The organism is Ramlibacter sp. P4_H7 (genome assembly GCF_056400765.1).
This window is the reverse complement of record NZ_JBFUKP010000006.1, coordinates 57,447-114,228: the sequence shown is the minus strand read 5'-3', so window position 1 is coordinate 114,228 and position 56,782 is coordinate 57,447. Positions and strand designations below refer to the sequence as shown.

At 62.5% G+C, this 56,782-nt stretch carries 53 protein-coding genes, 1 tRNA gene, 1 pseudogene and 1 riboswitch (2 of these 56 only partly in view); of the genes and pseudogenes, 23 read left to right on the top strand and 32 right to left on the bottom strand.

Annotated elements, in window-relative coordinates:
- The 3 genes from dnaQ to AC1DSA_RS10825 all read left to right on the top strand — a co-directional run.
- Positions 1-478 carry the 3' portion of a DNA polymerase III subunit epsilon gene (dnaQ, locus tag AC1DSA_RS10835; protein ID WP_477888910.1) on the top strand. The gene continues 239 nt to the left of window position 1, outside the view, so 478 of the gene's 717 nt are visible here — the last part of the coding sequence; its start codon lies off the left edge, out of view; its stop codon occupies positions 476-478.
- A 24-nt stretch (positions 479-502) separates the two neighbouring features.
- Positions 503-577, top strand: a tRNA-Val gene (locus AC1DSA_RS10830).
- A 402-nt stretch (positions 578-979) separates the two neighbouring features.
- The gene (locus AC1DSA_RS10825) at positions 980-1,801 is read left to right on the top strand and encodes a DUF5677 domain-containing protein (protein WP_477888908.1); all 822 of its coding nucleotides are present in this window, start codon (positions 980-982) and stop codon (positions 1,799-1,801) included.
- A 44-nt stretch (positions 1,802-1,845) separates the two neighbouring features.
- Here the strand turns inward: AC1DSA_RS10825 and AC1DSA_RS10820 are convergent, their stop codons facing one another.
- The 5 genes from AC1DSA_RS10820 to AC1DSA_RS10800 form a co-directional block, all read right to left on the bottom strand.
- Positions 1,846-2,520, bottom strand: a complete 675-nt coding sequence (locus AC1DSA_RS10820) for a hypothetical protein (RefSeq protein WP_477888906.1) — start codon at positions 2,518-2,520, stop codon at positions 1,846-1,848.
- Between the two features lie 131 nt (positions 2,521-2,651).
- Positions 2,652-2,840: a hypothetical protein gene (locus AC1DSA_RS10815; protein ID WP_477888904.1), complete on the bottom strand. Its 189-nt coding sequence runs from the start codon at positions 2,838-2,840 to the stop codon at positions 2,652-2,654.
- Between the two features lie 49 nt (positions 2,841-2,889).
- Entirely contained in the window at positions 2,890-4,404 is a 1,515-nt protein-coding gene (locus tag AC1DSA_RS10810; RefSeq protein ID WP_477888902.1) for a hypothetical protein, read from the bottom strand.
- Between the two features lie 24 nt (positions 4,405-4,428).
- Positions 4,429-4,791 (bottom strand): Rap1a/Tai family immunity protein, encoded by a 363-nt coding sequence (locus AC1DSA_RS10805; RefSeq protein ID WP_477888901.1) that lies wholly within the window; start codon positions 4,789-4,791, stop codon positions 4,429-4,431.
- Between the two features lie 23 nt (positions 4,792-4,814).
- Positions 4,815-5,408 (bottom strand): hypothetical protein, encoded by a 594-nt coding sequence (locus AC1DSA_RS10800; protein WP_477888899.1) that lies wholly within the window; start codon positions 5,406-5,408, stop codon positions 4,815-4,817.
- Between the two features lie 282 nt (positions 5,409-5,690).
- Between AC1DSA_RS10800 and AC1DSA_RS10795 the strand changes: the two genes are divergently transcribed.
- The gene (locus AC1DSA_RS10795) at positions 5,691-5,906 is read left to right on the top strand and encodes a hypothetical protein (RefSeq protein WP_477888897.1); all 216 of its coding nucleotides are present in this window, start codon (positions 5,691-5,693) and stop codon (positions 5,904-5,906) included.
- Between the two features lie 461 nt (positions 5,907-6,367).
- Here AC1DSA_RS10795 and AC1DSA_RS10790 read toward each other — a convergent pair whose 3' ends face one another.
- The 7 genes from AC1DSA_RS10790 to AC1DSA_RS10760 all read right to left on the bottom strand — a co-directional run bounded on the left by AC1DSA_RS10790 (position 6,368) and on the right by AC1DSA_RS10760 (position 13,304).
- Entirely contained in the window at positions 6,368-6,772 is a 405-nt protein-coding gene (locus AC1DSA_RS10790) for a GFA family protein (RefSeq protein WP_477888895.1), read from the bottom strand.
- A 190-nt stretch (positions 6,773-6,962) separates the two neighbouring features.
- A complete protein-coding gene (locus tag AC1DSA_RS10785) occupies positions 6,963-8,444 on the bottom strand; it encodes an NAD-dependent succinate-semialdehyde dehydrogenase (RefSeq protein WP_477888893.1) in 1,482 nt (493 codons plus the stop codon).
- Position 8,445: 1 nt separating this feature from the next.
- Positions 8,446-9,225: a short-chain dehydrogenase/reductase gene (locus AC1DSA_RS10780; RefSeq protein WP_477888891.1), complete on the bottom strand. Its 780-nt coding sequence runs from the start codon at positions 9,223-9,225 to the stop codon at positions 8,446-8,448.
- A 14-nt stretch (positions 9,226-9,239) separates the two neighbouring features.
- Positions 9,240-9,665, bottom strand: a complete 426-nt coding sequence (locus tag AC1DSA_RS10775) for a Zn-ribbon domain-containing OB-fold protein (protein WP_477888889.1) — start codon at positions 9,663-9,665, stop codon at positions 9,240-9,242.
- Between the two features lie 5 nt (positions 9,666-9,670).
- Positions 9,671-10,816, bottom strand: coding sequence for a thiolase family protein (locus AC1DSA_RS10770; RefSeq protein WP_477888887.1), 1,146 nt, complete (start codon positions 10,814-10,816; stop codon positions 9,671-9,673).
- 23 nt (positions 10,817-10,839) lie between these two features.
- Entirely contained in the window at positions 10,840-12,069 is a 1,230-nt protein-coding gene (locus tag AC1DSA_RS10765; protein ID WP_477888885.1) for a CaiB/BaiF CoA transferase family protein, read from the bottom strand.
- Positions 12,066-13,304, bottom strand: a complete 1,239-nt coding sequence (locus tag AC1DSA_RS10760; protein ID WP_477888883.1) for a CaiB/BaiF CoA transferase family protein — start codon at positions 13,302-13,304, stop codon at positions 12,066-12,068. Before AC1DSA_RS10760 ends, AC1DSA_RS10765 begins: the two co-directional genes overlap by 4 nt.
- 159 nt (positions 13,305-13,463) lie before the next feature.
- Between AC1DSA_RS10760 and AC1DSA_RS10755 the strand changes: the two genes are divergently transcribed.
- From AC1DSA_RS10755 to AC1DSA_RS10735, 5 genes are all read left to right on the top strand, one after another.
- Positions 13,464-14,255 carry an enoyl-CoA hydratase-related protein gene (locus AC1DSA_RS10755; RefSeq protein WP_477888881.1) on the top strand — a complete coding sequence of 264 codons (792 nt, stop codon included), beginning with the start codon at positions 13,464-13,466 and terminating at the stop codon, positions 14,253-14,255.
- Positions 14,256-14,279: 24 nt separating this feature from the next.
- Positions 14,280-15,503 (top strand): CaiB/BaiF CoA transferase family protein, encoded by a 1,224-nt coding sequence (locus AC1DSA_RS10750; RefSeq protein WP_477888879.1) that lies wholly within the window; start codon positions 14,280-14,282, stop codon positions 15,501-15,503.
- Between the two features lie 5 nt (positions 15,504-15,508).
- Positions 15,509-16,873, top strand: a complete 1,365-nt coding sequence (locus AC1DSA_RS10745) for an MmgE/PrpD family protein (RefSeq protein ID WP_477888877.1) — start codon at positions 15,509-15,511, stop codon at positions 16,871-16,873.
- Positions 16,874-16,895: 22 nt separating this feature from the next.
- On the top strand, positions 16,896-17,912 hold the full coding sequence (locus AC1DSA_RS10740) for a Bug family tripartite tricarboxylate transporter substrate binding protein (RefSeq protein WP_477888875.1): 1,017 nt from the start codon (positions 16,896-16,898) through the stop codon (positions 17,910-17,912).
- A gap of 102 nt (positions 17,913-18,014) precedes the next feature.
- Positions 18,015-18,779 (top strand): IclR family transcriptional regulator, encoded by a 765-nt coding sequence (locus AC1DSA_RS10735; RefSeq protein ID WP_477889154.1) that lies wholly within the window; start codon positions 18,015-18,017, stop codon positions 18,777-18,779.
- A 77-nt stretch (positions 18,780-18,856) separates the two neighbouring features.
- Here the strand turns inward: AC1DSA_RS10735 and AC1DSA_RS10730 are convergent, their stop codons facing one another.
- Genes AC1DSA_RS10730 through AC1DSA_RS10720 form a run of 3 tightly spaced genes read right to left on the bottom strand, consistent with a single transcriptional unit; the run spans position 18,857 to position 23,400 of the window.
- Complete coding sequence (locus AC1DSA_RS10730) at positions 18,857-20,566, bottom strand: GMC family oxidoreductase (RefSeq protein WP_477888873.1); 1,710 nt, start codon at positions 20,564-20,566, stop codon at positions 18,857-18,859.
- A 60-nt stretch (positions 20,567-20,626) separates the two neighbouring features.
- Positions 20,627-22,936, bottom strand: a complete 2,310-nt coding sequence (locus AC1DSA_RS10725) for a xanthine dehydrogenase family protein molybdopterin-binding subunit (protein WP_477888871.1) — start codon at positions 22,934-22,936, stop codon at positions 20,627-20,629.
- Entirely contained in the window at positions 22,933-23,400 is a 468-nt protein-coding gene (locus AC1DSA_RS10720; protein ID WP_477888869.1) for a (2Fe-2S)-binding protein, read from the bottom strand. Before AC1DSA_RS10720 ends, AC1DSA_RS10725 begins: the two co-directional genes overlap by 4 nt.
- A gap of 305 nt (positions 23,401-23,705) precedes the next feature.
- Between AC1DSA_RS10720 and AC1DSA_RS10715 the strand changes: the two genes are divergently transcribed.
- Positions 23,706-24,530: an IclR family transcriptional regulator gene (locus tag AC1DSA_RS10715; RefSeq protein ID WP_477888867.1), complete on the top strand. Its 825-nt coding sequence runs from the start codon at positions 23,706-23,708 to the stop codon at positions 24,528-24,530.
- 77 nt (positions 24,531-24,607) lie between these two features.
- Here AC1DSA_RS10715 and AC1DSA_RS10710 read toward each other — a convergent pair whose 3' ends face one another.
- A complete protein-coding gene (locus tag AC1DSA_RS10710) occupies positions 24,608-25,381 on the bottom strand; it encodes a carboxymuconolactone decarboxylase family protein (protein ID WP_477889152.1) in 774 nt (257 codons plus the stop codon).
- A 108-nt stretch (positions 25,382-25,489) separates the two neighbouring features.
- Positions 25,490-25,776, bottom strand: a pseudogene (locus AC1DSA_RS10705) (SDR family oxidoreductase); the annotation flags it as partial.
- Between the two features lie 242 nt (positions 25,777-26,018).
- On the opposite strand from AC1DSA_RS10705, the gene AC1DSA_RS10700 reads away from it, so the two are divergent.
- The 7 genes from AC1DSA_RS10700 (at position 26,019) to AC1DSA_RS10670 (ending at position 33,068) form a co-directional block, all read left to right on the top strand.
- The gene (locus tag AC1DSA_RS10700) at positions 26,019-26,687 is read left to right on the top strand and encodes a cupin domain-containing protein (protein ID WP_477888865.1); all 669 of its coding nucleotides are present in this window, start codon (positions 26,019-26,021) and stop codon (positions 26,685-26,687) included.
- An 8-nt stretch (positions 26,688-26,695) separates the two neighbouring features.
- The gene (locus tag AC1DSA_RS10695) at positions 26,696-27,643 is read left to right on the top strand and encodes a LysR family transcriptional regulator (RefSeq protein ID WP_477888863.1); all 948 of its coding nucleotides are present in this window, start codon (positions 26,696-26,698) and stop codon (positions 27,641-27,643) included.
- Between the two features lie 119 nt (positions 27,644-27,762).
- Positions 27,763-28,899 carry an ABC transporter ATP-binding protein gene (locus AC1DSA_RS10690; protein ID WP_477888861.1) on the top strand — a complete coding sequence of 379 codons (1,137 nt, stop codon included), beginning with the start codon at positions 27,763-27,765 and terminating at the stop codon, positions 28,897-28,899.
- Positions 28,874-29,800 carry an ABC transporter permease gene (locus tag AC1DSA_RS10685; protein WP_477888859.1) on the top strand — a complete coding sequence of 309 codons (927 nt, stop codon included), beginning with the start codon at positions 28,874-28,876 and terminating at the stop codon, positions 29,798-29,800. Before AC1DSA_RS10690 ends, AC1DSA_RS10685 begins: the two co-directional genes overlap by 26 nt.
- Before the next feature lie 3 nt (positions 29,801-29,803).
- Positions 29,804-30,631: an ABC transporter permease gene (locus tag AC1DSA_RS10680; protein WP_477888858.1), complete on the top strand. Its 828-nt coding sequence runs from the start codon at positions 29,804-29,806 to the stop codon at positions 30,629-30,631.
- A 105-nt stretch (positions 30,632-30,736) separates the two neighbouring features.
- Positions 30,737-30,841, top strand: a riboswitch (glycine riboswitch).
- A gap of 48 nt (positions 30,842-30,889) precedes the next feature.
- Positions 30,890-32,182 (top strand): D-amino acid dehydrogenase, encoded by a 1,293-nt coding sequence (locus AC1DSA_RS10675; RefSeq protein WP_477888857.1) that lies wholly within the window; start codon positions 30,890-30,892, stop codon positions 32,180-32,182.
- 163 nt (positions 32,183-32,345) lie between these two features.
- Entirely contained in the window at positions 32,346-33,068 is a 723-nt protein-coding gene (locus tag AC1DSA_RS10670; protein ID WP_477888856.1) for an aspartate/glutamate racemase family protein, read from the top strand.
- Positions 33,069-33,234: 166 nt separating this feature from the next.
- Here AC1DSA_RS10670 and AC1DSA_RS10665 read toward each other — a convergent pair whose 3' ends face one another.
- The 14 genes from AC1DSA_RS10665 to AC1DSA_RS10600 all read right to left on the bottom strand — a co-directional run bounded on the left by AC1DSA_RS10665 (position 33,235) and on the right by AC1DSA_RS10600 (position 48,340).
- Complete coding sequence (locus tag AC1DSA_RS10665; protein WP_477888854.1) at positions 33,235-34,269, bottom strand: extracellular solute-binding protein; 1,035 nt, start codon at positions 34,267-34,269, stop codon at positions 33,235-33,237.
- Positions 34,270-34,572: 303 nt separating this feature from the next.
- Positions 34,573-35,754, bottom strand: coding sequence for a CaiB/BaiF CoA transferase family protein (locus AC1DSA_RS10660; RefSeq protein WP_477888853.1), 1,182 nt, complete (start codon positions 35,752-35,754; stop codon positions 34,573-34,575).
- A gap of 1 nt (position 35,755) precedes the next feature.
- Entirely contained in the window at positions 35,756-37,309 is a 1,554-nt protein-coding gene (locus AC1DSA_RS10655) for a class I adenylate-forming enzyme family protein (protein ID WP_477888851.1), read from the bottom strand.
- A 5-nt stretch (positions 37,310-37,314) separates the two neighbouring features.
- Complete coding sequence (locus tag AC1DSA_RS10650) at positions 37,315-38,112, bottom strand: enoyl-CoA hydratase/isomerase family protein (protein ID WP_477888849.1); 798 nt, start codon at positions 38,110-38,112, stop codon at positions 37,315-37,317.
- A gap of 149 nt (positions 38,113-38,261) precedes the next feature.
- Complete coding sequence (locus AC1DSA_RS10645; protein ID WP_477888847.1) at positions 38,262-39,227, bottom strand: LysR family transcriptional regulator; 966 nt, start codon at positions 39,225-39,227, stop codon at positions 38,262-38,264.
- A gap of 91 nt (positions 39,228-39,318) precedes the next feature.
- Positions 39,319-40,077 (bottom strand): crotonase/enoyl-CoA hydratase family protein, encoded by a 759-nt coding sequence (locus AC1DSA_RS10640; RefSeq protein ID WP_477888845.1) that lies wholly within the window; start codon positions 40,075-40,077, stop codon positions 39,319-39,321.
- An 11-nt stretch (positions 40,078-40,088) separates the two neighbouring features.
- Positions 40,089-40,856 carry an SDR family NAD(P)-dependent oxidoreductase gene (locus AC1DSA_RS10635; RefSeq protein WP_477889150.1) on the bottom strand — a complete coding sequence of 256 codons (768 nt, stop codon included), beginning with the start codon at positions 40,854-40,856 and terminating at the stop codon, positions 40,089-40,091.
- 19 nt (positions 40,857-40,875) lie between these two features.
- Positions 40,876-42,054 (bottom strand): thiolase family protein, encoded by a 1,179-nt coding sequence (locus AC1DSA_RS10630; RefSeq protein WP_477889148.1) that lies wholly within the window; start codon positions 42,052-42,054, stop codon positions 40,876-40,878.
- A 33-nt stretch (positions 42,055-42,087) separates the two neighbouring features.
- Entirely contained in the window at positions 42,088-42,879 is a 792-nt protein-coding gene (locus AC1DSA_RS10625) for a crotonase/enoyl-CoA hydratase family protein (RefSeq protein ID WP_477888844.1), read from the bottom strand.
- Positions 42,876-43,697 (bottom strand): acyl-CoA dehydrogenase family protein, encoded by an 822-nt coding sequence (locus tag AC1DSA_RS10620; RefSeq protein ID WP_477888843.1) that lies wholly within the window; start codon positions 43,695-43,697, stop codon positions 42,876-42,878. Before AC1DSA_RS10620 ends, AC1DSA_RS10625 begins: the two co-directional genes overlap by 4 nt.
- 9 nt (positions 43,698-43,706) lie before the next feature.
- Complete coding sequence (locus AC1DSA_RS10615) at positions 43,707-44,864, bottom strand: acyl-CoA dehydrogenase family protein (protein ID WP_477888841.1); 1,158 nt, start codon at positions 44,862-44,864, stop codon at positions 43,707-43,709.
- Positions 44,861-46,060: an NADH:flavin oxidoreductase/NADH oxidase gene (locus tag AC1DSA_RS10610; protein WP_477888839.1), complete on the bottom strand. Its 1,200-nt coding sequence runs from the start codon at positions 46,058-46,060 to the stop codon at positions 44,861-44,863. Before AC1DSA_RS10610 ends, AC1DSA_RS10615 begins: the two co-directional genes overlap by 4 nt.
- Positions 46,061-46,105: 45 nt before the next feature.
- The gene (locus AC1DSA_RS10605) at positions 46,106-47,062 is read right to left on the bottom strand and encodes an arginase family protein (RefSeq protein WP_477888837.1); all 957 of its coding nucleotides are present in this window, start codon (positions 47,060-47,062) and stop codon (positions 46,106-46,108) included.
- 6 nt (positions 47,063-47,068) lie between these two features.
- Positions 47,069-48,340: an aspartate aminotransferase family protein gene (locus AC1DSA_RS10600; RefSeq protein WP_477888835.1), complete on the bottom strand. Its 1,272-nt coding sequence runs from the start codon at positions 48,338-48,340 to the stop codon at positions 47,069-47,071.
- 161 nt (positions 48,341-48,501) lie between these two features.
- On the opposite strand from AC1DSA_RS10600, the gene AC1DSA_RS10595 reads away from it, so the two are divergent.
- From AC1DSA_RS10595 to AC1DSA_RS10575, 5 genes are all read left to right on the top strand, one after another.
- A complete protein-coding gene (locus AC1DSA_RS10595; protein WP_477888833.1) occupies positions 48,502-50,052 on the top strand; it encodes a class I adenylate-forming enzyme family protein in 1,551 nt (516 codons plus the stop codon).
- Positions 50,053-50,054: 2 nt separating this feature from the next.
- The gene (locus tag AC1DSA_RS10590; RefSeq protein WP_477888831.1) at positions 50,055-51,329 is read left to right on the top strand and encodes a Zn-dependent hydrolase; all 1,275 of its coding nucleotides are present in this window, start codon (positions 50,055-50,057) and stop codon (positions 51,327-51,329) included.
- Positions 51,330-51,333: 4 nt separating this feature from the next.
- Positions 51,334-52,239, top strand: a complete 906-nt coding sequence (locus AC1DSA_RS10585; protein ID WP_477888829.1) for a DMT family transporter — start codon at positions 51,334-51,336, stop codon at positions 52,237-52,239.
- Between the two features lie 133 nt (positions 52,240-52,372).
- On the top strand, positions 52,373-53,410 hold the full coding sequence (locus AC1DSA_RS10580; protein ID WP_477888827.1) for an extracellular solute-binding protein: 1,038 nt from the start codon (positions 52,373-52,375) through the stop codon (positions 53,408-53,410).
- Complete coding sequence (locus tag AC1DSA_RS10575; RefSeq protein ID WP_477888825.1) at positions 53,395-54,684, top strand: aspartate aminotransferase family protein; 1,290 nt, start codon at positions 53,395-53,397, stop codon at positions 54,682-54,684. The genes AC1DSA_RS10580 and AC1DSA_RS10575 overlap by 16 nt, the downstream gene beginning before the upstream one ends.
- A gap of 40 nt (positions 54,685-54,724) precedes the next feature.
- Here the strand turns inward: AC1DSA_RS10575 and AC1DSA_RS10570 are convergent, their stop codons facing one another.
- Complete coding sequence (locus tag AC1DSA_RS10570; protein ID WP_477888823.1) at positions 54,725-55,915, bottom strand: aromatic ring-hydroxylating oxygenase subunit alpha; 1,191 nt, start codon at positions 55,913-55,915, stop codon at positions 54,725-54,727.
- A gap of 217 nt (positions 55,916-56,132) precedes the next feature.
- Here AC1DSA_RS10570 and AC1DSA_RS10565 point away from each other — a divergent pair, with 217 nt between their 5' ends.
- Positions 56,133-56,782: the 5' portion of an extracellular solute-binding protein gene (locus tag AC1DSA_RS10565; RefSeq protein WP_477888821.1), read on the top strand. 388 nt of this gene lie beyond the right edge of the window; only the first 650 of its 1,038 coding nucleotides appear in the window; it begins with the start codon at positions 56,133-56,135; its stop codon lies beyond the right edge, outside the window.

The window sequence follows — 56,782 nt, the reverse complement described above, 5'->3', positions numbered from 1 at the left end:
CGTGGCCGGCGCCGAGATCATCATCCACAACGCTGCTTTCGACGTCGGCTTCCTGAACAAGGAGCTCGACCTGCTGGGCCGGCATGCGTTCACCGGCCACGTGGCCAAGGTGACCGACACGCTGGGGATGGCCAAGGAGATGTACCCCGGCAAGCGCAACAGCCTGGACGCGCTGTGCGACCGGCTGGGCGTGGACAACTCCGGCCGGACGCTGCACGGCGCCCTGCTGGATGCGGAACTGCTGGCCGACGTGTACATCAACCTCACGCGTGGCCAGGATGCCCTGCTGATCGACGAGGCCGATGCGGGCGCCGTGGGCGCCATCGTGACGCGGGTGGACCTGCGGCAGTTCACCTTGCCCGTGCTACTGGCCAACGACCAGGAGGCGGCGGCGCACGAGGAGGTGCTGAAGCAGCTGGACAAGGCCTCCGGCGGCAAGACAGTCTGGCGTCAGCTGGTCATTTCGCCTGTGGCATAATTGCGGGCTTCCCGCGAGGGAAATGGGTGATTAGCTCAGCGGTAGAGCACTGCCTTCACACGGCAGGGGTCACATGTTCGATCCATGTATCACCCACCAGAATTCCGAGAAAAATCAGGCACTTAGCGTCATGGCGAGTGCCTTTTTTCTTTCCGGTGTCCAATAGGTGTCCAAGAAGGTCCGAATGGCTCGCGTGAAGATCGAAGATGTCCTTGACCATTTGGGCACGAGCTCACGCCGGCTCTCGCGCGTGCGGTGCAGCTTTTGCTTCCCGACGCTGAGTTCGATGCGCGCGTGCTGTACCGCACGTTCCTTCGGGAGGCTGACCGGACATGTTCTACGTGGGAAGGTGTCCCTGACCACTACGTAGAGAAATAGGGCCAGGGAGTTTGAGCTGCGCCTCTCGCCGCCGATTCGGGCACTTGGCGAATCCGGCGCGACGCGGCAGTGTCTGAGTTCGTGGGCTGCCGCGATGCGCGATGGCACTATGGAAGGCTGGCGGTGAATGTTGACGAATTTTTCAAAGCAGAAGGGTTCCTGACCGAGTGCCCGGCGAATATCCTCGCCGAGATCCGGTCCTTTGAGCCCGAGCTGTTCGACACGTGCGAAGCGGTGAACCGCTGGGGCATGGAAGTCGCCTGGAACCTTCAGCCTAGGAAGTCAAAGGCCGGGCAGGTGGCTGGGGCGTTGCTCTTCGTGAAGGCGCTGAATTCGTTTCAGGCGGCCGTGCTACTTGCGCGGCGCGGCATGTGCGTGGAGAGCGAAGCGATGAGCAGAACCGGTCTGGAATGCGTATTCCAGCTCGGGGCGTTGGCCAAGGAACCCGAGAGGCATGCGAAGGCACTAGAGAGCGACCACCACCGCCACCTTGCAACGCATGCAAAGAAGTTGCTGGTGCACGTGCAGAAGGGCGCAGTACTCGCCCCCGAGGTCGTGAAAGACCTGGAGGCGAACACGCTGCTGAAGGGCGACTCGATCAGCATGGAGAAGGCCGCGGAGAGCGCAGGCCTGAGCCATTACTACGACTCCTTGTATCGCGGCAGTTCGGGCTTCTCGGCTCACCCAACGCTGGGGGCGCTGCTGCGCATGGTGGTGTCCGAAGGGGACACCATCAAACTGCAGATGGGGCCGGACTTCTACCAGTTGGGTCAAGCCCTTATCGTTGCTGCGCCGATCCTGATCGAATGCGGAAGGCCGTTGGCCAGCCTCTTCGCTCGACCGGAGCTCGAGAGCCAGGCCGAAGCGCTTCGCTCACGATTCGATGAGCTGTGCAAGGCGCGCCCGATACCCGGTGCGAAGAATGCTGGCTCCGGCGGCAAGTAGCTGAAGGGGCGCGGGTATGGCGCGGGCGGACCGTGGTCGTATCGCTAGGGTCTCGCCGCAGAAAGCACGGCGTTGAGTTCGTTCCCCAGCTTCACGATGAGCAGATTGCACCGGGCGAACTGTGCCGACATGAAGTCACTCACCGTGACCTCGGGAAATGACTTGCCTTTGTACTGGACGGCCTCAAGCAAGACGATATTGCGCTCGGCGCGTTGGCCTGTGTAGTCCTGGTTGATAGACGTCCGTACGATGTTCCGGTGCTTACTGATGTTGACCAGCGCGTCGAGGTGATCTGCCTCGACGCTGTGATCCAGATCGGCAAGTACATCACGCACGCCCGCGTACGCGGGTTCCTTGGCAATCAGCTCCAGGACACTCTCCCCGCGAACTGCACTCTCGGACAGCGGCTTCGGTGCCTTGTTGAGGGCCAAGCTGTAATACACCGCGTGGGCGGCAGTGTCCTCGATGGCATGAAGGCTCTGAAGTGCAGCAGTGACATATGCGGAGATGCGCGGGTGTAGCTCTCCTCCGTCCTCATCGAGAAAAAGCACCTCCATGAGGTCGCGGTCCGTGAGCTTGGAAGACAGGAGAGCCTTGGCGTCGCCGTAGTGAATCTGGGCAAACTCCAGTCGCCCGTGCAAGGAGTTGATGCTGGGGCTGGCGAGTTTCAGCTGGTTGTCGCCGTGGACTTGCCGCACCAAATCGCGTGTGGCTCCCATGTTCCATCTCAATCCCATTTGCATGCCCCAAAGTTCCAGGTGCGAACAACGATATTTCAGATGCGCACCGGCGGTCCAACGGTTGTTTTTGAGCTAAGTGGCTGGATTCATAGCGCGGGATGCCAGATCCTCTATGCGACGGCGGCGTTCGGCAAGTCCGGGTACCACTCGAAGTCGTCGGCGATCGGCTGGCCACACTCCACGGCGGCGCGAAGCGTTGCGCCAAGGAACTCGTCGCCGAACCCGTACGGGTAAGGGCCCTCATTGCCGAAAGCGTCGAAGTACGCGTGGCGCGCGCGCATCACGTCGTCGTCGTCCAAAGGTACCCCCGACAGCTGCTGCCTGGCGCGCCAGAGAAGCGGGTGTCGTCTAAGCTTGCACTGCCGCCTGTGATTGCCAGGGGGCAACTCCCTGCACTTTGCGTCGAAGGCAATGTTCGACGGTGAAACGCAGTTCTAGTAGGAAAGAATCTTGACCGGTCGCGGTCGCGCGCTCATGCGCCTTTTCCGCCCACTCCCGAACGTCGTCACGCGACAGTGATCCGTATTTATGGACAGCCCCGTGATGGGCGACTGCTGTCCGAAGCGCGAACCAAGTATTTGTCTGCTGCCAAGCGGTTTGGTGGTCTGCGATTTCACATTCGCGAAGGAGCGTGAACACCCGATTCACAGAGGCTTGCCCCAAGGTTGATTGCCCTCTGGCGTCGAGCATTGGGTCTCCAGAGTAAGTGAGCAACGGATCGGACGATCTGTAACCCCTCAGCTCGGTCATGATTTCAAGAAGCTGCCAGAAACGCAGGTATTGAAAATCGGGAACAGGCTCCGCTAAGGCCTGCCTGAAGTTGTTGACGAGAAACTGATTGATTGGGTCTTCGCGAAGACCGGCCATGAGCTGTTCGAATTCGCGTGGGCTATCTCCGCCGAGCGGTCCTCGAAGAATGTTCCCCGCGTAGTGCCGAGGAATGACGTAATGCGATTGGCGACCGCGATCAGCATCCAAGACGGTAACGTGAAACACTGTGCCGCTGGCGCTACGTGTCAGAGCGAGCCCGAGAAGCGCGATCTGGGTCTGTTTATGTGCATAGTCGCGAGCCTGTTCAGGGGCAGCGGCAATCAGGCAGGGGAATTCGAAAACAGAAACCGGATTATCTAATCGGGCTTGCTTCTCAAGTTCCGGAGGATAGGGGAGCGGTACTGGAATGCCAATTTGATCTCGCAGGAAGCCGTTCACAATCTTCCACGCGTCCCGTGTTTCGACTCCGACACTCAAAGGACCGAAACTGAAATTGCCTGAGTGGTACGCATTGCCGATCAAAACGCCTTGAACGAAAACATATGCGGTGAACTTGCGATCGTCCGGATGTTCCGGCGCGGCGCGCACAGGCCGAAGGTATTGTTCCTGTGCCACTCGTTCTGCTGAAGCGACCTCGGCCGCAACTTCCGACGCGGATACCTCGCGCGGGCTTTCTGATACCTCAAGGAAAATGCGGTCGTGCCGTCCTTGCGGACGCCATTCGCGCTTAGTTGCGTCAGCTGCACTTGACGAACTTAGCCTAACGGCCCGAATTTCGTACACGGCAGGCTTTAGGCGGACCCCTGCGAATGTCTTCAGCTGCAGCTCTGTCGAGTACTCGCCATCGGCACAACTGACGTCGCCCCATGCGGCCGTGACCTGTTCAGAGTTGAAGCCGGTGGTGAACACCACGGCGTCCAGTGCTGTGTACGCGCCCTGCGGCTCACACCGCGCGTAGACCTTGACCGCTTGCCCGGGGTGAATGCTCGACCGTTCCAGGCGAACCGTGATTGATGGTGCGGCCGCGGGACGTGACGTGGCCTTGTGGTTCTCGGGAATTCTGCGCGCCATTCGCTGCTTTGTTCTTTTCATCGGCTTCGCTTCGACCTGTCCGTCCTACCTACAGCCCCAAACCATACTTAACGCCAAGGCAGAAAGGGAGCCCGCATCTAAGTGACGCTGGGCAGGATTCTCAGCCAAGTACGCTTTGATAATGTCGTAGGCCTGACGGACTTGAGATCCGGGCGGAAGACAAATGAAAGGTGACCGCAAGGCGATTTTGTTCTCTCCAGCCGCGTATTGAGAAAAGCCAATACCATCCGTCAGCCCTGCCACGTACGCCGCCGCCGCAAGCGACTTGGGTTCCTCCTCGATGAGCTCGTACAGCTGATTGCCAGTGAGTGCGTGCGCAGATGAACAAGCCAATGCGATGGCGATCGCGAGTAATCTCACTTCAAGTTTCGCTAGGGTGACTGGCATGGGAGGCTGGGGTGTGCGGCGAGTCACACGCGTCCCAGGGCAGCGCCGACTACGATGTGCAAGAGCAAGAAGGCGGGAATTACAGCCACGGCGAACCATCGCAACATGCTGCGGCGCTCAGCGATTGGCTTATCGCCGTTGGCGCAGATTTCTCGCGTGCAGTATCTGCCGAAGCGGTAATCGCCGAAGGCAAATGCGGCCATTAGCCCTCCTGCAAAAACTGCACTCGCGAAGGCAGGTCCCGGATCGCTACCAAAGCTCGGTAGCTGTTTTGCCAATCGTCCTCCCACTCCGCCCAAAGCAAGAAGCCACAGCATCTGGCCTGCTCTCGATATGCCGCTGCCCCACAGATCCTTCGCGAGTTGGACCTGCTTCTCGATTGGCAGGTCGGCTGCTTCGAGACCCGTAACTGCAACGCCCTCGTGATCTTGAGGAGGCACTTGGGAGACAGAAAGTCCTCTTGTGCTGAGAACGGCGTGAAGCGCCGCTGCCGCTTCGTCGGCAAGAGTGTCACGTCTCCCCGCTAGTTCGGCGAGCTCCTCGTCATCCAAACTCGCGTAGCGCGCTTGAAAATACTCAACGAGGCGCGCATCGAGCGCGTCTTCGGCAGCTTCCATACAGCCTCCTGATTGGCCATGCAGGTTAACGGGCACAGCACGGAATGCCAACAGCGCAAAAGGGCTCACCCGCGCCATGCGGAAGCCGCGGCTCGGCGCATTCTTTTTGGTTAATGCCTAAGACGGAATTGAGCCCGAGATCGCGGCAGCCGCCGCGGCCGGCCTTCAGTGGATCGAAACCGTGCCGCTGGCAAGTGCCATGGCTCGGTCGTCCTGAGCGGCACCCCTACCAACCAGATCTGTGAGACCATTTCAGCCTAGGCTACCCGAAGGGGAACCCGCATGACGTCCACTCTGTTCCGCATGTATGCCCACGTGGCGATCTTGTTAATAGGCTTCCTCACGCTCGGTGTCTGCGTCGTCATACGGGAGCCATTTAACGGCGCAGTCACGATCCTAGCGGCTTGGTGGATCGGCGGGTTTGTACGGCCATCGCCGGACGCCGAGATTCTCGAACGGCGGCGCTTGGCAGAGATAAACGAAACGGAAGGCGCCTAGCCGTCCGGCTGCGGCGCCTGACGCAGTTCGGGCGAGCCGCAATCCTTCTCGTTGGATCGTGGCCGGGTGCGCGTAGAAGCTGCCTGCGTGGAAATGCACCTGTGGGTCAGGCATTAATACTCGCCCCTCTCCTTCGCCCTGCCACTCGGTAAAGACCGGCATCGAGAAGCACGGCGCATCTTGGCGGCGGACGTATTCGGCGGCACGGGACTCATTTGCAGCGGGTCGGTTTGTGCGTTGGAAGTCGGCATACGTTGGTCCAAGCGCGAGCAGGCGGATTTTCCGAATAAAGTCCCAAGCGCAGGCTCTGGTCGCAACCACGCGCTCAGAGCATCTGCTATGGGGTAGATGAGGGGGGTAGCAGGTGCGTTGCGGCAAGGAAAAGCGCGGCCGGGCACGCGGTTGGCGTAGCGATTCAGCTGCCTCCTACTCCGACCTATCAGCCCCTGGGGCAGTTGAGGTCAGCCCGTCTCGCGCCAAGGGAGGGAAGCGACCTCGTTCAACCAGGGCATACTGGATCGGCACCAAGTCTGCGACCGTGGCGGAAGTAAAGGACGCTCCTCAAGACACCCGATTCGAAGCGTCCATGCGGGCGGATCGTCAAGATCCGCTGTGGCTGCGACTGGGGTACCACAGTCTGCGCAGAAGTAGTGTCGCCGCCGGGTTCCGCTCTCTGCAGTTTTGACATAAAGCCGTGGCGTCCCCGACAAGAGCTTGAACTGGTCGTGATCTACAGGCACTGAAACACGAAAGGCGCTTCCGGTAATCACCTGGCAATCGGTGCAGTTGCAAAGATTGACGCGGGTCTCATCCACCTCCGCTTCATACCTGATCTTCCCGCAATGGCAGTGTCCGTGAACTCTCATGCTCCTGACCGGAGAGGCTAAGCGGCTCGGCTGGGGGCATCGCAGTGCTCGCGCAGCATCCGCTGCCGCTCCTCCATGTGTATGCCGGTCAGTCAGTCGCCCCACGCAATGGCCACCCTGAACTTGATTTCCGGACCCTGGATTGCCATCAACTGGCGCCAGCAAAGAGCGTCTGCGCACAGTGACTTCCTCACGATAAGACCATAGCGGGGTCTGCTATACCTGCGAAGTTCACGTACTTGAACGTAAGGTACTCGTCGATCCCGTGGCGGGACCCCTCCCGCCCCACGCCAGACTGCTTGATGCCTCCAAAGGGAGCCACCTCATTGGAAATCAACCCGGTGTTCACGCCAACCATTCCGTGTTCCAGACCCTCGGCGACTCGCCAAGCTCGCGCGAGGTCGCGCGTGTAGAAGTACGAGGCCAGGCCGAATTCGGTGTTGTTGGCGTGTGCGAGGACTTCCTGTTCCGTGTCGAACTGGAACAGCGGCGCGACGGGACCGAAAGTCTCTTCGCTCGCCACGGCCATTTCGTCCGTTGCGCCCCCAAGCACTGTCGGCTCGAAGAATGTGCCACCAAGGGAATGGCGCCGCCCGCCGGTGAGAACAGTCGCGCCATGTCGCAGGGCATCTTCAATGTGCTCCTCGACCTTGCGCACAGCGCTCTCGTCGATTAGGGGCCCGACTTTCACGCCCTCCTCCGAGCCGTCCCCGACTCTCAGTCCCTGCACAGCGATCGTGAGGCGCCTTGAGAACTCAGCGTAGACACTTCCGTGCACGTAGATCCTGTTCGTGCATACGCAGGTCTGACCTGCGTTGCGGAACTTGGACGCGATCGCGCCTTCCACCGCGCTATCGAGGTCGGCATCTTCGAACACGATGAAGGGCGCGTTGCCCCCCAGTTCCATCGATACCTTCTTGACGGTCGCGGCCGTCTGGGCCATGAGCTGCCGGCCGATTTCCGTGGAGCCCGTGAAGCTGAGCTTGCGAACGAGCGGGTTGGCACACAGCTCGGCGCCGATCTGCGACGCAGCGCCCGTAACGATCGAGAAGACACCGGGGGGTATCCCCGCGCGCTCCGCGAGCGCCGCCAGCGCCAGGGCCGACAATGGCGTCTGCGACGCGGGCTTCAGCACCATGGTGCAGCCCGCGGCCAACGCGGGGCCGGCCTTGCGGGTGATCATCGCCGCCGGGAAGTTCCAGGGTGTGATGGCTGCGCAGACGCCGACGGCCTCCTTGAGCACCACGATCCGCTGCCCGTCTGCCGGAGATGGAATGGTCTCACCGTACACCCGCTTGCCTTCCTCCGCGAACCACTCCAGGAAAGAAGCCGCGTAGGCGATCTCACCGCGCGCTTCGGCGAGCGGTTTGCCCTGTTCGGCCGTCATGATGCGCGCCAGATCTTCGCGATGAGCGAGCATCAGGTCGGCCCAGCGCCGCAGGATCTCGGCGCGTGCCTTGGCGGTCAGGCGCCGCCACGCCGGCAGTGCGCGGTTCGCTTTCTCGATGGCCACCCGGGTGGCGTCGCTGCCCAGCCTGGGCACGCGCGCGACGAGTCGATGCGTGGCGGGGTTGCGAACTTCGATGGTTTCGGTGCCCGGAATCCATTCCCCTCCGATCAGGCACTGCTCGCGCAGGAGGGAAATGTCATCAAGCTCGAGTGTGGAAGCCACCTCAGACACGGTAAGCCTTCCCGCCGTCGACCGAAACGACCGTGCCACTGACGTAGCTGGCGCGTGGCGAGGCGAGGAATACCACGACATCCGCGATTTCCCGTGCCGTCGCGGCACGGCCGGCGGGAAGCTTGCTGGTGTCCTGGACCTCTCGCCAACGCTCGCCATTCCCGAACTTCTCGATCGCCTGCTGGCGCAGAAGCGACTCCATCCGCTCGGTGTTCACGGGGCCTGGATTGACGCCGACGACCCGGATCCCGTCGTCCATCGAGGCGCCTCCCACCCCGCGTGTAAAGGCCATGAGGGCCGCGTTACCCGTCGACCCGACGATGTATTCGGCGGAGTTACGTTCGCCGGCCATGCCGATCACGTTCACGATCACGCCGCTTCGGCTGGCTTTCATGCGCGAAAGGACTGCGCGGCTCAGGTCGATGGTGCCGAAGACCTTCAAATCCCAGGCCTGGCGCCAACGGTCTTCTGCGATGATTTCGACTGTTCCCCGAGGAATCGCTCCCGCGTTGTTCACGAGGATGTCGAGGTCGCCGCATTCTTCGGCGAGTGCCGCCGGGCTGCCCCGCATGGCGAGGTCACAAGGATGGATGATGGGACGGGGCGCACCGGTCTTCGCGATCTCTTCGGAGAGCGCCTCCAGTTCCGCACGGCCGCGCGCGGCGAGGTGAACTTGGCAGCCTTCCTTGGCGAGCTCCAGCGCAATGGCGCGCCCGATGCCCTTGGAGGCGCCGGTGATCAGGGCTCTCTTGCCCCTCAGTTCGAGATCCATGTCGATACCTTTTCTCAGATTCGTTGCGGAGCGACACGCAAACGGAAGCGCGGGAGCGAGACTTCGGGTGTCACCGCTTCGAAGACCACCTGGACTTCGTCGCCGATCTTCGGCACGTCGTTGGGAACTTCGACGATGTTGCTGAACATGCGCGGGCCTTCCTCAAGCTGGATCATGGCCACGTTGTAGGGCACGTCCTGCTTGAATGCCTGGTTGTAGACCTGGTGGTAGATGACATAGGAGAAGATGGTTCCGCGCCCGCTCAGTGTCCGCCATTGGTGCTCATACGCCAGGCACCTGGGGCAGACGTGGCTGACGGGAAAGCGAATGTGGTCGCACGCGCTGCACTGCTGCATCGCGAGACGGCCTTCCCTGGCCGCATCCCAGAACGGCCGGTTGCTGTCGTTGAGTGTCGGCAGGGGCTTTAGGTATTCGTCCATGGCGATCAGCCCTTCCTCAGGATGTTGGCGTTAGCGGTGTTCAGTTCCCGCCCGCGTCCAGTGACGAGGCAGACCTCGGCGCCGGCCACTTGTCGTGGCCCGCATTCCCCTCGCATCTGGCGCACGCCCTCGACGATGTGGAGCCACCCCTCCATGTACGATTCCGACAGGTTGCCGCCCGCCGTGTTGATCGGAAGCTCGCCGCCGAGGCGGATGCGGCCGTTTTCCACGAAGGCGCCTGACTCCCCCACCTTGCAGAAGCCGCCGTGCTCGAACCACAGGAGCACGCTGCTCGTGAAGTTGTCGTAGAGCTGCGCGACGTCGATGTCGCGCGGTCCGACGCCTGCCATGGCATAAGCGTCGTTGATCGCCAGCTTCTGGTGCGGCACGTACCACCAGTCCGGGTTGTCGAGGTTGCGCGTGGTGTAGGCCTGCCCGATGCCGGAGATCAGGACCAGGGATTGCTTGAGGTCGCGGGCCCGCTCTCGCGTGGTGACGATTACGCAGACGCCACCGTCGGAGATCAGGCAGCAATCCAGCAGGTGCAATGGCTCGACGATCCAGCGCGATGCCTGGTGATCGTCGACCGTGATCGGGGTGCGCATCACCGCATTGGGATTGAGCGACGCGTGATAACGGCAGGCGACGGCGATCTCGCCGAGTTGCCGGCTCGTGGTGCCATACAGGGCCATGTGGCGGCTAGCCGTGATGGCGCTGTTGCCCGCGGCAGCCTGGAAGCCCCAGATTCCCCAGGAGTCTCCCCAGCCGGAGGCGCGGTCGAATCGGTAGCCGCCCGTGGCGGCGGTGTCGCCGAAGACGCAGGCCACGTAGTTGGCCATCCCCGCATTGACCGCCAGCACCGCTTGCTGGAGGAGGGCGCCGGCGGTGCCGCCGCCCATGTTGAAGGTCCCCGTGAATCGGGGATCGATGCCCAGGGTCTCGCCCACGCGCAGGTAGTTGAGCGGGCCTTCCGGCGATGTCGTTCCCGCCATCGTCATGAGGCCGTCGATCTGCTCCTTGCGGAGGCCCGAGTCGTCCAGGGCACGTTTGAAGGCTTCGACGGCCAGGGTGAGGGGGGTGGAGCCCGGCAGCCTGCCTTGCGGCGAGGCGCCAACGCCGACGATGGCAGTCTTGTCGCGAAGTGGGTGCATAGGTGTTCCTTAAGTTTCTCGCGCTAGCGAAGGACCTGCTCAGCGACCAGTTCGTCGTACAGTTCTTCGCTGAAGTCGAGCAGTTCGCGCAAGACTTCGCGTGTGTGTTGGCCGAGCAGAGGCGCCGCGCTGCGCACCTGCACCGGGGTGCCGGCAAAGCGGAAGGGCGGCATGTTGTACAGCGCCGGACCCATCTCGGGATGCTCCAGGGAGACCCAGTGTCCGCGGTGTGCCAACTGCGGATCGCGCTCGACGACGTCAGAGGCGTCCTGTACCACTCCAGCCGACACACCTGAAGCCTGCAACTTCTCCATGAGAGACGTCGCATCGTGCGGTCGCGTGGCTTGCGCGAGCCAGTCATCGAGTTCGTCCGCATGCGCGATGCGCGCTTGCGCCCGGTCCCAGCGAGAGTCCAGGGCCCACGGTGGGCGGCCCAGTGCTTCGCGAAGTCGGAACCACCCCTCGTCGTCCCGCACGGCAATCGCGATCCAACGGTCTTCCCCGGCACAAGGGTAGACACCGTGCGGCGCCATCGCTGCATGGCGGTTGCCTTGGCGCTGCTGCACGCGGCCATTTGCGGTGAGGTCCAGGAGCGTGGGGCCCAAAAGGGCCACGGTAGGCTCGACCTGGGCCAGGTCGATGAATTGGCCTTCCCCGGTGCGCCGGCGGTGACGCAGAGCGGCCAGCAGCGCGAAGGCAGCGTGACAGGGATTCGGGATGTGGTCGGGATAGTTGGTTCCCGTGCCCGCCGGTTCGCGTTCGGGCAGGCCGCTCAGTTCGTGCAGCCCGGTGAGGGACACCATGCTCGCACCGTAGCCGAGGTAGGAGCGCTCGGGCCCTTCGGAGCCAGCCATCGACATGGCGAGATAGATGATGTCCGGCTTCACCTTGCGAACGTCGTCGTATCCGAGCCCGAACTTCTGCATGACGCCGGGGGTGAAGTTGTTCGAGATGACGTCGCTGTCCTCGAGCAGCTGCTTCACGATCGCCAGTGCGCGCGGGTGCTTCATGTCGATCGTGATGCTCCGCTTGCTCGTGTTGCGGTCGGCGAAGTAGCCGCTGCGGTTCACGCCAGAGGCGCCGTCCTTGTAGGGCGGAGCGAGCCGTAAGGAGTCCAGGCGGGCGGCGCTCTCGACCTTGATAACATCCGCGCCCATGTCGGCCAACAACTTTGTGCAGTAGGAGCCTGCGCCCAGCCAGCAGAAGTCGAGAACGCGGATGCCGGACAGCGGGAGTTCGGAATCGGTCTTCACAGGCTCGCCTCCGCGGCGATGGCAACGGTGGCACCGCGCCCCGCTTCACGCCAGACTTCTTCGTTGTGCTGGCCCAGGCGCGGCGCCGGGCGTTGCACGCGCCAAGGCGTGCCGGACAACTTGTAAGGCGCCCCGGGCATCCGAAGTGTGCGACCCGCCACGGCGCCGACAACATCGACAAAGTGACCTCGGCTGCGCAGCTGCGGGTTCTCCAGGATGTCCGCGGGCGTGTTTACCGGGGCGATCGGGATCTGGCGCGCCTGACCCGCGTGATACAGGTTCGCCTTCGAGCGCGGCGCGGCCCAGGGAATGAAGAGTTCGTTGAAGCGCCGCTTCGCTTCATCGGACTGCAGGTATTCCACCTGCTGCCACTTCGGCAGCGAGAGCTCCTCGACGCCCGCCATCCCTTCGTCGGCGAACCACTTGATCGTACGCTCCCAGAACCGGTTGGCGCCGATGCCGCCGGCCATCAGGAACACATAGCCGTCGCTGCAGGCATAGACGCCCGTTCCCGCGAAACGTTGCTCGCCGGCCCAGCGCTTGCGGACCGTACCTTCCAGGTCATAGAACTGGATGGCGTTCTCCATGGCCAGGACAACCGCTTCCTGCATCGACACATCGATGTGCTCGCCACGCCCCGTGAGTTCGGCCTGCGTCAGGGCAATCATCGCGGCGACCGCGCCGTACATGTTGGCGCACAGGATGGCCTGGTCGCCATGGACGCGCATCGGCGCGCTGTCCGGGTATCCGCCCAGCGAGAGAAAGCCGCCGAGCGCGAGCGCCACGATGTCTTCTGCCTGGTACTGCGCATAGGGACCGGTCTGCCCGAAGGGCGTGATGCTGAGCATCACCAGCCCGGGGCGCAGCTTGGCCAGCGTGTCGTAGTCGAGGCCGCGGGAGGCCATCGTGCCTGGTGCGGCCGTCTCGATAACCAGGTCGGCAGTGGCCACGAGCGAACGCAGGCTGTCTTGGTCGATCGGCAGCTTGAGGTCGAGCGTGATGCCGCGCTTGCTGGTGTTGTGGTACGCGAAGGCCAAGCTGGCCTCTATACCGGGCGTGTCGTCGAGATAAGGGGGCTGGTGACGCAGCGCGGAGCCCTGCGGCGGCTCGACCAGCACCACGTCGGCGCCCAATTCAGCGAAGAGCTTGCCGGCGTAGTTGCCCAGCGGGCCCGAAAGGTCAAGCACCCGCAGCCCGGTCAGAGCGGCTGTCGGCTGGTTTTGATGTGAGTCCATAGTGTGGAGTTCCGATGGCGAGGAGCGATTGAGGCGGAGTCTAGCGGTGTTACCCTTGCAATGCAAGGTCGCTCTTGCTATTCTCCGTTCCGTTGACGGAGAACCTCCGACAATAAAGCCCACATCGTGGACTAACGTCGAAACCACCAGGAACCAGCCATGGCCCGCGAATACAAGGACATCCTCGTCGAGCACCGTGATCACATCGCTCGCATCACCATCAACCGCCCCAAGTCGTACAACGCCTTCACCGGTGACACGCTCAATGAGCTCACGCTGGCGTTCGAGGACGCCGGCGCCGATCCGACGATCGGTGTGATCGTCCTAACGGGTGCGGGGAACAAAGCCTTCTGCGCGGGTGGGGACGTCGGCTGGGAAGCCAAGGGCGGCAAGGAGCGGACGCTGCTGGAGCCGTACATGCTCCACGTGACGATCTCGCGCTGCCCCAAGCCCGTGATCGCGCGCGTGAACGGGTATGCCATCGGCGGCGGCAACCACCTGGCCTACTACTGCGACTTCACGATTGCGTCCGAGAACTCCACGTTCGGCCAGAACGGTCCTCGCGTCGGCAGCGTGCCGGCGAGTCCGCTACCCAGCTATCTGTCGAAGATCATCGGCCACAAGCGCGCGAGAGAGATGTGGATGCTGTGCCGCCGCTACACCGCCAATCAGGCGATGGACATGGGCCTGGTCAACGCAGTCGTGCCCGCCGATCAGCTGGACGCGGAAGTCGATCGCTGGTGCGAGGAGCTCCTGAGCGCGTCCCCCACGGTGCTGCGCGTCATCAAGGCCGCCTTCGTCGCCGAGTTCGAATACCTCTTCGGCCACAACGACTCGCATCGCCGCCAGATGGTCGCCCCCGACTTCTGGTCCACCGAGCAGAAGGAGGGCACGAGCGCATTCGCCGAGAAGCGCAAGCCGAACTTCCGCCGCTTCCTGAAGCCGCGCTGACCTTTCCCGAACCTGGAGACATCGATGAAAGCACCTCTCTCGCACATCCGTGTGCTCGACCTGAGCCGCCAGTTGGCCGGGCCGTGGTCGGCGCAGATGCTGGCCGATTTCGGCGCGGACGTGATCAAGGTCGAGCGGCCCAAAGTTGGTGACGACATGCGCCACTACGGCCCGCCCTTCTTGAAGGGGCCGGACGGGAAGGAAACGCAGGAATGCCCGTTCTTTCTTGCCGCGAACCGCAACAAGCGGTCGGTGACGATCGACATCGGCAGCAAGGAGGGCCAGGACCTCATTCGCCGGATGGTGGCCCATTGCGACGTCGTGATCGAGAACTACAAGGTCGGCACGCTGCAGCGTTATGGCCTGGGCTACGAGGATCTGAAGAAGATCAAGCCCGACCTCGTGTACTGCTCGGTGACCGGCTATGGCCAAGACGGGCCGTACCGGGATCGCGCGGGCTACGACTCCGTGCTGCAGGCCATGAGCGGCATCATGAGCATCACCGGGGAGCCGGACGATGTTCCCGGGGGTGGGCCGCAGAAGACGGGCATGCCGGTGAGCGACTTCTCGGCGGGACTGTACGCCACCGTCTCCATGCTGGCCGCGCTCATGCATCGTGAGCGCACCGGTGAGGGCCAGTACATCGACATCGCGCTGCTGGACACGAGCATGTCGCTACTGCCCGTGGAGATCCTGCGTCATCTGCAGCTGGGCGAGACCCCGAAGCGCCTGGGACTGAAGAGCCGCAACATGGTGCCTGCGCAAGCCTTCCACTGTGCGGACGGGCAGCTCGTGCTCGCAGTCGGCACCGACGATCAGTTCCGCAAGCTCATGCAGGGCCTTGGTCGCGCCGAGATCGGCACGGACCCGCGCTTTGAAACCAACCGCCTGCGCAAGCAGAACCGCGACGCGCTCATCCCCCTCCTCGAGGAGCTGTTCAAGCAGCAGAGCGTCGCGCATTGGGTGGACACGCTGAGCGCGCGCGCCGTCCCCTGCGGGTCGGTGAACGACATCAGCCAGGTGTTCAAGGATCCGCATGTCCGCCATCGCGGGATGCGGATGGAGATGGACCACCCCACCATCGGAAAGGTGCCCCTGCTGGGCAACCCAGCCAAGCTCTCGGTGACCCCTCCGACCTACCGTCGCGCTCCGCCCTTGCTCGGTCAGCACACTCGCGAGGTCCTGCGCGAGTTCGCCGGCGCCGACGACGCCATGCTCGTCCAGCTCGCGGACAAGGAAGTGATCTGAGCGCCATGGGTGGTACCAGGCTCCCTTCGGACACGACGCGCACGCTCGCGCGATGGGTGTCGGCGCTGCGCTTCGAGGACCTGCCCGGCGAGATCGCCGAGGCGGCGAAGCTGCAGATTGTCGACACGCTCGGGGTGGCGTGGGCCGGCTCGAAGGCGGAGTCCGTGGACCAGGTGCGCAGGGTCATCGCCGACACCGGTGGCGCGCCGCAGTCGCGCGTCTGGTGCTTTGGCGACCGGCTGCCGGCAACGCAAGCGGCCTTCGTGAACGGCATGCTGGCGGCGGCGCTCGACTTCGACACGCTCCATGAGCGAGCCAACGTTCACAGCGACGGCGTCGTACTGCCGGCGGTGATGGCGCTCGCGGAAGTCCGCGGCGCATCAGGCGCCGAGCTGATAGCCGCGCTGGTGGCGGGTGGCGAATTGATGGTTCGCCTGGGCCTCGCCGCGCGAAGCGCACCGGGGTGGTTCTACTCGTCGGTGTTCGGAGCATTCGGCGCCGCCGCGGCAGCGGCGAATCTCCTTCGCTTGACAGAGGCGCAGGCCCTGCATGCGATGGGAATCGCCCTCAGCCAAGCCTCCGGAACGCAGCAGCCGTTGCTGGAGCGCAGCCTCACGAAGCGCCTGCAGACCGCGTATGCGGCGCGACAGGGTGTCGAGGCGGCCCTTCTCGCCGAAGCAGGCGTGACGGGTCCGACGCAGCCCCTGGAAGGCCTTGCGGGGATCGACACGCTCTATACGCAGCTGGATGCCGATTTCCTTGGGGAACTCGGCGACCGCTATGACTCGCTCGGAATGACCTTCAAGAAGTACGCGAGCTGCATGTGCAACCACACGCCGATCGAAGCAGCGCTCCGGCTGTGCTCCGAAACCGGCGCGCAATCGGCTGACATCGAAAGCGTGCTGGTCACGATCTCGCCTTTCATGCACCGGCTCACTGGAGCGCCCTTCGTTCCGGGCGACAACCCCCAGGTGAGCGCTCAGTTCAACGTGCGCTATTCGGTTGCGAGCGCGCTGGTGCGCGGCCGCTTCGAGCCCCGCGACATCGAGCCGGCGGCCGTGCTCGACGCCGGCGTGCTGGATCTCGCGGCCCGCGTCGAAGTTCGCTTGGACGAAAGCGCGGAGCGTTTCGGCCCGGCGCGACTGGATGTGCGCTGGCGTGGCAAGGGCGGGCATTCCATCACCGTTCAGGTACCGCCGGGTACGCCGGGCGACCCGCTGCCTGAAGCCGAGATTCTCGCAAAGGCGCGAAGCGCCTTCACCCACGCCGCCGTTCCGATGGGCGCGGACTCGGCCGACACATTGATCAGTAATCTGCGGTCGCTCGAGCGCTGCCCCCGCGTCGGCGATGTGCTGGACCTCCGCTCTTAACCATCAACCCCAGGAGACTTTCATGAAATCCAATTCCACCGCGGCCTCGTTACCTGGCCGTCAAACATTCAAGTTGGTGCGTGTCCTCGCCGCAGCGCTCGCCTCTGCAGTCATGGCGACGCAGGCCGCTGCGCAAGCGGCCTACCCAAACCGGCCCATCCGCATGGTTGTCGCTTTTGCCGCGGGCGGCTCGACCGACGTCGTCGCCCGCTCCATCAGCCAGAAGCTCGGCGAAGCGCTGGGCGTGCCCGTCGTCATCGACAACAGAGCGGGAGCCAACGGCACCGTGGGAAGCGACATCGTCGCGAAGTCGGCCCCCGATGGTTACACGATCATGATGGGCGAGGTAGGCAGCCTCGCGATGGCGCCGGGGCTCTATCCGAAGCTGCCATACGACCCTGACCGCGACTTCGTGCCCGTGACGCTCGTCGCACGCACGCCGCTGCTGGCGGCGGTCAAGTCTGACAGTCCCATCAAGTCGCTCGCCGAACTCATCGCCCGCGCGAAGAGCAACCCCGGCAAGTTGAACTATCCCTCGTCCGGTGCCGGCGGCCCGAACCACCTCGCGGGCGAGTTGTTCAATATGCAAGCCAACGTTAAGACCCAGCACATCGCATACAAAGGCGGCGGCCCCGCTGTCCTTTCGCTCGTCACCGGCGAAACTGACTTCGGCCTGTTGAGCCGGGTCACGATCGACTCGCAGTTGCAGTCGGGCCGGCTGAAGCCGCTGGCGGTCGCTAGCGATCAGCGCCTTGCCAACATGCCCGACCTGCCGACCTTTGCCGAAGCAGGGCTCCCGGGCTTTACAGCGGAAACCTGGTTCATGGTCGTGGCGCCGGCCGGCATCCCGCCAGCCATCGTCAACAGGCTCAATGCCGAGATCGCGAAGATCCTTCCCACCCCCGAGATGAAGGAGCGCTTTGCAAAGATGGGCGCGTTCGGCGTGGGGAACACGCCCGACGCGGCGGCCGCGTTCCTGAAGGCCGAACTCGCGAAGTGGACGCGTGTGAGCAAGACCGCCAACATTACTCTGGACTGATCTTCGAGGGAGGCAAGGGTGCCCATCCGCGACGATGTTCCGGGGGGCCGTCATCGCCTCCCAGGGCCGGATCGCCATAGCGGTGCCGGCCCGTCCCCTGCGATGCCAGGGGGTACGCAGAGCATCCAACGGGCCGTGATGATCCTGCGCGAGCTCGGCTCGCGCAACCGGGAAGGTGCACGCCTATCCGAGCTGGTCCACTCCCTCAAGCTGGAACAACCCACCGTGCACCGGATGCTGCGCTCACTCCTGGCGGAGCAAATGGCGACCCAGGATCCCGAGACAAAAAGATACTATCTCGGACAGGCCATCTTCGAGCTCGGTCTTGCGGCAGGCCATCGGTTCGGCTTGAAGTCGCTGTGCGAACCGATTCTGAGCAGCCTGTCGTCGCGCACCAGGGACACCACATTCCTGGCGGTGAGGAGCGGCGACGAATCGGTGTGCCTGGACCGACGTGAAGGTGAATCCCCCGTCAAGATCTTTACGCTCGCTGTGGGCGACCGGCGGCCGCTCGGCGTGGGGGCTAGTGGCATGGCCTTGCTGTCTGCCTATCCCGCGGAGGAAGTTCGACGCGCGATCGAGTCGAACCGGGAGCGCCTGGCCAACTACGGCGAAAGAAATCCTGCCGGCTTGATGGAGCGCGTGCTCGAGGCGAAGGCCCGCGGCTATTCGGTGAGGGACTTGCCAGGCTATGAGGGCATTCGCGCAATCGGGATGCCCGTGGTGGATCCGCAAGGAAGACCGATCTGTGCGCTGAGCATTTCCACGCTCGTCGCGCGCCTGACTGGTGAGAACTTCGAGCAGAGACGCCAGCTTCTGCACCAACACTGCGAAGCCATTGCCCGCCTCGTATCGCGTGGGACGTGATCGCTTCGGCTTTCCCCTCCTTGGGGAAGCCGAAGCGTCCTGCCTCTGTCCGGTCGCTCCGGAAGTTGGGACGCCCCTCAGGCCTGACGGCGGCTGCCCAGCATCAAGTCCGCCGCGATGTTCGCGATGGCGAGCACCGGTGCGTGCGTGTTGCTGCAAGGAAGCGTCGGCATGACGGACGCGTCCACGACCCGCAACCCATCCACGCCACGTACCCGGAGCGCCTCGTCCACCGGCGCGGACGCGTTCTTGCCCATCGCGCACGTGCCGGCGTAGTGGAAGTAGGTCACGAAGGTCTTGCGCACGAAGTCGGCGATCTCGGCCTTCCCAGCACCACGCAGGCTGAACTGGTCCAGGCGCATGTCGGAGAACGCCCTGGAATTGCCGATGGCGATGCCCATCTCCATGCCACGCACGTACGTGTCGATGTCTGCCTGCTCGGCAAGGTAATTGGGGTCGACCAGCAACGGAGAGGCCGGGTCGGCGCCAGTCAGGCGCACACTACCGCGGCTCTTGGGCTTCATCAGCCCCGGCATGACCGCGAAGCCTTCGTCAAACTTGATGTCCGGCGAACCGAAGACGTTCTGCCGCCCGAGAATCTGGATGTCGGGCCCGGCCAGCGATGCGCTCGACTTGAGATATGTCGTCCCCGAGACACCGGTGCCCTCGAAAGCGGGCATCTTTGCCTTGGACCGGAAGTAGATGCGGGTCAGGACGTGATCCTGCAGGTTCGCACCGATCTCCCGCCGGTCCGCAACGACGGCGATGCCGAGCTTGCGAAGATGGTCGGCGGGCCCCACGCCAGACAGCATCAGGATTTTCGGGGAGTGGATGGCGCCCGCGCAGAGCACGACCTCCTTCGCCGCGGCGAAGCGGCGTTCCTGGCCGGCAACCGTCGTCACCACGCCCCGGCACTTGCCGTTGACGATGTCGAGTTTCCAGACCGGAGTTCCCGAGAGCAGGGTGAGATTGCTGCGCGCCAGCGCGGGCAGCAGGAAAGCGTGAGCAGCGGAAAAGCGCCGCCCGTTGGCGATGTTGTGGTCCGTTTGGCTCGCACCGAGCATGCTTGCGCTGCCGTTGATGTTCTGCTTTTCGGGGATGCCCTGTTCTTTCGAAGCTTCGATCATGGCCCGGGTCACCGGGTGCGACAGCGCGGTGGTTTGGGTCGGGATCGGGCCCGAGCCGCCCCGGAATTCACTTTCGCCGCCCGCATACCGCTCGAGCCTCTTGAACCGGCCGGCAATGGAAGTAAAACCCCAATCCGGACCGGCCAAGGCTTCCCACTCGTCAAAGTCAGCCTTGTCGCCCCGGAGCCACATCATCGCGTTGATGCTGGATCCCCCTCCGATGATCTTCCCGATCGGCACGGGAATCACGCGGTTGCCGAGGTGAGCCTGGGGCACGGTGTTGTTGCGCCAGTCCGTGTCTGCGCCGATGTTGGTGGGCCACTGCAGCGGCCCGGAAATGCGCTCCTGCTCGATGTCGGTGCCGCCGCCTTCGATGACGAGCACGCTGGCGTTGCCGCCCTGCGACAGGCGATGCGCCATCACGCAGCCTGCGGCGCCGGCCCCGACCACGATGTAGTCGTATTCGGCCTTCAGGTTGGCATTTTGCGCGGCCTGGTTGGTTTGGGCGAGCGCGGCGTGCTCGGACATTTCGTACGCCGAGGCGGTCGCGATGCCGAGCGATGCGAGCCCCTGCAGAAAGGTCCTGCGGCTGATGCGGCCACGGTAGGCGGCGTCGACCAGTGCGTTGATCTCTTCGCCACGTTGCAATTTGCGGTCCATTGCTTGTCTCCTTCTTTCCGGGTCAGTGGGTTAGTGCGGCCTCGCCGCGCATGGGGAATCTCAGATCGCCAGCTGGTCGCCGATGGGCAGCCGGCGGATGCGGGTCCCGGAGGCGGCGAAGATCGCGTTGCAAAGCGCCGGTGCCACGGGTGGCAGTCCGGGCTCCCCGACGCCTCCCGGCGCGACGGAATGGTCAGATGGAGTCAGGTGACAACGGATCTCGCGCGGCGCTTCCGCGTGCCTGGGCAGGGCGTAGTCGTGGAAGTTGCTCTGCTGGACGCTGCCGTCCTTGAAGGTGACCTGCCCGTGCATCGCAAGGCCGAGGCCCATGATCACGGAGCCTTCCAGCTGCGACCGGATGCGGTCCGGGTTGACGTGCGGCCCGCAGTCGATCGCGATGTCCACGCCAAGGATGCGAAGGCCTCCTTTGGCATCGACTTCGACTTCGATCACCGCCGCGGTGTAGCTCACGAAGGTGTTCGCGACCGCGATGCCCAGGCCGCGCCCCCTGGGCAGGCGCCGGCCCCAGCGGGCGCCCGCTGCCGCCAGCTCGATCACGCGTCGCATCCGCCCGGTGTCGATCGGGTAGCGCTCAGGCGACTCGCCGTAGTTGACCTGATCGGCGAAGATCCGCGGATCGATGCGCCGGTCGGGCCCGAGAAGCTCGACCAGATAGTCCTTCGGGTCGCGCCGCGCCGCGACCGCGAGCTCGTTGATGAAGCATTGGACGGCGAAAGCGTGCGGAATGTTGTAGACCGACCGGAACCATCCAATGCGGGTGTGTGCCGCCACTTCCGGGGATTCGACCCTCACATTCGGAATGGCGTACGGCACGTTGATGGCGGTCATCCCCATCTCCAGGGGCCGCAGCATCTTGTTTTCGAGCGAGAAGGTCGCGCCGATGGAAGGCGCGGCAGAACGGTGCAGCCAGGCCACCGGTTTGCCTTGATCGTCCAGCGCCGCCTCCAGCCGCTCCACGGCCACCGCGTGGTAATACCCGTGCCGCAGGTCGTCGTCGCGCGTCCACTGCAACTTGACAGGCTTGCCGCCCATCTCCCTGGAGACTAAGGCGGCCTCCGACACGAAGTCCGACTTCGACTTGCGGCCGAAGCCGCCACCCAGCAACGTGACATTGACCGTCACCTGCTCAGGCTTGACGCCCAGGTGCGCCGCGACGTTGTCCCGCGCTCCTTGCGGCGCCTGCACGGGCGCCCAGATCTCGCACTGGCCGTCGACGATGCGCGCCGTGGCAACGAGAGGCTCCATCGTCGCGTGTGCAAGATGCGGCAAGTAGTATTCGGCCTCGACACGACGCGGGGCGCGGGCGAGCGCCGCCATCGTGTCGCCGTCGTCGCGCGCCGCTTTCGACGTCGTGCGGGCCGCCTTTTCAAGCGTGAGCTTGTAGGTTTCCGAGTCGTACGCGGCGTTGGGCCCGTGCTCCCACTCGAGCACCAGGGCTTCGCGCCCCTTGATGGCCGCCCAGGTGTTGTTGGCCACCACGGCGACACCGCCTAAGGGGTGGTGCGCCGCCGGCAGAGGCGTGCTTTTCAGTTCGATCACGCGGATGACGCCCGGCACCTGGAGCGTCTTTTGGGCGTTGAAGGACTTCAGCCGGCCACCCACGACGGGCGGGCGGGCCATGACGGCATACACCATGCCGTCAAGCCGAGTGTCGATGCCATACGCCGCGCTCCCCCGCACGATGTCCGGGCCGTCGATCAAGGGAATGTCGGACTTCCCGATGTAGCGGAAATGGGCCGGAGCCTTGAGCCTCAGCGTGTCCCGGGCGGGGACCGGTAGGGCGGACGCCGCAGCGGCCACTTCGCCGAACCCGAGCTTGCGTCCCGAGGGCCGGTGCACGAGTTCATGGTTCACCGCCTGCACTTCCGAGGCCGGCACTGCCCAGCGCGCGGCGGCCGCTGCTTCCAGCATGGTCCTCGCTGCTGCCCCGACGCGCCGCAACGGTTCGGTCCAATGCCGCATGCTGCGCGAACCATCCGTGTTTTGGTTGCCGTACTTCTTCTCGTCGCCCGGGGCTTGCGTCACGCGAACCCGCGCAAGGTCGGCTTCCAGCTCCTCGGCGACGACCATCGGGATGCTGGTGCGAACCCCCTGGCCCATTTCCTGGCGGTGGCAAACGACCGTGACGATGCCGTCCGTCGCGATGCTCACGAAAACTAGGGGGTTGTCGACCACGCCGCCAGGCATGCGATCGCCACCGTACTTCGGCGGTGGTGTCGGCGCCGCGGCTTGCGCGTACACCTCGCCACTGGGGGCAACGGCCAGCGCGAGGCCGGCCGCCACGCCCTTGAGTAGGCTGCGCCTGGTGGGATGGGACGACGAAGCGGGAGTTGGCGTTGCGGTGCTCATGCCCTGCTCCTGCGTTGGGCCGCAACCTGCTTGATGGCTGACCGGATCCGGGTGTAGGTTCCGCAGCGGCAGAGATTGCCGTTCATTGCTTCATCGATCTGGCGATCATTCGGGTCCGGCACGCGCTTGAGCAGCGCGACGGCGGCCAGGATCTGCCCGCCCTGGCAATAGCCGCACTGCGGCACACGAAGTGCAAGCCAGGCTGCCTGGACGGCTGCTCCCAGACCGTCAGTCTCGACATGCTCAATCGTCGAAACACGCTTGCCCGCAGCGGCGGAGATGGGAGTGATGCAGGAGCGTGTGGGCTCCCCCTCCACGTGCACGGTGCAGGAGCCGCACAGCCCCGCCCCGCAGCCGAACTTCGTGCCGACCATCCCGAGTTCGTCACGCAACACCCACAGGAGTGGCGTGTCCGCTGGGGAACTGACCTGCAATGCACGGCCGTTGATATTCAGATTCGTCAAAGAGATGTCTCCTTTCTGGACGCATGCGTGCAGCGCGCGCGTGCTCCTACCAGTCATCGAAAACCAGCGAGCTCATCCAAAAAAAGCCCATGATGTGGACTTTAGATATTCTTGGCTGATCGGAGGCGAGTATGGGAATTCCGTATGCGTACGACAAGAGAGAAGTGCCCTGTTCGGGTACTTTATTTTGCCTTTTATCCACATTGTGGGTTTTCATAAGTCCACTATATGGGCTCAGGAGACGAGCGCGAGACTGGACGCGCCGCGGGGGTCGCGTCCGGAGCCCGGGGGAGTGACCGGCTACGATGGCGGCCGATGGAAGGCTTCAACGCATGTCAGGTCAAGATCCCAAGGGCACGGGTAGAAAGGCTGCGGTTCCGGCGGGAACCCAGAGCATTCAGCGGGTTGTGATGATCCTGCGCGAGCTGGCGGCGCGAAACCGCGAGGGCGCGCGCTTGTCGGACCTGGTCCAGTCCCTGAAACTGGAGCAACCTACGGTGCACCGGATGCTGCGCTCGCTCGTGGCAGAGTCGATGGCGACCCAGGACCCCGATTCAAAGAGGTACTTTCTTGGGCAGACCGTTTATGAATTCGGACTCGCGGCCGGCCATCGATTTGGCCTGAAGGAGTTATGCGAGCCCGTTCTCAGCAGCCTCTCATCCCTGACGCGCGACACCACGTTCCTGGTCGTGAGGAGCGGCGACGAATCGGTTTGCCTCGACCGGCGCGAGGGTGATTCGCCCGTCAAGATCTTCACTCTGGCGATCGGCGACCGTCGTCCGCTCGGGGTGGGGGCGAGCGGCATGGCGTTGCTGTCGGCGTATCCCGAAGACGAAATACGTCGGGTCATCCGGGCAAACGCCGAGCGCTTCGCCAACTATGGTGAAAGCGATCCGAGGGCTCTCGTCGCGCGGGTCCTCAAGGCGAAGGAGCTGGGCTATTCGCTGCGGGATCTGCCCGGCTACGAAGGGATCCGGGCGATAGGCATGCCGATCGTGGACGCCCACGGAAAGCCGATCGCTGCCTTGAGTGTTTCGACCCTGGTAGGCCGGCTGACTGGCAAGAACCTGGATGAACGCTGTCGTCTACTTCGCGAGCACTGCGACGCAGTCAGACGTTTGGTTGCCTAGTGACCCGGGCGATGGGGAAAAGAGGCTGGCCAAACCGTCGATGAATTCGCCGGCCTCCTGTTCGTTCATGGCAGCCGTCACTTCCTTGTCGCTTCGACCTGCGCGACCGCAACCCGCGCGCGTCCAGCCGCTTCGGCATGGCCGCGTTGCGCCAGACCGTCTGCCAGCTGGCGCAGTTGTGCCGCGGTCAGGCCGACGTTCATGCTGAACGCGATATGCGATTGCAGCTGCGACTCGACGCCAGGCAGCGCCGAGAGCGCGCCAACCGTGGCGAGTTCCCGGCTTTGCCAGTCGAGGTTGTCGCGTGCGAACATGGCGCCGAACAGGTGCGACTTCAGGTACTCGTCGATGAGGGGGGCAAACTCGAACAGCGGTCCACGCACGGGCGCGCCAACCAGCTTCGTCTGGTTGGCAGTACCGAGTTCGAGCAGTTCCTGTCCCTTGGGGACCGGGCCGGGCTCACGCCCTGGCGCATCCCGCACGCCGCGCTGCTTGCGCGCGTCCACCACCTTCATCAGTTCGCCAAGCGCATTGAGGCTGCGCGGGAAGCCGGTGTAGGCGTACATCTGCACTAGGATTTCCTTGGTCTCGCTCAGGGTGAGGCCGGCGTCCAGGCCCTGGTTCAGAGCCTGGTTGAGCCGGGGGATGTCGCCCACGGCCGTAGCGGCGGCGATCGGAGCGGCGGCCTGCTGCTTCAAGGAGAGCGACTGCTGGGCGATCGCTGCGGGCTGCTGGCTGCCTGTGCCCTGCTGGGCCGCTGCCGGATGCAGCGCAGAGGCCGCGAGCATCGTGGCCGCGGCCACGATGCATGCGAGGTGCTTCGTCGGATCAACGCGCGTTGTATTGTTCATCGCTGACTTTCTCCATCCCGTTGAAAACCACTGCGGCCATCCAGCGCAGGAACTTCGGAATCTCGTCTTCATCTGTTCATGGTGATCACCAGTTCGAGCCGGGGCCGCTCACAGCTCCTGTTGCGTGGGCCGGAACACGATCTCGTTGACATCCACGTCTTCGGGCTGGCTGATGGCGAATGCCACCATGCGTGCATAGCTTTCGGGGGGATGCCGACCTTGCCGACATACGACTGGTTCGCCGACCGGACGTCTTCCTCGCTGATGTGGTCGAGGAGCTCGGTGGTCACCGCACCAGGCGATATGAGTGTGGTGCGGATGTTGTACGGCTTGGTTTCCTGGCGGAGCCCTTCGGTCAGGGCCCGGACAGCGAACTTCGTGGCGCAGTAGACGGCGGCGTTCAGCGCCGGCCCGCCCCCTTTGTACGGAACATGGACCATGTCAACGGTGGGGGAGGACGGTGCCACCGCAGCCCTTGTCCGAAATCCCCTTGCACTTTATTGGAATGAATCGCGAGCTGGTGCGACAGCAGCATCCCGACGGCCGAGGGCGTAGGGGTTGCCTGTCCATCTAAGCAAGCTACTTGACTGACGGGAACAAGACTTGCAACAATGCTGCGAATTCCGCAGCATCTCAAGTGAAAAAAGCAGGTCGCCCTGATCGCACAGTCGACGCCGAGGTACTGAAGGCAAGTTCTGCCGTGCCCTTCCAGCTCCGCTCACCCCAGCCGGCGCATGTATCGAGTGGCCAATTTGGCAGCCGCCTGCGGCATGCGCGCCGCACGAAAGGAATGAGCCTGAAGCAGGTAGCAGCCTTGGCGGGCTGCACCGAAAGCTTCTTGTCCAAGGTGGAAAACGAGAAGGTCAACCCCTCTTTGAGGATGCTCCACCGGATCGTTGCGATCCTTGAGATCAACATGGCCGCGCTTTTCTCGCAGCGGGACGCGAATGCGGGTCCCATCACGATCATGCGTGCCGGCGATCGGCCATTGATAGAAGTGGACCATCTTCGCCGCGGACCCGGGATCAAGCTGGAGCGCCTGGTGGCCAATCCAGAGGCAGCGTTGCTCCAAGCGAACATCCACCGCGTTGCGCCCAAAGGCTCAACAGACGGCTGGATTCAGCACGAAGGGGAAGAGTTGGGATACGTCATCAGTGGTGAATTGGAGCTCACCGTCGACGGCGATACACAGAAAGTGGGGGAGGGAGATTCGTTTTTCTTCCACTCCAATCTTCCTCACGGGTACAGGAATCCCGGTGACCACGAAGCAGTGGTGGTGTGGGTGAACACTCCTCCAACTTTTTGAGGCCGACCGTGGCGACCTCCAAATTCCGACAGGTCACTGACCTCGATCTGAGACTGCTCCGCAGCTTCGCCGAAATCGTCGATCGGGGCGGTTTTGCGGCGGCACAGGCAGCGCTGAACATCTCGCAGTCGGTGATGAGCGAACACCTGAAGACGCTGGAGGTTCGTCTTGGGTTCGTCCTGTGCAAACGTGGCCCCGGCGGGTTCAAGCTGTTGCCTGAAGGTGAGCGGGTCTACAAGGCGGCCAAGGAGCTGTTCGCTTCCATTGATCATTTCAAGCTCGACATCGGCGAAATCGGGGACGAGATGTCGGGCGAGGTGACGATTGTCGTAGAAGATGAGATCGTGACCAACCCGGAGTGCCGGCTTCCAGAGGCCTTGAGGCTGTTTGGCCAGCGTGCCGGCGACAGGGTGCGGCTCCGAGTTGAAAACATGGTGGGATATCAAGCCATCAGCCATGTTGCAGACGGCTCGGCGCATCTGGGCTTGAGCCTATCCGACGCTCGGTCTCGCGATCTTTGCGCCCAAGTGCTCTTCGAGGAGACCGTGGATCTCTACTGCGGGGTCGGTCACGCGCTGTTCGAGGTTCCCGATCACGAGATTTCCGAGGCAACTCTCGCAAGCTATCCGTATTCCAGCCGAGGCCATCTTGAGTCCAAGAACCTCTCTCTCATCACGCGCGACTACCGACGTGGTGACGTCGGGATTGGCAGCCAGGCGCAATTGGCGCTCGTGCTCTCCGGTCGAGACCTCGGATACGTGGCGCAGCATCTGGCCGGTCCGTTCCTGGCTTCTCGGCGGATCCGGCCAGTCCGCCCGGACATCACACGCCGCATCGCTCCGATTCATGTCGTCAGCCGCGACACCAGTTCGGAGGGCAAGCTGGTAGCCCTCCTGAGAGCGTGCCTCAGGATCGCCCACGGTCCTGGTGCGTCCCAGCACCACCCGAGTGCCTGAGCCATCGCATCAGGGTTAGTACGGTGCATGGTCGGTCACCGGCGAACATTTGTTCTCGACGCACCGATGGTCTGCAGCGGTGCGGACCCATACAGTCGCCTAAGCAACGGAGCAAGAATATGTCGAAGTCGTCTCCCGCCCAGGGATCGAATGCAGGACTTGGAGCGGCACTGTCGATCCGGAACCTCACGAAGCGCTACGGGACCAATGTCCCTGCGGTGAATGACGTCAGCCTCGAGGTCCAGGCGGGCGAGTTCGTCACTTTCCTCGGCCCCAGCGGTTCAGGCAAGACGACAACGCTGAGCATGATCGCCGGATTTACGGAGGTCACGTCCGGCCACATCTTGTTGGGCAAGCAGCCCATCGATGAATTGCCGCCGCACCGCCGCAACATCGGAATGGTGTTCCAAAGCTATTCGCTGTTCCCGCACATGACGGTCTTCGACAACGTGGCGTTTCCGCTGCGCCGGAGAGGCCTTGGGAAATCCGAGACCGACGCGCGTGTCGGTCGAGTGCTCGAGCTGATCCAGCTGTCGGACAAGGCGGACCGATTTCCCAATGCCCTCTCGGGCGGACAGCAGCAACGCGTTGCACTTGCGCGTGCAATCGTTTTCGAGCCGCAACTGCTGCTGATGGACGAGCCCTTGAGTGCGCTTGACAAGAAGTTGCGCGAGCAGATGCAACTGGAGATCCGACGCCTGCACAAGGAGTTGAAGATCACCTTCATCTTCGTCACCCACGACCAGGAGGAGGCGCTGGTGATGTCCGACCGCATCGCCGTCTTCAATGACGGCCGTCTCGCGCAGGTGGGGACCTCCACGGAGCTGTACGAGAACCCTCAGTCCCTGTTTGTCGCCAACTTCCTGGGCGACTCGAACATCTTGCGCGGGCAAGCGCACATTGAAAAGGACGGTCATGTGCTCGTCAACAGCTGTGGACGCTTCTTGGCACCACGTTCGGAACGATTCGATTCGCCTTCACCGGCGGCCATCAGCGTGCGGCCGGAGCGCATGAGGGTGATCCCAGTTAACGCAACCTGCGACGATCCGAATCGCGTCGTGGGGCGCGTTTCGCAGATCATCTACGTGGGGTCATCTCGCAAGGTGGAGGCGGCCCTGCCTGACGGCACCCTGGTTCGCGTCCGGGAACAACCGCGCGATCAAATCCAGGTTCGCGAGGGTTCGGAAGTCGCCATTTGCTGGCCAACGTCTGCCGCCACCCTGTTGCCTCTTGAGCAAGGGGTTGCAGGTGGCTGAGGTGTTCATGCCCATCGGTGCTTCCGAGGTCGAACTCGGGTCCGAGCGTCCGCGGGCGAAACGCATTGCTCTCACGCGGAAATGGCTCCTGATCCCGGTCTTTCTGTTCTTCTCCGCATTCTTCTTTCTTCCGATCTTGACCCTGATCATCCGGAGTGTGACGGACACACCTCCCGGCGCCGGGATGTGGGCGAACTTCGCCTGGTTCATCGAGGAAGAGTCGAACCTGCGCATCTATGGCCGAACGCTCCTGACTGCCGCACGGGTCACGATCGTTTGCGTACTGGTCGCCTATCCCATGGCGTACGCGATGATGCGGGCCCGAGGTGCCTGGAAGCTCGCGATTCTTGGAGTCGTGCTGCTGCCCTTCTGGATCAGCACCGTCGTGCGCAACTTCGCCTGGGTTGTGATCCTGCAGGATCGAGGCGTCCTGAACTACCTCCTGGATCTTGTCGGAATCCCGGCCGTCAGCATCCTAGGAACCAAAACCGCTGTGACTGTCGGGATGGCCCAGGTGCTGCTGCCGTTCGCTCTGCTCCCGATCTACAACTCCATGCAACGCATCGACCCGAATCTCGTCCGCGCCGCATTGATGCTGGGCGCACGGCCAATTGTCGCATTTGCGTTGGTGTTCCTGCCCTTGTCCATGACAGGTGTTTTCGCTGGCGCGCTCCTCGTATTTGTCCTATCGCTTGGCTTCTATGTCACGCCGGCAATGCTGGGGTCAGCACAGGATGCGATGTTCGCGCAGATCATCTTCCGGCAGATCTCCGAGTTGCTGGCCTGGGGTCGGAGCAGCGCAATGGCAACGATCCTGCTGGTGACGACTGTGGGGATCCTGGCGCTCGGGTCTCTTCTGACTCGCCGGTTGCGCAATCGCATTGGCACCAAACCGGAGTAAGACATGGCCGACGACGCCTCACGCAAAAGAGTCTCAGCCGAGCGGCTCGGGAATTGGGTCCTGTTCGCCTTCGCGGGCGTAGTGAGCTTTACGCTCATTGCCCCCCTGCTGATCATCATCCCCATGAGCTTCAGCGACGCGCAATCCTTCGCATTTCCACCGCGCGGATTGTCCCTTCGATGGTATGAAAATCTGTTCACCAGTGAGGCGTGGTACCGCGGTGCTCTGCAATCCGTATTGATTGCTGCCCTCGTGACCGTTCTTTCACTTTTGCTGGGCACCATGGCGGCCCTCGGCATCTCGCGCATGAAGGGGTTCTCGCAAGCAACGATGTCGGCGCTGCTTCTGTCACCCATGATCCTTCCTGTAGTGGTCAGCGGCGTAGGCATTTATGCGGTATTCCTCAAATGGCACCTCACTGCGAACTACCTTGGGTTCGTCCTGGCGCACACGGCGCTTGCGGTACCCTTCGTCTTGACGACCGTCACCGCCGCCCTGAAGACATTCGACCAGACATTGGAGTACGCCGCGGCGAGTTGCGGCGCCACCCCGCTGGCAACCTTCTTTTTCGTCACCCTGCCGATCATTCGCCCCGCACTGGCCAGTGGCGCCTTGTTTGCATTCGTAGCGTCCTTTGATGAAGTCGTAATCGCCCAGTTCCTGGGGGGGCCCGAACTGAAGACGTTGCCCGTTCAGATGTTCACGAGCGTGTACGTCGATTCCGATCCGACCCTGGCTGCCATATCCACGGTCATCATCGCGCTGACCTCGATTGCGATTTTTGCGGTCATCCAGAGCAACATAGGCAAGTCCAGCTACGCCCAGGGTTGAAGGGGCTTATCGAATACACAAATCCATTTCCACCAGGAGAAGTGCGGGCATCGGCCCGCCTACCGAAGGCGCAATCCCCAGAACGCTCAGGTCAAAAGAACTGGTGAATTTCAAACTGGAGAGTGCTGAACCCGATTCCGGGAAGGCCGCCGAAGGTGCAAGCCGGCTACAGCTGGTGAATCTCTCAGGCAAAAGGACAGTGGGGCCGGCGGCATCAAGCTCGCCTGCCCTTCTTCATTCTTCGCAGGAGAGAGAGACGTGAACGTAATCGTTATGGGCGCCGGCATCACCGGTGTCGCGACAGCTTGGTATCTTGGTCAGGCGGGACACGACGTGACCGTGCTGGAACGAAATGCCGGAGCTGCTCGGGAAACGAGCTTTGGCAATGGTGGGCAGATATCCGTCAGCCATGCCGAACCGTGGGCCAATCCTTCAGCGCCGATGAAGCTGCTGAGATGGCTGGGCAAGGAAGACGCACCGCTTCTCTTCCGCTTGCGGGCCGATCCGGCCCAGTGGAGCTGGGGCCTCAAGTTCCTGCTCAACTGCTCACGCGAGCGGTCGACACGGAACATGATCCAGCTCCTCAACCTCGGGACGTACAGTCGCCAATGCCTTCAACAACTGCGCAGGGATCTCGAGATCGAGTACGACCATCAGGCAAGGGGCATCCTTCATTTCTATACGAATCAGAAGGAGCTGGATCTCGCGATCGAGCCGGCGCGAATCATGCGGGAACTCGGCTGCGAGAGGAAGGTGATTGGTCCCGATGAAGTCGTGGCACTCGAACCTGCGATGGTGCACGTTCGTCCGAGTCTGGTCGGCGCCACGTACACGAGCGCCGACGAATCGGGAGACGTGCACAAATTCACCACGGCTTTGGCTGCGAAGTGCCAGGAACAGGGAGTCCGCTTTCGCTACGGCGTCCGCATTCAAAGGCTCCACGCCACGGGCGGCGCCATGACGGGTGTGGAAATCGCATCGGAGTCGGGTCTCTACGAGACAGTGCGAGGAGACGCTTACATCCTCGCGGCTGGAAGCTTCAGCGGTCCACTCGCCAAAGGCGCAGGGGTGAAGCTCGATATCTATCCCGCGAAGGGCTATTCGGCGACGCTGCCTGTCCTAAAGGAACGCCTTGCACCCACAGTTAGCTTGACCGATGACGAATACAAGCTCGTCTTCTCCCGCCTGGGCGACCGGCTGCGCGTCGCCGGCACGGCTGAATTGAACGGCTACGACCTCTCGCTGAATCGCGTTCGATGCGAGGCGATCGTCAGGCGCACACTGGAACTGTTTCCGGGCGTCAGCCGCCAGGAACTCGCCACGTATTGGGCGGGCCTGCGTCCGGCAACTCCGGGCAATGTGCCTTACATCGGCGCGAGTGCGGTGAAGGGGCTGTACCTGAACACCGGGCACGGAACTCTCGGCTGGACGCATGGTTGTGGCTCCGGGCGAGCCCTTGCGGAGCTGATCTCCGGTCGCGATCCCGGGATCGATTTCGATTTTGTGAGGCAGCGCAGCGGACGCTCGCGCGAGTTCGCGATGGTGCACTAAGCGGCCCACTCCCTGCGACGCATGGCACCGGAAACTCCGAAGCAAAGGTCCGAACGTCTACGTTGATGCGTGCCCCGTCGCAATGGTCAGATCGCTGGAATGGAGCATCCGCTTGCTCCCGCCCAGGTCATCAATCACAGCGCAAACTAAGGAGATGAGTGTGTTGAAGAAGCCTTCCAATATGCGTCTCGGGATCGTCCTTAATGATTATCCCGGAGCCCTGGACACTGCGGATTTGCCCGACCCGTTCAATGCGGTGGCACGTCCGGGAACATTGCCCGGCTCGTTCGCGAACCCTGCTTTCTGGCCTGTCCCCACGGCATACGCTGCCGCGCCCGGCACCACCGGTATGGAGATGATCGACGGAACGTCCAGCGCCATCCATGGCATCGCGGAGGCCATCCGCAGGTTGGCACCGCATTGCGATCTCATCGTTGGGCAGTGCGGCTATATGTACGCGGCGCGATCGCAGATTCCTTTGACAACGCCCACGTTACTGAGCGGCCTGGAGCTCCTGCCGAACGCGCTCGCATCCACTCCCCGGCCGGTCGGAGTGCTTACGTTTAATCGGCTCGGCACCGAAAAGATGCTTGCCGGCCATCCGGATCTATCTCGGCTTCGCATCGTGGGCGTCGATGATCAGCCAAGCTGGTCGGTCATTTGGGAACAGGACCTGATAACCAAACAGAGATTGAATCACGAGCAGATGCGCGTGGAACTACTTGAGGTGTGCATGAGGGAGCGCCGCAACGGGGCGTTCTCAGACATCGGAGCGCTCGTCCTGGAATGTACCGCCATGCCGCAGTTTAGAAGGGACATTGTCTCCGCGTTGAGACTGCCCGTCTGGGACATCGCGGCCGTCGCTAAAGCTCTACTCGGGGCTTAGCTTCGACGACCAAGTGCTTGCCACGCCAGCCTGCGCGCCGGAGATTTGCGGAAGCACTTGGTCTGAGGTCGATCGCGCATCGCTTCCCGACGTCCCTCCTGACGCGATCAAAGCCGCACTGCGTGCCTGTGAGAGTCCACTCAGCGAGGCGGCCCGCACGAATCAGCTACTTGGACTGCCAAGTTATGAACTGCTGACTCACTTCAGCAAAGTTCTTTGACCACCACTCCTGGTTTATCGATACCCCGGATTGCGTTTGGGGCAAGTATCGGGAGACCAAAGGATCGATCTTGGGACGACTCTTGACGCTTGCATTGCCGGCCCCCAGCAGTTCGGTGAGCTTCTCTTGCTGTGGTTGCTGCGCAATGAAGTGAAGGAATGCTTCTGCAGCAGGTCGTTCTTTCGAGCCCTTCACCACGGCAAACTGATCCCATGTCATGATTTGTTGATCCGCCACGACAGCCACTTTCGCGCCGGCTTTCGCGGCAAGGAGTGTCCGGCCACCTGAAGAGAGGGCCAGGTCCGCCTGCTTGTTGACAAAGGCATCGGTCAAGCCTCCGGTCGACTGCGTCCACATGATGCTGCTCTTGATCGTGTCCAGCTTCATCAATGCGCGGTTGACGTCCAACGGGTACAACTTGTCCTCGGGGACCCCGTCTGCGAGCAATGCCATCTCCAGGATGCCGGTGGTTGGGCTGTTGTAGATGGCCCGCTTGCCGGGATACTTCTTCAGGTCGAAGAAGTCTGCCCAGCGCCTGGGCGGATTCGCGGCGTACTTCTCCTCGTTGTATGCGAACACGAAAGGAATGACTGCCGTGGGCACCCCGCACTCGTTATTGACAAAGCGCTTGTCGATTCCCGCTGCCACGAATCTCGACGTATCGACCTTTTCGAAAAGCACTCCGCAATTCGCGAGAATGTACGCGGCGTCGCCGGTGTAGACGTCCCACGATGGGTTTCCAGACTCCACCATCGCTTTGAGCTTGGCTTTGGAATTCGGCGCGTCAAGAACGGCCTTGGCGCCGGTCGCTCGTTCGAACGGTTCGACCCATCCGTCGCGATAGCTTTGTTGAGCGCTGCCGCCGAAGGTCGCGATGGTGATTTTCTGACCAGGGAGAGCGGGCTGTGCATTGATGGTCCCACACGCGAGTCCGAGGATGGCAACCGAACCAATCCGCTTCGAAAGTTCAATGGCGAACATATGCGCTCCTTTAATCAAGTACGTGACGATGACTTTTCAGTGCAGGTGGCGTTCGTCAGGTCGCACCCCAAAGTTCATCGCGCCTGCCGATTCAGCGATCTCGCCTGCGATGACGAACTTGAAAGCGATTCTTGCCAAAGCCGGATGCGACACCATCCCAAGATTAGCGAAGCTTTGGTTTGGAGTTCCGATACTGGCGTCACCCCGCTATTGGAATTTCCTCGCATTGGTCGCACTGGTACAAGCGATCGATACCGTGGTGATCCGCCGTATGTCCCCGGACCATCGATGCTCGGAGGAGCGTCAGATGACGTTTTCGGCCCGCATGCGCGTGATCTCGCCTGCGCCGTACCCCAATGACGCAAGGATTGCATCCGTGTGCTCGCCGATCTCCGGTGGGGCGGTGCGGATGGACCCCGGTGTTTCGGAGAGAAAGACCGGCGCTTGCGCCAGTGGAATTGCGGCCGCATGCGACCCGTACTCCATCATCCGGAACAACCCCGCAGCTTGTGTCTGCGGGTGTTCGATCAACTCGCTGGGACGCAGCACGGGACCAGCCGGAATCCGGGCTTGTGCGAGATCGGCAAGCGCCTGCTCCCTGGAGCGGTGCCCGCACCACTCCTGCATGCGGGCGCTGATGATGTCGCCGTTGGCTGCGCGCTTGTCGTCCGTGACAAAGCGAGCATCCTCCAGCCATCCTGGTTCCTCCATCAGCTTCACCCAACGCTCGAAGAGCGGTTGGCCCACCACCTGGCAGAGAATCCACCCGTCCTTGGTAGAGAAGATGTCCGCGGGAGCGGCGGCGAAGCTGCGATTGCCCACTGCGGCGCGGTCATGACCCTTGACCATCGCCTCTGCGGCAAACGCACTTCCCAGCATGGCGGCTGTGGCGAACAAGGAGCCGTCCACCACCTGGCCACGACCAGACCGCTGTCGGGCAAGCAGCGCCATCGCCGTGCCATAAGCGCAGTGCAATGCCGTTGCGAAGTCGCACCAGAGGATCTGAGTGCGTGCCGGCGCACCGGGCTGTCCGCTGAGGAACACCCCTCCTGACATGGCCTGGCCGACGGAATCGAACGCGAGTTGGTTGGCCATCGGCCCGGTGCGGCCGAAGCCCGTCGCCAAGGTGAGGATGGTTCTCGGGTTGATGGCGGAGATCGAGGCTTCGTCCAACCCCATCGCCTGCAGGGTGTTGGGGGGAAGGTTCGCCACGACGACATCCGCGTCCTGAAGCAGCCGCCGGACGATCTCGCGCCCCTGCGGCTTCATCGGATCGAGCGTCATGGATCGCTTGTTCCGGTTCACCTGGAGGAAGAGGGCGCCTTCGCCGGTTTCGAGCATCGGCAGCAAGAAACGGTCTTCGCTGCCGCCGATCTTCTCGATCCGGATGACATCGGCGCCGAATTCAGCAAGAAGAGTAGCGCAGTACGGAGCCGCGACATAGCGCCCGAAGTCCAGCACGCGGATCCCTTTGAGGACCTCCATGCTAGATCGCGCGCGAGGCGCCTCCCCAGTAACGGGCTTTCACTTCCTTCTTGAGCACCTTGCCGTACGCATTCTTGGGCAGTTGTTCTGCAATTTCCACCGACGTGGGCTTCTTGTATGACGCAAGTCGCGAGCGGCAGAACTCGATCAGTTCTTCTTCCCTGGACTGATTTCCTTCGCGCAGCACCACCACCGCCCGAACCGCCTCTCCCCACACATTGTCCGGAACACCGATCACGCACGCCTCGGCCACCGCCTCATGCTGCAGCAGGACCTCCTCCACCTCGCGTGGATAGATGTTGGAACCCCCGGAGATGATCATGTCCTTCACCCGGTCCGTGATGTAGATGTAGCCTTCCTCGTCCCGGACACCAACGTCGCCGGTGTGAAGCCAGCCTTCGCGAAGCACCTCGTCCGTTGCGTCCTTGTTCCGCCAATAGCCGGGAAACACTATGTCTCCCCGGACGGTGATTTCCCCTGCGACATTGGGCGGCACTTCCTTTCCCTCGTCATCCACGATACGCACGCGCACGCCGAGACTTTCCCGTCCAACCGAGCCGAGGCGCTTCAAGCCCTCTGGCGTGGTGATGTCGTACTCGGACTTGTGCATTCCGCAGATGCCACTCGGGGCCTCGCTCTGGCCGTATCCTTGGCCAAAAATCGGTCCGAATACCTCAATTGCGCGCTTGAGCACCTCGGCGTACATCGGGCCGCCACCGCACTGGACGGTCTTGAAGCTCGACAGGTCGTACTCCTTCAGGGCGGGGTAGTTCAGCAACATCTGCACCATCGTGGGCGCCATGAAGGCAGAGGTTGCCTTGAACGTCTGGATCGCCTCGAGTACTTTCGGCGGATCGAATTTTGGCAAGCCAGGGAAGACCTGGGCCGCTCCACGTGCCAAGTGCGAAAGGCCTACGCTGGTCGTGGCATGGGCCATCGGTGCAAAGTGAATGAGCCTGTCGGTTTCACGGATGTCGCGGAGGGAATTCAGCAACCGGCCGGTCACCATGTTGATCAGGTTGCGGTGGGTCTCCATGCAGCCTTTTGGCTTGCCAGTTGTTCCGGAGGTGTAGAAAAGCCACGCAAGGTCATCGGGGTCGATCGTTACATCCGGTGAAGCGTCGCTTGAGCCCTTCAGGAGATCCGCATAGTCCTCGAAGCCCTCGATCTGCTCCATGCAGATCCAATGGCCCACTGTGGGGTGCTGGAGGCGTAAGGCACGCGCGGTCTCTCCGAACTCTGGGGAAAAGACGAAGAACGAAGGCTGCGCGTCCTCCAGCATGAAACCCAGTTCGTCAATATGCAGCTTCGGGTTGAATGGCGTCGCCGCCATTCCGGCTGTTTGCGCGGCCAGGTACACCTCGAAGTGCTCGAAGCGGTTCACCGCCAGGATGGCAACGCGATCGCGTTGCTTGCCGCGGGCAAGGAGCGAATGTGCGATCCTGTTGATGCGCCGAGCGCCGTCCCCGTAGTTGATGGTGACGTCCGGCGTCACCCACAGCGGGCGCCCGGAAAAGTTCAGGGCCGAACGATGGAGCAGGTGGGCGAGGTGCACAGGGGTCAGTCCTGAGTCGAAGGGAAGACAGGCGGACGCTTCTCGAGAAACGCAGTGAGTCCTTCGCGAGCGTCGGGCTCCATGAAGTTCAGTCCTTCATAGGCGACGGACAGGTCAAAGATCGGCGCGGCCTGGCGAACCCAGTGGTTGAGGCAGCGCTTGGTCCAGCGCAGTGCACGCTGAGGCTTCTGACCAAGGGCTTCGGCGAACTTGAGTGCTGTCTCGAGGACTTCCTCCTGCGGCTTGCACATTGACACCAGCCCGATGCGCTCCGCCTCCTTCCCATCAAGCACATCCGCCGTCAGCAGGTACAACTTCGCCTTGGGCAAGCCGCAGTACAGCGGCCACAGCATGGTGGCGTGGTCCCCGGAAGCCACGCCGATGTTCATGTGCGCGTCGCAGAGTTTCGCGGTTTCTGACACGATGGAGATGTCCGCGCTGAGGGCGACCGCCAACCCTGCGCCCGCGGCGGAGCCATTGATCGCGGACACGATGGGCTTGTCCAGGTGGATCATGTTGTAAACGATTCGAAGCGCTTCCTCGCCGGTCTCGATGTGGCGCCCGATCTGCCCAAGCTTGCCAATGCCTTGGGAGAGGTCGCCGCCGACGGAGAAGGCCCGGCCGGCGCCGGTGATCACCGGCACGCGCACTTTCGGGTCGTTCTTGACCGTCGTCCAGACTTCCGCTAGTTCGTAGTGCAGCACGCTGTTTGTCGCGTTGGTCGGCGGACGGTCAATGGTGATCAGCAGCACTCCGTGTGCTCTGTGTTCGAAACGGAGGTGGTGGAATTCGGCGTAGTCCATGTGTAAATCCCCTCGGCTCGCGGCGAGTGCGGCATCGATTGGTAAGAGGGAATTCTGGAACGTCCTGGCGACCGAAGCCATCCGGGAATCGCGAACCAAGCATTTGCAAAACTGGGCGCCGAGGGAGGCGGAGCTGCGTTGGCCCGGACTCACTCGCCTGGCGGCCGCCTGGGAGTGGTTGCGGCGATCGACGGCGGCTGATCCGCTGCGTGGGCCATCACCATGCAGGAACGCAGAAGTGCAATGAGCTTTCCGTGAGGGCCAGTGTCCCGGCTGACAACCTGGACTGGAATCGTACGACGCATCAGATCCGGCCGAATCGACCGCAGCATGCCGGCCTTTACGAATGGCGCTGCGAAGTGCGCAGGAATGTATCCCAGGTTCCTTCCGGAAAGGACCAAGGCGAGCTGTGCCTGGGCGCCGAGGCCGACGTCGCCCGCCCCATATTCTCGGGTGGCCAGTGAAATATCTCTGTATTCGAAGTGGCCCCGGCTGGAATAGGGGTGCGCGCTCAACTGCGCTTCCGTGAGCTCGTGATGAGGAATGGCGAAAAGGGGATGCCCACAGCCGCAATACAATTCTTCGATCTCGTCGAACAGGCGCTGCGTCATGACGTCCCGGGCGCGCACATCGGACACGCTGATGCCCAGTTGCGCCGAGCCGTCGGCCACTCGGCTGATGGCTTGGTAGCCGACCATGGTTTCGACGCGGAGCCTTACGCGTCGGCCCACTCGTTCGCCAAAAATCTTCAAGGCGTTGGGCAGCCGGCAGCCGGGATTCGTGATCACTTCATCTTCGATCGCCAGAACGACTTCACCGGCCATTTCGTCGCCGATCTCTCCGATGTCCGACTTGAAGGAGTGGACGGCGGCAAACAACTGCTTGGCCGCCTTGTAGACCCGTTCCCCTTCCGGCATGAGCTTGAAGCCGCCAGGGCCCCGCTTGCAGAGCACGAAACCGAGTCGAACTTCGAGGGTCTTGAGATGCTCGCTCAAAACCGACTGGGAGATGTTCAGGGAGGCTTGTGCCGCAGCAAATCCTCCGCGATCCACGATCTCTGCAAAGCTGCGGAGCAGCCTCAGATCCAGATCCGTCACCTGGTTCAGTTTGGTCATCGATGCGTCCTCTGCGCGGGTGCGGCCAGCCGCGCGCGACAATCTTAAACCGCGCCACCAAGCGCTTCTTTATGCGACGCCGCCGAGGTTCTTATCGACCCTTCCAAACAGCCGCGCGCTTTTCGGCGAATGCCCGAGCCCCTTCTCTCGCGTCTTCCGAATCGAATACTGGGCGGGTGTACTCCCCTTGGCGCTCGAACATCTCGCCTTCCGGCCAGTCCCGCGATTCGGCGACCACGCGCTTGGACGCGGCGACTGCGAGCGGGCCGTTGACCCGGATTTTGTCAGCCAGGCCGATCGCGGTGTGAAGGGCTCCTCCAGGCTCTGTGAGCTGATTGACCAGTCCGAACTGCGCGGCGTGCTCCGCTGTGAGCAAGTCTCCAGTGAGGATGTATTGCATCGCAATGTGGTAGGGAATGCGGCGAGGCAGCCTGATCAGCCCTCCAGCGACGGCGGCGAGGCCGCGCTTGACTTCGGGCAATCCGAACTTCGCGTCCCGAGACGCGACCACCAGATCGCAGGCCAGGACCATCTCGAAGCCCCCGGCAAGGGCGTAACCCTCCACGGCAGCGATCATTGGCTTCAATGGAGGCTTCTGCGTCAGTCCTCCGAAGCCCCGTCCTTCTACCCGCGGCAATTCTCCGCGCAAGAACCCCTTCAGGTCCATGCCGGAGCAGAAGTTGCCGCCTGCTCCGGTCAGGACACCCACGTGCAAGGCCGGGTTGTCCTGCAGTTCGTCAAGCGCGGCCGCGATCTCGCGTGCCAGGCTCTGGGTCATGGCATTGCGCGCTTCGGGTCTATTCAGCGTCAGGACGAGGACGCCTTCTTCGTGTGCGATCTGGAGTTCCATGGGTTCCTGCGTCAGCGGGGTTGCATGCGGATGGCTCCATCGAGACGGATCGTCTCTCCGTTCATCATGCGGTTTTCGATGATGTGCATCGACAGTCTGGCGAACTCGTCGGGATGTCCCAATCGGGCTGGGTGCGGGACTGAGGCTGCCAGCGAGGCCCGCACGTTCTGGGGCAAGCGCGCGAGAATCGGCGTGTCGAAAATCCCGGGTGCAATCGTCATGACACGTATGGCCCTCTGGGCCAGATCGCGAGCGGCCACGATCGTCATACCGGCGATGCCCGCTTTCGCCGACGCGTACGGGATCTGGCCTACTTGGCCTTCCCAAGCGGCAACCGACGAGGTGAGAATGCAGACACCACGATCACCGTCGATCAAGTCGTTCTTCGCCATCGCCGCTGCAGACAGGCGCAGCACGTTGAAAGTGCCGAACAGGTTGATGCGGACGATGTTTTCGTAGAAATCCTGCGACCCCGGCTTACCCTCCTTGTCGAGGATTCGAAGTGCGCCGCCGCGACCGGCGCAGTGAACGAGGATGCGCAGCGGCTCGCGTTGGATCGCGGCGTCCACGACTTCCTGCATCTGCGCCTCGTGCGTGACGTCCGCAGGCAGGAAGCGAACTGAGGAACCAAGCTCTCTCGCGATCGCCTCTCCGTTGGAGGCGGGGAGGTCTGCAATGACGACCTGGGTGCCCTGCTCAACGAGCCGATGTACTGTGGCGAGCCCCAGGCCGGACGCACCACCGGTGACGATGGCGCTGCTGTTCTTGTAGGTCACAATGTCTCCGCGTCGTGGATTCTCAGAAGCGTTCAAGGATCATGCTGTTGGCCATTCCGCCCGCTTCGCACATGGTTTGCAAGCCATAGCGTCCCTGGTGCATTTCCAGCCAGTTCAAAAGCGTCGTGGTCAGCCTGGCGCCAGACGCCCCCAGGGGGTGGCCCAGCGCAATGGCCCCACCGCTCGGGTTGAGCCGAGCGGGGTCCGCGGCCAAGTCCTTTTGCCACGCGAGAGGTACCGATGCAAACGCTTCGTTGACCTCGTACGCGTCGATGTCGGCGATCTGCAGCCCCGCCTTCGCCAGAACGGCCCGGCTCGACGCTATCGGGGCGGTCAGCATCATCATGGGGTCGTCGCCCCGTACGTCGAATGCAGCGAAACGGGCCCGGGGCTTGAGCCTCAGGCGATTAGCCGCGCGTTCGCTCACGAGCAACACGGCGGCAGCTCCGTCCGTCATTTGGGATGAGTTGCCCGGCGTGATCCGCCAATCGACAATCTCCGGGAAGCGCTGCCGCGCACTGTCGTCTGCGAAAGAGGGCTTGAGCGCAGCGAGCTTTTCAGGCGTTGTGTCCGGCCTGATGGACTCGTCACGGTCAACGACTCCCGTCTTCGTGGAGATCGGTACGATTTCCCGACGGAACTGGCCAGCGTTCGTTGCGGAGGCAGCGCGCTGGTGTGACTGAGCCGAGTAGCGGTCGAGATCTTCGCGGGACAGGCGCCATTTCGCGGCCACCCGCTCGGCAGCCATACCCTGAGAAATCTGCGGACCGTATCGTTCGGCATAGGAGGGACCGAACGGATTCCTGTCCACTCGCGCGCTTCCCATAGGGACACGGCTCATCGACTCGACGCCGCAAGCGATGACGATGTCGTGGGTGCCGGACATGATGCCTTGCGCGCCGAACGCGATCGCCTGTTGCGATGATCCGCACTTGCGATCAATGGTAGTCGACGGAACGTGCTCGGGAAATCCCGCGGCCAGCCACGCCACGCGCCCGGGTGTGGCGGACTGCTCGCTGACCTGGCTCACGCATCCGGTGATCACGTCGCCCACCTCGCCAGGGTCGATGCCGCTGCGTTCGATCAGGTGCCGGAGTACCTGTGCAAGCAGCTCGGTGGGGTGCAGGTCGGTGAAGGCCCCGCCCGTCTTGATGCGTCCGGATGGACTGCGAATGGCATCGATGATGTAGGTAGCCTGCAAGGTCACTTCGGGAATTTCCTCATGGGGCGCTGGTCAGGCGAATTTCGGCGGTCGTTTCTCGACGAACGCCCTCACTGCTTCGTGGTGGTCCGGACTCATGTGCGCGATCCCCTGATAGGCTGCGGACAGCTCCAGCAGCGACTCGAGAGAACTGCGCTCCCCCTCCCGCAACAGGCGCTTGGTCATCCTGAGAACACCAGACGGATTGGCTGCGATGCGGCCGGCCAGCTCACGAGCTGTTCGCATCAGATCTTCAGATGCAACGAGTCGCGAGATCAAGCCGCAATGGAGGGCCTGCTCGGCGCTCAGAGTGTCGCCCGTGAACGCCATTTCCGATGCCTTGGAACGCCCCACAACCCGCGGCAGCAGCCAGGCCCCGCCGTCGCCGGGAACGATCCCCACTTTTACGAAGCTCTCGGCGAAGGTGGCTGCTTCCGCGGCGATGCGGATGTCGCACATGCATGCAAGGTCGAGGCCGGCGCCAATGGCAGGGCCATTGATCGCCGCGATCACCGGGATGTCGAGGTTGTAGAGTGCACGGGGGATGCGCTGGATGCCGTTGCGATACTCCTCACGAACGACGTCCGCAGGAGGACGGTCACGTTCGTACTTCTGCATGTCTTTCACATTCCCGCCCGAGCTGAAGACGGGGCCCGCGCCAGTGATGATGACAACCCGAATGGAAGCGTCGGCCGCAGCCGAGGCGCAAGCGTCGACGAACTCCTGTGCCGCCGTATTACCGGTCAGCGCGTTGCGCGTCGCGGGTTGATTCATTGTGAACGTGACAACTCCATCCGCACGCTGGATTGAAAGAAAGTTCGTCATGCCTCACCCTCGGAAAGGTCGCCTACCTGCCGCACGAGATCGAGCGCTCGGTCGCTGCGCGAGACCAGGGCGTGACCGAGGACATCATGCCAATAGCTTTCCGAGCCGGCGACTCGCCGCCAGTCGTGAAGACGCCGGGTGTATAGCTGCAGCGCATACTCTTTGGTGAAACCGATCGCGCCATGAATGGCATGCGCGATCGCGGCAACTTCGTGTGCTGCCTCTGATGTTCGAGCCTTTGCCACAGCCACGCCTTCGAGCTGGAGTTTCCGAAGCTCTCCGCGGCAACCCATCTGCGCTGCCATACGAGCTGCGAATACGTGCTCAGCCATGACGCTGAGCTGATGCTGAATCGCCTGAAACTTGCCAATTGGACGCCCGAATTGCGATCGTTCACTTGCGTACTGCAGTGTCATCGCGAGAGTGGTCTGCATTGCCCCACTCAGTTGCGCGGCATAGATGCAGGCCCTCAGCATGAGCGCTTCCGGCGGGAGAATCTGCTTCCCTCCCACCGCCAGCGGACCCTCCGGAATACGCTGGCCTGCCGAGGCCAGGATCGCCCGCATGACCATGGTTTCGCCAAGCGGCAGGGGAAGCGCGTGGGCGCCGCAAAGCTCCAGCAGGGGAAACGCGTCAACCAGCGACATCCCGGCGCCCCCGGAATCCTCGGACAGCATCGCGTTAGGAAATCCGGATTCCTCCAGCATGGCCCAGAGAGAACCGCCGGAGCTGCCTTCCTTCTCGAGTTCGCGGACAGTTTGATGAGAGCAGTGGTCCGCCAGAACCCGCTCCAGCGCATTTGCGAAAATGTTCTCCATGTCCGCGTCCTACCGAAGGCCGAGGCCCCGTGCGACCATGCCACGCAGGATTTCGCGTGTACCGCCGCGGAGCGAGAAGGAAGGTGACACTTCCACGAGATACTTCAGCGTGGCTAGCAGCTCCAGCGGAACGTCGTCATCGACGCGCGAGGCCAGGTCATCCGCGATCCACGTCGGGATCTGCTGCTCGAGGCTGGTTCCAAGATCTTTCACGAGTGCGGCCTCCACGACCGGGCTCTCACCGAGCGCGAGCTTTCCTGTCAGAGCGACGGACATGGCCCGGAGAGCCGCGAGGTTCGCGGCAATCCGGCCGGCCAGGCGGATCGAATGGGGGTTCCGGCCTGGTTCAGCCCGCAAGAAGGCGAGCCACTCGTCCAGCAACACCACGCTCGAAAATATCCGTTCAGGTCCGCTGCGTTCGAACGCCAGCTCGGAGTTGACCTGCTCCCACCCTTGGCCCTCGATGCCGATGAGAGCGTCCTCCTGCAGCTGCACGTTCTCGAAGAACACCTCGCAGAAATGGGCATCGCCCGTCAAGTCGCCGATGGTCCGCACGTTCACGCCAGGCAGCTTGAGATCGACGATAACTTGCGACAAGCCCTTGTGACGATCGTCCGAGTCCCCTGAAGTCCTTACCAGGGCGATCATGTACTGGCATCGGTGGGCATGCGAAGTCCAGATCTTCTGACCATTCAGCAGCCATCCACGTTCATTGCGGGTCGCGCGAGTCCGGACCGAGGCGAGGTCGGACCCGGCATTGGGCTCGCTCATTCCGATGCAGAAGAACGCTTGCGCGCTGCATACCCTGGGCACATAGAACTGCTTCTGCGCCTCTGTCCCGTATTTCACGATGAGGGGGGCGCTTTGCCGATCGGCAATCCAGTGAGCTCCGACGGGCGCGCCGAAGTTGAGCAGCTCCTCAGCGAGCACGTATCGCGCAAAACTGCTTCGGCCACCGCCGCCATACTGCTTCGGCAGGGTGAGGCCCATTAGGCCGCGTTGCGCCAACTCGCGCGAAAATTCCGCGTCGAATCCATACCACGATCGGGCGCGGGACGCTGGAGACATGCCGTGGGTGGCCCTCCGAAGGAAGCTTCGGATGTCCTCGCGTAGTGCCTCGTCCTCTGGGGGGATTGCGGTATGGCTGAGGCTTGCAATACTCGTCAAGCAAAGACTCCAGTACGACCAGGGGTCTCGGCTTTTTTCGGGGCGAACGGATCGAAGTAGGTAGAGGGCATCAGGTCGGGGGCGCTCCTCGCTCGCCTTTCGAGCCAGAACGCTGCGCCCGCCGGCATGACGTTGAACCCCTGTTCGTCACCGAGCTTTCGCGCGGCGTCCATCGGCCAGTTCGGGTTGTAGATGAGTTCTCGCGCCAGGGCGACCACGTCCGACTTTCCGTCTTTCAGGATCTGCTCAGCCTGATGCGGGTGAACGATTAGGCCCACAGCCGCCGTAGGGATGCCAGTTTCCCGCCTGACTGTCTCCGCGAGGTCCGCCTGAAACCCGTACTTGGTGCTGAGGCCTTTGGTCGCAGGGGACTCGTCGATCCCGCCTGAGGAGCAGTCGATGAGATCGACGCCTCCCCTCCGTAGCATTCGGACCAGCGACAAGGTGTCCTGCATGCTCCAGCCCGACGGGGCTCCGTCTATACATGAGAGTCGTACAAACAGCGGCTTGTGCGGGGGCCACACCGCGCGCACGCCATCCACGACGTGCAGCAACATCCGAACGCGGTTTGCGAAGCTGCCGCCATACGAGTCACCGCGTCGGTTCGAGATCGGTGAGAGGAACTGGTGCAGAAGGTAGCCGTGAGCGGCGTGAAGTTCCAACACCTCGTATCCGATGAAGTCCGCGCGTCGCGCGGCGGAAATGAACGCTTCGGTCACTTCCTGGATGTCCCGCATGGTCATCTGCCGGGGCATCGGAAATCCTTCCGCTTGCGGGATGGGGCTGGGGGCGATGACCTCCCAGTTGTGCCAGTCGGAGATATCGGGTGAGGCCTCCAGTGACCCTCTTCCCTGGGTGGGCGGCTTAAGTCTTGCTTTGCGTCCCCCGTGGATTAGCTGGATAGCTGGCACCGCGCCGCAAGCCGAGACGAGTGCGACGATGCGCTTATAGAAGTCTGCGCATTCATCGTTCCACAAGCCGATGTCTCCCGGTGTTCCACAGCCTCGCCGCTCGACGGTCGTGCCTTCCTGAAAGACCAGTCCGGCCCCGCCGGCCGCGAGGCGTCCGAGATTCATCAGGTGCCAGTCGCTGGGCTGCCCGTTCCGGCCTGCGTACTGCCACATCGGGGATGCCATCACGCGGTTCTTGAGAACGACGTCGCGCAGTTGGAGAGCGGAAAACAGGCGAGTCTTCATTCGCAGGAAGTTTTCATGACAAGTACCGCGATTCGGGCGCGCAGATCAGCGGCTGGCAGCCCGCTTGCGCAGGATTTCGGTGATGAACGCCGAGGTGAGCCTAACGACAGTGTTGGCTGCAATGCCCGTCGGATCGCGATCCTGTACATACTCGACCATTGCAACGCTGACAATGTTTGCCTTTTGTGCCACGCCGCGAATCAGTTTCATCGCCGGCCAGAAACCCAGTCCGCCCGGCGCAGGAACCCACACCGCGGGCATGAATGTCGGGTCGAGTCCGTCCAGATCGAAATTCACGTGCACATTGGCGCCTTCGGGAATGGCGTCGATCACCGGCTGGATGCCGCGATCGAAGAGGTCCTCGCCGGTGAAGAACTTTGCGCCCCACGCCAATGCGTCGCGTACCTCGGCTTCGCCACCCGAGCTCGGCCCCCGCGTGGCGACCTGGATGATGTTCTTGACGAATGGCATTTCCGATGCGCGGCGCATGCCGCTCGAAAGCCCCCAGCGCTCGTTGAGATTGGAATCGCGCCAATCCATGTGCGCGTCGATCTGGAGCACCGTGACCTCGTTGTACGAGCTCAGGCCCTGGAGCATCGGGGTCGGGACCGAGTCTTCCCCCCCGAGGGCGATGACGGTTGTCTTGCGCTCCGCCAGTTTCTCCACTGTGGACTTGATGAGGGCCCGGTTCATCTCAGCTTCATAGAAGTGGACGGGGAGATCCCCGATGTCCACCACGCGCTTGCTGCTCAGGACCGGCGCCTTCGTGTCCCAGTCATGGCGGTCGTGCATCCGGCCGAGCGTCACCGAGGCCTTGCGGAGGGCTGAAGGGCCGGCGAGGTTCGCGAGACCGTAGGGCTCACTGGAAAGGTAGGGCGTGGCACAGGGGATGCCGACGACCGCGATGTCGGCGTTCAGGGACTCGATGTCGTCGCACCGGGGAAGCCCCAGGAAGGTGAGGGGTGCGGTTGCAGCAGCAAATTGCTTCGTGGTGGTGACCATGATTGGTTAGTTGAGGATGGATTTCAGGGACTCGTCGAGAGCGCTGTGAATTCGATCAATGTCGGCGTTGGAGGTGGCGAGCGAGAAGTAGAACTTTCCGTGTGTGAGGACACCCCGGCGTACCATTTCCGTCATCAACCTCCGCTGGAGGCGCAGGTCGCCCGACACGCTAGTGCGGTAGTCGACCACTGGCACGTCAGTGAGGCAGATTTGGGACAGGGGGCCGGAGCCGATGGCCTGTCCCGGAATAGCTCGGCGCGCGAAAATCTCCGCGGCACCTGCACGGAAGCGATCGCCGATTTCGTACAGCCGCTCGTAAGTGCCGGACCGGCGCAGGACCTTCAAAGTGGCGATCCCCGCTGCCGCCGCGACGGAGTTGCCGCAGGTCGTGTTCCCCGTGAAGCACTTGCGCGGGTCCGCGGGAGCGCGCGGGTTCGCCAGCTGCATGATGTCGCGGCGCCCCGCAACGGCGGACAGGGGCAAGCCGCCGCCGATCACCTTGCCGAATGTGGCAAGGTCAGGACTCACATTGAACCTCTCCTGTGCGCCGCCCCATGCCAGGCGAAATCCTGTGACGACCTCATCGAAAATGAGAATGATGCCGTGCAGGTCACACAGCGTGCGCAGGCCCTCGAGGAACCCCTGCTTCGGATCGATGCATCGTTGCTGGGGCTCGACGATGATGGCTGCGATCTGGCCAATGGCGCGTTCCACAGTGGCCTTGACGGCGTCCAGGTCGTTGAACGGTGCGACGAGGACCTCTTGCTCCAGAGACTTGGGAATGCCGGCGCTGTCCGGGCGCGCAGTAGGGAAATGCGGCTGTGGTGAAGCTGGGGCCATGCTCATCAGGGCGTAGTCGTTGCCCCCGAGAAAGCCACCCTCGAACTTCAGGATCTTGTCGCGACCCGTGAACGCCCGTGCCAGGCGCATGGCGTACAGGGTCGCATCGGAGCCGGTGACGCCATATTTGATCTGGTCTGCGCATGCGATCGCAGACACAAGCATCTGAGCCAGTTCAATCCCGCGCTCGTTCAGCAAGTAGAAGTTCGATGGACATTCCACTGCCTCGTGCAGCGCAGTGACAACGTCGGGATGCGCATGGCCGAGCAGCATCGGGCCTGATCCGTTCACGCAGTCGATGTATTCCTTGCCATCGACGTCGTACACCCTTGAGCCCTTGCCGGTCCTGATGACCAGGTCCACTTCGTCGTCGAGCACGTACGTCGTGAACGCTCCCCCGGGCATGGCTTCGTGTGCAGCCGCAAGCAATGTCTTCATGGAGTCGAATCTGACCATGCACCCTGCGGGCGAACAACCCAGAAGAGCGGACCTTTGCTTCGGACTTTCCGGAGCCACGGCGTCAGATCCCGGATTCTTCCAATGCAAGGATCGGTACTTTTGGATGGCAAGTGATGAAGGGGCGGCTGGAAAATCCCCGGATGCACCTCGCCCAATTCGTCCAACGTTCAGCATTGCACTTTCCGGACCGGCCTCTTTGGCTTGGGCCCGGCCTGTCCATCAGCTATGCGCAGGGGGCAAGGCGGATCAACAGCATTGCCAATTCGCTGCTCTCGAAGGGGGGGCAGCGCGACCGGGTGGCGATCCTCTCGAGCAACCGCTTCGAGGCGTTCGAGATTTACCTGGCGACTCTGGCGGCCGGTATGACAGCGACTCCGCTGAATCCCAAGCTGCACGTCGACGAGACGAGCTATATGGTGGCGGATTCAGAAGCCCGCATCTTCGTCTTTTCCCCGGAATTCGGTGACGACGCCCGGAAGCTCCGGAAGCACCATGGGAGCGTCGGACACTGGATCTGCATGGAGCGATGCGAGGGCTTCGACTATTACGGCGATCTGCTCGAGGGCGTTCACAGCAACCCGCCGCAACTGCTGATCGAGCCTGACGACGTGGCCTGGCTCTTCTATACCTCGGGTACCACCGGCAAACCCAAGGGAGTGATGGAAACCCACCGCAATCTGGTGGAGGTCATCCAGCAACTGCGACTGAGCTCTCTTCGGGATGCGAACGAACACGATCGCGTCATTCACTTCGCTCCGATCGCGCACGCCACGACGACTGTGGGTCTCGCCTACCTGTCGGCCGCGGGGGCGCAGGTATTCCCGGGCCTGAAGAAGTTCGATCCTCCGCAGGCTCTCGAGGCAATTCAGGAGTTCTCCGCGACGGCAGGCTTCATGGCGCCGACCATGGTCCAGATGTTGTTGCAGGCACCGGACATCTCGAAGTATGACCTGAGCAGCATGAAGAACATCCTCTGCGCCGGCGCACCCATGTACGCGGAGGTTTTGCGGCGCGCGATCGAAGTGTTTGGCCCCATCTTCTCGCAAGGCTACGGGCAGAGCGAGGCGCCGTCCATTTGTGGCATGCACAAGTCCGAATATGACCTGTCCACCCCCGAGGGACTGGTGAGAACAGCATCCGCCGGACGCGAGTTGCCGGGCGTGTTGCTGCGGATCGTCGACGAAGACGGGCGCGAAGTGGGGCCCAACGTAGCCGGCGAGCTGACAGTGCGTTCGAACATCGTGACGCCGGGCTACTGGAAGCGCCCGGAGGCAACGGCCGAAGCGTTGCGCAACGGGTGGCTTCATACAGGGGACGTAGGCTATCGCGATGAGAAGGGGTACATCTTCATCACCGATCGGGTCAAGGACATGATCATTTCGGGCGGATCAAACATCTATCCGCGCGAAGTGGAGGAGATTCTTCTGATGCACCCCGTTATTGCGGAAGCCTGCGTGGTTGGCGTTCCTGACGACGTCTGGGGCGAGGCCGTCAAGGCGGTTGTCGTGCTGCGGGCCAATGCGTCGGTCTCCCAGGAAGACGTCATTGAGTTCTGCCGTACGCGCCTCGCCTCCTACAAGAAGCCGAAGTCCGTCGACTTTGTCGAAGCACTTCCGAAGAACGCCTACGGCAAGGTGATGAAGAAGGAAGTGAAGGCGGGTTACTGGTCTTTTGCAAATCGGTCGATCTGAGGATGGGGGCGGAATTGTCGACACAGAAGGACGGACTCGCCGCACGGGTGCGGGTCAACGAATCGAGACTCTGGGGATCCCTGATGGAGATGGCCAGGGTCGGCCCGGGTCTCGCCGGAGGAAACAACCGTCAGGCACTCACGGACGCGGACGGCGAGGCGAGGGCTCTGTTCCGTCGATGGTGTGAAGATGCGGGAATGAAGGTCTCGGTGGACCAAGTCGGCAATGTCTTCGCGACCCGTGCCGGCACTGATCCACAGGCGCCAGCCGTGTGCATGGGAAGCCACCTGGACACCCAGCCCGCGGGAGGCCGATTCGACGGCATCTTGGGCGTGCTCGGCGGCCTGGAGGTGGTTCGTGCGCTGAATGATCAGAACATCCGGACGAGGCATCCGATTGTCGTGACCGACTGGACGAATGAAGAGGGGTGTCGCTTTCCTCCAGTCATGATGGCCTCTGCGGTTTTTGCCGGCATCCATTCGGTTGAGTGGGCCTACGAAAGGAAGGACAAGCAGGGCAAGTCTTTCGGGGCGGAGCTGGAACGCATTGGCTGGAAAGGTGTGGAAGCGGTAGGGTCGCGCAAGTTCAAGGCGTATCTGGAATTGCACATCGAGCAGGGCCCCATCCTGGAAGCGGAGGGAGTCGATATCGGCGTGGTGACCGGCGGACAGGGCCTGACCTGGTTGCAGGTCGACTTGAAGGGACGTTCAGCCCACGCGGGAACCACCCCCATGGGAAGGCGTAGGGATGCGGGCCTGGGGGCAGCCCGAATCGTGCAGCTGGTGCACGACGTGGCCATGAGCTACGAGTCAAATGCGGTAGGCACCGTGGGTCGGATGGATGTTAGACCCAATGCCACGAACAGTGTCCCTGGCTCCGCCGAACTGGCGATCGACATCCGATCTCCCGACGTGGAAGTCCTTGCGGCGATGGAGCGGCGCATTCGTGAAGGCAGTGAAGCCATTGCCCGCAACCTTGGGTTGACGTGTGAGGTCAGTCGCCTGCAACATGCCGACCCCGTGACCTTTGACAGGGCTTGCATCGAAACCGTGCGCAAATGGGCCGGGGCCCTGGGTTACAGACGCCGCGACATCGTTTCAGGCGCTGGCCACGACGCCTATTGGCTGTCGCGGGTAGCCCCTACCGCGATGGTCATGTGCCCGTGCGTGGACGGGATCTCCCACAACGAAGCCGAGGATATCTCGCCCCGTTGGGCCGCTGCAGGCGCCAACGTCTTGTTGCACGCGGTCGCCGAACTTGCCATCCCCCTGGACTGACCGGGTGCTCCGCCGTGGCTTGCTTGATTTGACGCCGAATGCAAGCTGGCGCTGGACGCTGCTGCTCGTTACAGGGCTGTGGGGCTTGAACCTCCCGGTGTTGAAGTGGCTGACCGGACATTTCGACCCAGTGGTGTTGGCCGCCCTGCGGATGACAGCAGGATTTACCTTTCTCGCCTGCCTCTTAATAAGCCAGGGCGTTCGCCACGGGCTGCGTCCCCTGCATATCGGGCAGCTCATGTGCGCATCCGTACTGACCGTCTACCTTTACCAGCTCGCAGGAACGGAAGGCATCCACAGGACGACCGCGACCAACAGCGCACTTGTGTCGGCGCTTCACCCGATCGTCGCATCGCTCGTGGCGCTTGCCCTGCTGGGAGAAAGACTTCAGAGACGCGGCATCATGGGTGCCGTGCTCGGACTGGCCGGAGTCGCGATCGTCGTCATGCAGCAGCCCGCCGCGCAGTTGCAGCAGGCGACGCTCGGAGACGCACTGATCCTCGGTAGCCTGGTGATTTATTGCATCGGCGCAGTTCTTGCGCAGAAGGTGCTGAAAGATGTCAATGCGTTGACAGTGACCGTTGTGATGCAGTTCTGTGGTGCCACTATGCTGTTGGCGCACGCGGTGCTGAATGCATGGTGGACTGCAGAGCTGCCGCGAATGTCGGCATCGCCTCTCCCATGGACGGTACTGCTTTTGTCGGGTGCACTGTCCACCGGGCTTTCCGTGCTGCTCTGGAACCGGGTAATGGCTGCAGTCGGTATGGCGAAGGCGTCTGTAGCCTTGTACTGGGTTCCGATCTTCGCGATGGTCGCAGCGGTCGTCTTCTTGGACGAGCCACTCACGTTGTGGCACGTGTTGGGCCTGGCCCTTGTCCTGGCAGGGACCCGCCTGGCCACCCGCCATTAAGGGGACTGGAACCTGAAATGAAGCGCGGGAAAACGCCTGATCGACTCTCCGTTCACCGAACCTTTTTTCTTGAACATGCGATGGTTCGTAAATGACCCGCCGCCTAGACTGGATTTCCATTTCAGGAGCAAGTATGTTCTCGAGCCGAATCCCCCGGGCGTGCGCCGTTGCCGCCATCACCGCCCTCGCGGCCTGTGCCGCGACCGCGCAGCAGTGGCCAAACCTCCAGGGCCAGCGTGTCACCGTCGCCAACTTCGGTGGTTCGTTGCAGCAGGCCATCCGCGATGGATGGGTCGAACCCTTTGAAAAGGCCACCGGCGCCAAAGTGGTCCTCGACTCTCCCAACCCAAAGGCAAAACTGAAGGCAATGGTTGACGCCGGGAACGTGAGTTGGGACGTCTTCACGGATGACTCGGCGTATATCCTGGAGCACTGCGGCGTGCTTTTCGAAAAGGTTGATATCTCGAAGTTCACTGCGGCTGGGATCGACAAGCGCTTCGTCAGCAATGAATGTGGCGTGCCCTCGGCGGTGATTTCCTATGTGTTCGCCTACAACGAGGACAAGTTTCGACAGGACCCTCCGAAGTCCTGGGCTGACTTCTTCGACCTGAAGAAGTACCCGGGCAAGCGGGCGGTGTTCAACTCTGTCCTGACCGGGATCCTCGAAGTCGCGCTTCTCGCGGATGGGGTTCCCGCCGATAAACTCTATCCGCTGGACGTTGACCGCGCGCTGCGCAAGCTCGACACGATCAAGAGCAGCATCACATGGACACAATCCACGGGTGCCTTGACCGACGCTTTCGTGAACAACCAGGTGGACATGGCGCTGTCCTTTGGCGGGCGCACGTTGGCGGCGGCACGGGCGGGGGCGAAGGTTGCAGTCATCAGCGATCATCAAATCGTCACCTGGGACCAGTATGCAGTCGTGAAAGGTACGAAAAACAAGGCGGCCGCGGAAGCCTTCCTGCAATTCATCGCCCAGCCCACGCAACAGGAAAAGATCACCGAGCTGCGTGGCTCAGGCAACGGTAACGTGCTGGCCAAGCCGAAGGTCGATCCTATCGTGGCCCGGTTCCTGCCCTCTCCGAAGGCCATTCCGCAGAATCAGGAATGGTGGGCAAAGAACTTCGCGACCGTGAGTCAGAAGTTCGTCGCATGGCAGTCGAAGTGAGCATGAAGGACATGCTCGCCTCTGCGCGCCGCGTCATGCCCGGCGGTACATTCGGCTCATTTGCGCTAGACGAGGAAGTGGACCTCGTTATCAAGAGCGGCAAGGGATCGAAGGTGTACGACATTCATGGACGCGAATACATCGATTGCGTGAATGGGTCAGGACCGATGCTGTTGGGGCACTCCCATCCCGATGTGGTGCGCGCCCTGCACGCGGCCGTGGAGTGGCCGTCGAATTCCTACCTGCTGAATGAAAAAGGGATCGAACTCGCCGAACATCTGGTCGATGCCATTCCATGTGCCGAGCAGATCAAGTACGGGGTGACTGGCTCGGATGCGACCCTTTACGCCATGCGCCTGGCGCGCGCGTTCACGGGTCGCGACAAGATCCTCAAGTTTGAAGGTGGGTTCTTGGGCGGAAATGAGTATGCCCTCATGAGCACCAAGCCCACACCGCCCCTGGCCGACTTCCCGACGCCAAAGCCAGACAGTGCCGGCATACCGAGCGTCCTTGAAAACGAAGTGCTGATCGCGCCCTTTAACGATCTGGAAGCGGTCCGGAAGATCGTAGCGGAGCACGGAAAGCAGGTTGCCGCCATCATCGTCGAGGCGCAGCAGCGCTCCATCGAGCCACAGCCCGGCTTCTTGCAGGGACTGAGGGCTCTGTGCGATTCCAACGGGATCGTCCTGATCTTCGACGAGGTGGTCACCGGGTTCCGGCTGGCCTGGGGCGGCGCGCAGGAGCGCTACGGGGTGACGCCCGACATGGCCGCATACGGCAAGGTGATCGGCGGCGGTCTGCCCCTTTCGGCCGTGGCTGGGCGCGAGGAAATTCTCAGGCTAGCGGATCCGCGGCGTGCGTCTGACCCACGATACTGCTTCATCGGAGGCACGACCTGCGGCAATGGGGTGGCGGCGGCCGCTGGGATTGCAACCCTCGAGGTGTTGCGACGGCCAGGGACCTATGAACGCCTTAGCGCCATCGGCAGCAGGTTCAAGAATGGAGCAGATGAAATCTTTCGCCGGCACGGCATTCCCGGCCAGGTCATCGGCTCGGGCGCAATCGCCCAGTTCGTATTGAGCGACCATCCGGTAACTGACTACCGAAGCAGCATCTCTGGAGACTTGGCGCTGCAGCGAAGATTGACGACCGAGATTGTGCGAAGGGGGGTGCTGACGCACGGGAAATTCTATTTCTCGCTGGTGCTCTCCGACGACGACATCGACAAGATCTTGACCGTCGTCGACGATTCGCTGAAGGCGGCACTGAGGTGAAGTGAAAAAAATGGGGCGGCATCTTGCCGCCCCTTGAGTTTCAGGTGGTCAAGTTCGGGGCCAGCTTGCCGGCAACGTATCGCTGGAAGAGGTGGAGACCTCGCTCCCAGTGCGGAGAGAAGCGGGTCGCCAGGCCGAGCTCGTGACGTTGGTGCGAAAGGGCCTGGACGGTTTCCCAGATCGGCTCGTCTTCTCCGAAGACTTCCGTCCAGAAGTCGGCGTTCTTCTGGCGCAGGGCGTCATATTCGTCGGAGACCGCTTCCGTGACGAAACGGCTCTTGCTGAAATACTCGGACGATTCCGCTCCAGTGGGCACGATGATGGAAGTGGAGATCGTGTAGGGCCCACAGGACAGCACGGTGTTGGGGAAGACGAAGAGTACAACTGATTCAGCGACCCCCGTCTCCTTCATCTTCGGCATCATGGGAAGCTGCATGTCTTCCCTGGCGGTCTCATAACGCCGAACAGCTTCCTCGACGCTTCGTCTGGACGAGAAGCCGGCGTACACGTTTCCGCCGTCCTCCGTCTGGTAATCGACGCTGTGGCTAAAGGCCCGGTGAACATACGGCAAGTGGTAATCCTCGATAGATCCTTCGAGAATGATCTTCCAGTTCGCGTTGTAGCTGAACTTGCCGGAGCGGCCGCCGGCCGCCGGCGTCACCTGCGATAAGTCGACGCTTCGCTCCAGCCGCGAGATCATCGGATTCAGATGCTCCAGCAGCGGAAGCGCCTGGCCGTCGATGTTAACGAAGAGCACGTCGAACCACTGTTCGCATCGGATCTGGACGAGCCCCAGGCTGGACTTGTCGATGCCGGGTGACTCGTTCTGACGAACGCCTGCGATTGCAGGGGTGGCAATCAGCTTCCCCTCGAGGTTGTACGTCCAGGAGTGGTAAGGGCATTGCAAGTTTCTGACAGTGCAGCTTTCCGTTGTCACTTTCATGCCGCGATGACGGCAGACATTGTGGAAGCACCGGATCTTGCCGTCGCTTCCGCGTACGAGCACCAGTTCCCAGCCCGCAATCGAGATCGGCTTCGCATTGCCCGTCTCGGGTAAGTCACTGGCGAAACCGACGCCCATCCACCCGGCGGCGAAGACCTTGCGGCGTTCTGCTTGATAGAAATCGTCCGCGAAGTATGCGCGGCCCGGGAGACCCAGAGCCGTGTCGGACGGGGTGAACAGGGATCGGACTTCGTCCGGGGTAAGCACAGCAGCATCTGACGCGGGCATCTTGTCGTTCCTCGAGGTTGGCGGAACGATTATTCTGGTCGGCATCTACTCCTCAAGCCATCGTACAAAGTCGAACCTTGGATCGGCACCGGGAGGTCTCGGACAAGACGAAGTTAGGTTCTGGGCTGCGCGATGGTCCGGGGTGGCGGTCGTTCCTACACTGGCCTTGCTCACTTGCAGCATTCTCTGCGTCCAACCCATGCCTACCGGAGGGCCCATGAATATTTCGTACCAGCATGTCCTCGGTGCACTTGCACTGTTGCTTTCCACTGTTTGCCCGGCTGCGGGAGCGCAGCAGTGGCCGGATCTGAAGGGCCAAAAGATCACGACGGCCGACTTCGGCGGCTCGTTTCAAGCAGCGATCCGCGAGGCGTGGGTCAACCCCTATCAAAAGGCCACCGGCGCACAGGTGCACATGGATTCTCCCAACCCCAAGGCCAAGCTGAAGGGGCAGGTCGAGGCCGGAAACGTCGTCTGGGATGTCTACGCTTCGGATGCCTCATTCGTTCAGCTCAACTGCGGCACTCTCTTCGAAAAAGTCGACACGTCGAAGTTTGTCGCTGCGGGCATCGACAAGCGCTTTGTCACCAACGAGTGCGGCGTCCCGACGGCCATCGTGGGGTATGTGTTCGCCTACAGGGAAGACAAGTTCCCTGAGGCCCCGAAAAGCTGGGCGGACTTCTTCGACCTGAGGAAGTATCCTGGTAAGCGCGCGATCTATAACAGCCCCACTACCGGCATTCTGGAAATTGCGCTGCTGGCGGATGGTGTGCCGGCAGACAAGCTCTATCCTCTGGACGTCGATCGCGCGTTTCGCAAGCTCGATCCAATCAAGAGCTCGATCGTCTGGACGCAGTCGACGGGCGG

Bases quoted from the DNA above. Each gene is read 5' to 3' on its own strand.
- AC1DSA_RS10820 (WP_477888906.1), bottom strand. From the start codon at position 2,520: ATGGGAGCCACACGCGATTTGGTGCGGCAAGTCCACGGCGACAACCAG.
- AC1DSA_RS10810 (WP_477888902.1), bottom strand. From the start codon at position 4,404: ATGAAAAGAACAAAGCAGCGAATGGCGCGCAGAATTCCCGAGAACCAC.
- AC1DSA_RS10805 (WP_477888901.1), bottom strand. From the start codon at position 4,791: ATGCCAGTCACCCTAGCGAAACTTGAAGTGAGATTACTCGCGATCGCC.
- AC1DSA_RS10800 (WP_477888899.1), bottom strand. From the start codon at position 5,408: ATGGAAGCTGCCGAAGACGCGCTCGATGCGCGCCTCGTTGAGTATTTT.
- AC1DSA_RS10795 (WP_477888897.1), top strand. From the start codon at position 5,691: ATGACGTCCACTCTGTTCCGCATGTATGCCCACGTGGCGATCTTGTTA.
- AC1DSA_RS10790 (WP_477888895.1), bottom strand. From the start codon at position 6,772: ATGAGAGTTCACGGACACTGCCATTGCGGGAAGATCAGGTATGAAGCG.
- AC1DSA_RS10780 (WP_477888891.1), bottom strand. From the start codon at position 9,225: ATGGATCTCGAACTGAGGGGCAAGAGAGCCCTGATCACCGGCGCCTCC.
- AC1DSA_RS10775 (WP_477888889.1), bottom strand. From the start codon at position 9,665: ATGGACGAATACCTAAAGCCCCTGCCGACACTCAACGACAGCAACCGG.
- AC1DSA_RS10770 (WP_477888887.1), bottom strand. From the start codon at position 10,816: ATGCACCCACTTCGCGACAAGACTGCCATCGTCGGCGTTGGCGCCTCG.
- AC1DSA_RS10760 (WP_477888883.1), bottom strand. From the start codon at position 13,304: ATGGACTCACATCAAAACCAGCCGACAGCCGCTCTGACCGGGCTGCGG.
- AC1DSA_RS10755 (WP_477888881.1), top strand. From the start codon at position 13,464: ATGGCCCGCGAATACAAGGACATCCTCGTCGAGCACCGTGATCACATC.
- AC1DSA_RS10750 (WP_477888879.1), top strand. From the start codon at position 14,280: ATGAAAGCACCTCTCTCGCACATCCGTGTGCTCGACCTGAGCCGCCAG.
- AC1DSA_RS10745 (WP_477888877.1), top strand. From the start codon at position 15,509: ATGGGTGGTACCAGGCTCCCTTCGGACACGACGCGCACGCTCGCGCGA.
- AC1DSA_RS10740 (WP_477888875.1), top strand. From the start codon at position 16,896: ATGAAATCCAATTCCACCGCGGCCTCGTTACCTGGCCGTCAAACATTC.
- AC1DSA_RS10735 (WP_477889154.1), top strand. From the start codon at position 18,015: ATGCCAGGGGGTACGCAGAGCATCCAACGGGCCGTGATGATCCTGCGC.
- AC1DSA_RS10730 (WP_477888873.1), bottom strand. From the start codon at position 20,566: ATGGACCGCAAATTGCAACGTGGCGAAGAGATCAACGCACTGGTCGAC.
- AC1DSA_RS10725 (WP_477888871.1), bottom strand. From the start codon at position 22,936: ATGAGCACCGCAACGCCAACTCCCGCTTCGTCGTCCCATCCCACCAGG.
- AC1DSA_RS10715 (WP_477888867.1), top strand. From the start codon at position 23,706: ATGGCGGCCGATGGAAGGCTTCAACGCATGTCAGGTCAAGATCCCAAG.
- AC1DSA_RS10710 (WP_477889152.1), bottom strand. From the start codon at position 25,381: ATGAACAATACAACGCGCGTTGATCCGACGAAGCACCTCGCATGCATC.
- AC1DSA_RS10690 (WP_477888861.1), top strand. From the start codon at position 27,763: ATGTCGAAGTCGTCTCCCGCCCAGGGATCGAATGCAGGACTTGGAGCG.
- AC1DSA_RS10680 (WP_477888858.1), top strand. From the start codon at position 29,804: ATGGCCGACGACGCCTCACGCAAAAGAGTCTCAGCCGAGCGGCTCGGG.
- AC1DSA_RS10665 (WP_477888854.1), bottom strand. From the start codon at position 34,269: ATGTTCGCCATTGAACTTTCGAAGCGGATTGGTTCGGTTGCCATCCTC.
- AC1DSA_RS10660 (WP_477888853.1), bottom strand. From the start codon at position 35,754: ATGGAGGTCCTCAAAGGGATCCGCGTGCTGGACTTCGGGCGCTATGTC.
- AC1DSA_RS10650 (WP_477888849.1), bottom strand. From the start codon at position 38,112: ATGGACTACGCCGAATTCCACCACCTCCGTTTCGAACACAGAGCACAC.
- AC1DSA_RS10645 (WP_477888847.1), bottom strand. From the start codon at position 39,227: ATGACCAAACTGAACCAGGTGACGGATCTGGATCTGAGGCTGCTCCGC.
- AC1DSA_RS10640 (WP_477888845.1), bottom strand. From the start codon at position 40,077: ATGGAACTCCAGATCGCACACGAAGAAGGCGTCCTCGTCCTGACGCTG.
- AC1DSA_RS10625 (WP_477888844.1), bottom strand. From the start codon at position 42,879: ATGACGAACTTTCTTTCAATCCAGCGTGCGGATGGAGTTGTCACGTTC.
- AC1DSA_RS10620 (WP_477888843.1), bottom strand. From the start codon at position 43,697: ATGGAGAACATTTTCGCAAATGCGCTGGAGCGGGTTCTGGCGGACCAC.
- AC1DSA_RS10610 (WP_477888839.1), bottom strand. From the start codon at position 46,060: ATGAAGACTCGCCTGTTTTCCGCTCTCCAACTGCGCGACGTCGTTCTC.
- AC1DSA_RS10605 (WP_477888837.1), bottom strand. From the start codon at position 47,062: ATGGTCACCACCACGAAGCAATTTGCTGCTGCAACCGCACCCCTCACC.
- AC1DSA_RS10600 (WP_477888835.1), bottom strand. From the start codon at position 48,340: ATGAAGACATTGCTTGCGGCTGCACACGAAGCCATGCCCGGGGGAGCG.
- AC1DSA_RS10595 (WP_477888833.1), top strand. From the start codon at position 48,502: ATGCACCTCGCCCAATTCGTCCAACGTTCAGCATTGCACTTTCCGGAC.
- AC1DSA_RS10590 (WP_477888831.1), top strand. From the start codon at position 50,055: ATGGGGGCGGAATTGTCGACACAGAAGGACGGACTCGCCGCACGGGTG.
- AC1DSA_RS10580 (WP_477888827.1), top strand. From the start codon at position 52,373: ATGTTCTCGAGCCGAATCCCCCGGGCGTGCGCCGTTGCCGCCATCACC.
- AC1DSA_RS10575 (WP_477888825.1), top strand. From the start codon at position 53,395: ATGGCAGTCGAAGTGAGCATGAAGGACATGCTCGCCTCTGCGCGCCGC.
- AC1DSA_RS10570 (WP_477888823.1), bottom strand. From the start codon at position 55,915: ATGCCCGCGTCAGATGCTGCTGTGCTTACCCCGGACGAAGTCCGATCC.